Origin of the sequence: Roseibium sp. TrichSKD4, assembly GCF_000148725.1 — a bacterium.
Lineage (GTDB): Bacteria > Pseudomonadota > Alphaproteobacteria > Rhizobiales > Stappiaceae > Roseibium.
Window position 1 is genome coordinate 186,763 of record NZ_GL476315.1, and the last position, 47,184, is coordinate 233,946.

Here is a 47,184-nt window from a genome sequence, read left to right on the forward strand (position 1 = left end):
TCAAGAAGCTGATCAGAGGCGGTCTTATTGTCTGTGTCAGTTTGTTGTTGCAACTGACGCAGTTTTTCGAGCTCGCGCTGGTTCTCGCTTTTGATGCGAACGAGCTCCGAGCGAAGGTTCCCGGCAACAAGCTTTTCGTCTGCCGTTCGATTACGCTCCTCGGAAACGGCACGTTCCAAACGCCGTCTCTCCACCGCATGTTGCGCGAGCATCTGGTCTTGTGAGGCTCGGACTTCCGCATATGTGGTAGGGTTCACGGCCTCATAGGCTTCACGGGTGAGCCGAACCGCTCGACGATAAAATGCGGGAAACACTGCCAAGGCGATAAGGCCAGCGAACAGGAAGCCCAAAGCAATATACATTGCAGCTTCAATCACGCTTTGCTCCCCTTTCCCCGGTCATCGTCGAGTTAAATTACTAACTTCATCGACACAAAAACACATATCACACGGGGATTTCTATTGAAAAATCCGATTAATCCTAGAAAGGATTCCATGTCGGCTTTGGTGTAAATTTCAAATAGCCCATGTTGAGGCCCAGCCTAGCGCCGACACCAGCACGGATCGGGACCAAGATAATGTCATGGTTGCTCAGGACGGTCATTCCGACACCGCCGACCAAATAGGCCGATCCATTTACACCAAGAAAGCGATTGTTGATCGCGTCAACTGATGGAAGGTTATAGACCAGCATCATCACGCGTGCGCCGTCGGCCCCAAAATCGAAGCCGACCGACGGGCCTTGCCAGAACACTTTGTGATTGCCTGCGTTACGCGTGTAGAGTTCGCCTTCGCCGTATCTTGCGCCTGCGACAAACGCCCCTGCCCCTTCTTCACCCAGAATGTAGCCATTGGGCTGTCCATAGCTGGAAAAGGCTCGTTCGACCACGGATGCGAGCCCTCCCGAGACTTTCCCAAAGAACTGATGTCCTGCAGAGACAATCTGATCCTGACTATATTGTTCTGGAGCTGGTCCTGCAGTCTGGGCACTTGTAGGTCCAGCAAATCCCAAGCTGGCGATGAGCAGACCTGTTGCAAACACCTTGGCAAACGCGGTTTGAAGGGGCTTCATATGTGTATTTCTCCGTTCAAATTCCTTGATGCCGGTGAATTCGGCTCTCGCCCGAACCGGGGCAGTGCTATGATAGTATTTCACTAATTTCCGATTCGCGGGCGTTTCGTCTTATGAAATCCACTTTCCGAATGATGGTATGGGGTGCAAATCGGACAAGGTTGTGGCCGTCTGTGGTGATTGCCGCTTTGGGATTACTGTTTTTAGACAATGAAGCCAACACCCGGCCAAAACGGTTTATTTCTGACCCCATAACCGGGCTTGCATTGGCAGGCCATGATCCGGTGGCCTATTTTGTGGACGGATATCCAAGGCGCGGCAGTGACGAATACACCTATCAATGGGGTGGAGCGCTATGGGTGTTTGTCAATCAAGGGAACCGGGAAGCCTTTAAGCTGGCACCCCACGCCTATGCACCACTTTATGCAGGGTGTGGCGGATATGCACTTTCGGAAGGCTATGCCACGGCAGGTAATCCGACCACATTTGCATTCATCAACGGTCGTCTCGTTTTCTTTCATTCCCCCGTCAATCGGTTCCTTTATCTTGTGAACGTTGACCTCATGGCGACGGCCGCGGCAGAAAATGCGCGGAAAACGCGGTGTGAACCACTGCTTTAAAGTCTCGCTGGCTTGGCATAAACAAGCGCTATGTGTATCCAATTGAGAGTGCTTGATCGAATCAAGCCGTGGCTGAAACTCGCAAATTACGTCGTAGGAAACCATGTCCGAACTTAAAGAGCTGCCGTCCCTGGATCTTTCTGCGTTGGTGGCCAGCCGTGTCTGCCACGATATCATTAGTCCGGTAGGTGCCATTACCAACGGTCTTGAGGTGCTGGATGAGGATGGTGCGGAGGACATGCGCGATTTTGCCATGGACCTCATTCGCAAAAGTGCCCGTCAAGCATCTGCGAAGCTGCAATTTGCGCGGCTTGCATTCGGTGCTGCTGGTTCTGCGGGAGCTGAAATCGACCTTGGTGATGCTCAAGTTGTCGCCACCGGGTTCATGGAAAATGAAAAATCGGATCTAGACTGGCAAGTGACGCGGCATTTGATGCCGAAAAACTACGTAAAGTTGCTGCTAAACCTTATCTTGATTGCAAACCAGTGTGTGCCGCGTGGCGGCACGATCAAGGTTACTATGGAAGGAGAGCCTTCTTCGCCTTCATTTGAGCTTGTCGCAAGCGGCCAAAACCCGCGGATTCCCATTGGTATGAAGGAAACGCTTGAGGGGACGGAACCCGAGCGTGTAGATGCTCACTCTGTTCAGCCGATTTACACGTTTTTGCTTGCGAAAGAATGTGGAAGCGCTGTTGTTATTAACAAAGAAGAAGAACAGGTCAGAATAACTACATCATCTAAAATGTAATTTCTGCCGAGAAAACTCTTCTCCTGTTTCAGCGTATCTTAACTGTTTTGGCTCAGCCTCACTCGTATGGACACCTCGGTCCAGCCGTCCCGACTCGGGGCGCGGTACCAGCATTCAGACGGGTGAGAGCAGGCAATGGACGACCTTCTCAGGGAATTTATTACTGAGACGAATGAAAGTCTCGATGTTGTAGACGTCGAGCTCGTCAAGTTCGAACAAGAACCAAACAACGCAACTATTCTCGATAACATTTTCCGACTTGTTCATACGATCAAGGGAACATGTGGCTTCCTCGGCTTACCACGCCTGGAGGGAATTGCACACGCGGCCGAGACGCTGATGGGCAAGTTTCGTGACGGGGCTCCCGTTACGCAGGAAGCTGTCTCTCTCATTCTTACCTCTATTGACCAGATCAAGGATATCCTTGGTGAGTTGGAAGAGGCTGGCGGTGAAGAACCGGCAGGTGATGACAGCGAGTTGATTTCCAAACTTGAGGCGATGTCTGCGAAAGCGGATGCAGCTATGTCCGGTGGTGCACCCGCAGAAGAAAAGGCCGAAGAAGATTCGGCTTCTGATGCCGATGCGATCAACGTGCCTGACCAGTCTCTTGAGCGCGAGTTGCGTCCAGGCGAAGTTTCGCTTGACGAACTTGAGCGCGCCTTCCGTGAAACGGAAATTGAAGTTGAGGTCGCAGAGTCGAACGTTGCTGCAGAAGCTTCGCCTGCGCCGGAACCGGCTCCAGCACCTGAGCCCGTAAAGGCTGAGTCAAAACCCGCTCCTGCGGCAAAGAAAGAGCCGGAGAAGAAAGAAGCGGAAAAGAAATCTGGCGGCGGTGGAAGTGTGTCCAGCCAGAGTATCCGAGTGGCGGTCGATACGCTCGAACATTTGATGACGATGGTGTCGGAGCTTGTGCTAACGCGCAACCAGCTTCTGGAGATTGTTCGTCGACATGAGGACAGTGAATTCAAGGTCCCGCTGCAGCGCCTTTCCAACGTAACTGCTGAGCTGCAGGAAGGGGTCATGGCGACCCGGATGCAGCCAATTGGAAATGCGTGGCAGAAGCTTCCACGTATCGTTCGGGATCTTAGTCAGGAACTTGATAAGCCGATCGAGCTGGAAATGATCGGTGCAGACACCGAACTGGACCGTCAAGTTCTTGAGATGATCAAGGATCCGCTGACACATATGGTTCGGAATTCGGCTGACCATGGGCTAGAAATGCCTGCGGACCGCCGCACGGCCGGTAAGCCGGACAAGGGCACAATTACTCTTGCGGCTTACCATGAAGGCGGTCATATCATCATCGAAGTTCGAGATGACGGTAAAGGCATCGACGTTGAGAAGGTGAAGGAGAAGGCTCTTGACAAGGGTCTGGCGACCGAAGCCGAACTCGACAAGATGTCCGACACACAGATTCAGAAGTTCATCTTCTCTGCGGGGTTCTCTACAGCCGCAGCCATCACCAGTGTTTCTGGTCGTGGCGTCGGCATGGACGTTGTACGCAACAACATCGAGCTGATTGGTGGTACAGTTGATCTGCGCTCTGTACAGGGCAAAGGTTCAAGCTTCATCATCAAAATTCCGCTGACATTGGCGATTGTTTCGACCTTGATCGTGGAAGCAGGTGGTGATCGTTTCGCTATTCCACAGTTGTCCGTTGTTGAATTGGTTCGTGTGCAGTCCAATTCTGAGCACCGCATCGAGCGGATCAAGGACACGCCGGTCCTACGGTTGCGGAACCAGTTGCTCCCACTTGTTCATCTCTCCTATCTTCTTGGCATTGCCGACGAAGATCATGCTGATGGTGAACTTGATACGGACAACGGCTTCATCGTCGTGATGCAGGTCGGCAGCCAAACCTTTGGTGTGGTTGTGGACGGTGTCTTCCATACCGAGGAAATCGTGGTCAAACCAATGTCCACGATGCTTCGCAACCTCACGATGTTCTCTGGGAACACCATTCTTGGTGACGGCTCGGTCATCATGATCGTCGATCCAAATGGTGTTGCAAGCGCGATGGCAAGTCATGCATCGAGCGCTGTGGCCGAGCAAACTTCAGAAGGTGAAGAGAAGCAGCGCCAAGTAGAAAGCAGCCAGAATGCTATTTCTCTTCTTCTGTTCCGCGCTGGCGCGCCAGAACCGAAGGCGGTGCCGCTGTCGCTGGTGACGCGTTTGGAAGAGTTTGATGTCTCCAAGATCGAACGCTCCAATGGCCGAGACCTTGTTCAGTACCGTGGTTCACTGATGCCATTGGTCTACATCAATGAAGGCGACCAGCATAAAGCCGAGGGGACACAGCCAATGCTTGTCTTCTCTGACTCAGGCCGTTCGATGGGGCTGGTTGTCGATGAGATTGTCGACATTGTCGAAGATCAGATGAATATCGAGGTCGGATCAGAGCGTGTTGGTGTTCTTGGTTCTGCCATCATCAAAGAGCGTGCAACTGAAATCATCGACCTTGGCTACTATCTGCCATTGGCCTTTGAAGACTGGTTCATGCGTAAAGAGATGGACATTCAAGCGCTTACAAAGAAAGTTCTGTTTGTCGACGACTCTTCCTTCTTCCGCAATATGTTAACGCCGGTTCTGAAGGCAGCTGGATATGACGTTACTGTCTGCAGCAGCCCGAAACAGGCTCTGGATCATCTCGAAGATGGTATGCGCTTCCACGCAGTGGTGAGTGATATCGAGATGCCTGAGATGAACGGCTTTGAATTCTGCGAAAGCCTGCGGCGTGATCCGCGTTATCGGGAGATGCCTGTTGTGGCACTCTCTTCGTTGATTACTCCGGCGTCCATCGAGAGAGGTCGTCAAGCAGGTTTTGACGACTATGTGGCGAAATTTGACCGACCTGGCCTGATTGCGGCGCTCAAAGAGGTCTTTTCCGGTGAAATGGGAGTTGCAGCATGACCGCAGCAGAAGACAACATTCAAGCAAGCGGTGACTCGATCCAGTATGTGACCGTGGTCATCGGCGGACAGTTGTTTGGACTGCCCATTTCTCAGGTCCATGATGTGTTCGTTCCCGATAGTGTGACAAGGGTACCTCTTTCGGCCCCGGAAGTGGCTGGTGTCCTGAATTTGCGTGGACGCATTGTGACCGCGATCAACATGCGCCGTCGCCTGCATCTTCCACCATTGGAAGACGAGCAGATGATGGCGGTAGGGATTGAGTACAAGAACGAGAGCTATGGCCTCGTCATCGACTCCGTCGGTGAAGTGCTGACTTTGCCGACCGATAATGCTGAACCAAATCCGACCAACCTTGACAAGCGCTGGGCGGAAATCGCCGGAGGCGTTCACCGTTTGGATGGTCAGCTGATGGTTATTCTGGATGTAGACCGTCTTCTCGGCTCGATGTTCACCGAGCCGGTGGCAGCATAGTTGTACCTGGGTTGAACAGATCGGAGAAAAACCCAATGAAACAGTGCCTTGTAGTCGATGACTCCAGCGTTATCCGTAAGGTTGCCCGCCGTATTCTCGAAGACTTGAACTTCGAGATTACCGAGGCAGAGGATGGCCAACAGGCTCTAGACGAGTGCCGGAAAAACATGCCGGACGCGATCCTGCTTGACTGGAACATGCCGGTTATGGACGGTCTTGAGTTCTTGACCAGCCTGCGCGGTGAAGACGGTGGTGAGAATCCAATCGTTGTATTTTGTACGACTGAAAATGATGTTGCGCATATCGCCCGAGCCATTCGGGCCGGTGCAAATGAATACATCATGAAACCCTTCGACCGAGAAATTGTCGAAGCCAAGTTTCAGGAAGTCGGCTTGATTTAACCGCACGGCGGAACTTTAGATGGCGATAGCTCAAGAAAAAATAGGATCCGGTGCGCGGCCGGACGCAGACCCTATTCGGGTGATGGTCGTCGATGACGCTGTCGTCATTCGGGGTTTGTTGAGCCGATGGATTGATGCTGATCCGGCTCTGACTGTTGTTGGATCGCACCGAAATGGGAAACTCGCGGTCGAGGATATCGAGAAAAGCAATCCCCATGTGGTTGTTCTCGATATCGAAATGCCCGAGATGGACGGCATGACGGCCCTACCGCTCATGCTTGCTAAAAAACGCGATCTCGTGGTGATTATGGCATCCACGCTGACACGGCGAAATGCTGAGGTCAGCTTGAAGGCCCTATCACTCGGGGCCGCGGATTACGTTCCCAAACCGGAATCAACCTCGGAGGTCACGACATCTGTCGACTTCCGGCGTGAGTTGATTGAAAAGGTGAAGGTACTCGGGCAGCAAGCCTTGCGCGCCCGCGCTCCTGCTGCGCCGCCAAAGGTGATGCGGGCGCAAACCACCAAGCCAACACCGACAGCTTCGGCAGCAACAAGCCCTGTTTCCGCTGCACAATCGGCTCCCAAGCCGATCAATACGCGGGACGCGTTTCGTGCGAGACCGACACCCGCCGCAGCTGCTGCGCCTGCTCTGGAAACGGATGTCAAGTATCAATTCAAGCCTTACTCGGCTTCAAAGCCCCGGATATTGGCAATTGGCTCTTCGACCGGTGGACCGCAAGCATTGCAGCAGGTCATCCGTTCTGTCGGCACAGCCATGAGTGATATCCCGGTGGTTGTGACACAACATATGCCGCCGACTTTTACGTCGATTCTTGCTGAGCATCTCGGTAAGGCCGCCATGCGACCTTCAAAAGAAGGTGAAGATGGCGAGCATCTGAAGCCAGGGCATATTTATGTTGCGCCTGGGGGCAAGCATATGATCCTGGAAAAGGACGGGGCCGGGGGGGTTATCCGGTTAAATGACGGACCGCCGGTAAATTTCTGTAAGCCTGCAGTCGACCCGCTCTTTGAGAGCGTGGCGAATGTTTACGGGTCCGCGACGCTAGGTCTTATTCTTACGGGAATGGGGCAAGATGGCGCCGAGGGCGTTCGACGGATTTCCGCAGCAGGCGGAAGCGTTGTTACACAAGATGAGGCCACCAGTGTTGTTTGGGGAATGCCCGGCGCAGCCGCACATACAAATATGTGCAGTGATGTTCTGCCGCTTGGTGAAATTGGCCCCAAAGTCGCACGCGTCATTAAAGGGATGTCCCGATGACTCCGATTGAATTCGATTTTCTAAAAAAGTTCCTGAAGGACCGCTCTGGCCTCGTATTGAGCGACGATAAACAATATCTGGTCGAGAGCAGGCTCCTTCCAATTGCCAACAACTCCGGTTTGGAGACCTTGAGCAAGCTTGTGCAAGAGTTGCAACGGCCGGGAAGTCGGAAGCTGCAGGAAGATGTCGTCGAAGCGATGACGACTAATGAATCCTTCTTTTTCCGTGACAAAACGCCGTTTGATAACTTCAAAGAGATCATGATGCCGCATATGCTTGAGGCGCGTGGTTCAAGCAGATCGGTGAAGATTTGGTGTGCGGCGGCCTCCACTGGGCAGGAGCCATATTCCCTGGCAATTTGCCTAAAGGAGATGGGGCCGAAACTGGCTGGCTGGCGCACGCGTATCGTAGGAACGGATCTTTCTGCAGAAGTGTTGGAGAAGGCTAAGGCTGGTCTTTACAGCCAGTTTGAAGTGCAGCGCGGCCTGCCAATCCAGCTATTGCTGAAGTACTTCGAACAAAAGGGTGACCTTTGGCAAATTGATGCTGGCATCAAGGCGATGGTTGAGCTGAGTAAACTCAATCTTCTAGAGAATTTCTCCCATATGGGTGAGTTCGACATCATCTTCTGCCGTAACGTTCTGATTTATTTTGATCAGGCAACCAAATCCGAGATTCTCGGCCGGCTGGCTAAGCTGATGCCAGAGGACGGTTACCTGGTGCTTGGAGCTGCGGAAACTGTTGTCGGTTTGACCGATGCGTTCAAACCGGTGTCTGGCAAACGTGGTTTGTTCCAACGGAATTCTACAGCCGGTGTTTCCGCAGCGCGTACTCGTCCGCTTGCAGCAGGTCTTGCCGGTCGCGTTTAAGCAATCTGGCTTTTGAAATAATGAAAAGGCGGTCGTTAAACGATCGCTTTTCTTATTGCCAGAATCTTAGACATGTTAAGTAGCGTGTTGAGTGCCGCATTGTCTGTAGCTATACGATGGGCAGTCGAGGCAAAGGTGGCAGATATCGATCCATGATGATGGCGCGAAAGCCGTGGTGCCTTGTGGAACAATCCGACATGGTCAGACTGTTCGGTTACACCATTAAGCCGCTTCGGCGTTAATCGTGTTTTGCATCCGCCATAAGCCTAATTCATCGCCGGTTGTCCGCCGGGCGCGTCTGCGCTATAAGGGAATTCACGTACTGGTGTGTTTCGATCGGGTAATCGTACTATCGGTGGGTTGAGCGGCTACGACACATGTTGTGGCCGCTTTTTTATTTCATGAAACGGAAAAAGCCCCCGAAATTCGGAGGCTCTTTGATTTTTTGATATGCCGATAGGGCGCTTATTAAGCGGCTTGCTCGACTTCCGGCTCGCGAAGAACGTAACCACGACCCCAAACGGTTTCGATGTAGTTCTTGCCTGAGGCTGCAGAGGCAAGCTTTTTACGTAGCTTACAAATGAAGACGTCGATGATCTTCAGCTCCGGCTCGTCCATACCGCCATACAGATGGTTCAGGAACATCTCTTTCGTCAGGGTTGTGCCCTTACGGAGTGAGAGAAGCTCCAGCATCTGGTATTCTTTACCTGTCAGGTGAACGCGCTGACCGGAAACCTCAACTGTTTTGGTGTCGAGGTTGACCTTCAGGTCGCCGGTTACGATCACTGACTGGGCATGACCCTTGGAGCGGCGAACAATTGCGTGAATGCGCGCTACCAGCTCATCCTTATGGAAGGGCTTGGTCATGTAGTCGTCGGCACCAAAGCCGAGACCGCGAACCTTATCTTCGATACCTGCGTTACCGGAAAGGATAAGGATCGGTGTCTTAACCTTTGAAACGCGAAGTGTGCGCAGAACCTCATAACCGGACATGTCCGGAAGATTGAGATCCAGCATAATAATGTCGTAATCGTACAGTTTGCCGAGGTCGATACCTTCCTCGCCAAGATCTGTCGTGTAGACGTTGAAGTTCTCGGACTTGAGCATAAGCTCAATGCTCTGCGCTGTGGCGCTGTCATCCTCAATCAACAATACACGCATGCCAATCCCCTTATGATGCCTATCCTGGGCAAGTCGCAACGGCTGTGTCGGCGCCTGCTACGAAGGACTGTGTTAACCCCGACCCAATCTTAGATCATTAATGGTTAACAAATTCTGATTCATAGCTGCAAGCGAAGCGCGGACGAATCTGTTAACAACGCTCAAAGTGTTGAGTCCCCAGAAAAATCCGGGTTATCAACTCTTAATGTTCTTGTTTAAGAAACCGGAATAGCCGACTCTAACAAGACTCGTTTTGACAACACTTGCGAACCTCGAATTGGCGCTCGCCCAACGACGTTCTATTCGTTAACATTAACCAGAGTCGTAAACGATCCGTTACCAAATGCCTCTAGGTTGGTAAGGAAATGGTCATGAAAGCGCTTTTTTCTGAAATTGATTCGCTAATGACCACCAAAATCTATGGTCGGGTCGTCGCGGTTCAGGGATTGCTGGTCGAGGTTGCCGGTCCGATCCACGAAATGAGCGTCGGTTCGCTTCTTATGATTGAAATTGGTGAAGACCAACCCAAAGTCCCGGCTGAAGTCGTTGGGTTTCGGGATAATCACGCCTTATGCATGCCCTTTTCCGGACTTGAAGGCGTGCGGATGGGCTGCAAGGCAGTCATTCATGCGCGGGAAAGCGTCGTGCACCCTTCAGACGCATGGCTTGGTCGCGTCATCAATGCCATGGGTGAGCCGATCGACGGAAAGGGTGAGTTGCCTCGCGGCGAAGCACCCCGTTGGATGAGGGCTGCTCCACCACCCGCTTCTGAACGCGCCCGGGTTGGCCCGCCGCTGGATCTCGGTGTTCGGGCGCTCAATACCTTCGTCACCTGCTGCCAAGGGCAAAGAATGGGGATATTTGCTGGCTCTGGTGTCGGCAAATCCGTGCTCATGTCAATGCTAGCACGCAATACGGACTGCGATATTTCCGTTATTGGCCTGATTGGGGAGCGGGGGCGCGAAGTTCAGGAATTCATCGAAGACGACTTGGGTGAGGAAGGTCTCGCGCGGTCTGTTGTCGTTGTTGCAACGTCTGATGAAAGCGTGCTCATGCGCCGTCAGGCTGCATATCTGACTATGACGATGGCGGAGCACTTTCGTGATGAAGGGCAAAATGTCCTTTGTATGATGGACTCCATCACGCGTTTTGCCATGGCTCAACGGGAAATTGGCCTTTCCATCGGAGAGCCGCCAACCTCTAAAGGGTACACCCCCACAGTCTTTACCGAGTTGCCGCGTTTGCTGGAACGTGCTGGCCCGGGCCTTGTTGGGAAAGGGTCGATCACGGGGCTGTTCACGGTTCTGGTCGAAGGGGACAATCACAACGAGCCGGTTGCTGATGCGGTGCGCGGTATTTTGGATGGGCACGTTGTTATGGAACGGTCGATTGCCGAGCGTGGGCGCTATCCGGCCATAAATGTGTTAAAGTCTGTGTCGAGGACCATGCCTCGCTGTGTGCCGGAGGAGTATCAGCCGATCTTGCGCAAGGCGAAGCAGCTGCTTTCTACATACACTGATATGGAGGAATTGATTCGGCTTGGAGCTTATCGCAAGGGGTCTGATGCGACCGTAGATGAGGCGATTAGCCGTTTTGAGCCTATCGAAACCTTTCTAAATCAACGAAAAGGCGAAGCAACATCCCTATCAGAAGGTTATTTGCAACTTGCCAACCTTTTGGAAATGACTCCGAGCTAACATGGGTCTGTTAGGGGAGTATTGAGTGATGAAAACCCGAGACAGTCTGATCCGCCTGAAGCGGTTTCAGGTCGATGACAAAAGACGGCAACTCGCGCAAATCGAATCCATGGTTGCGGAGTTCAATCGCATGGCTGACGAGCTTGATGATCAAATCAGGTCCGAGCAGGAGCGGGTGGGGATTACCGACGTTACGCATTTTGCTTATCCAACTTTTGCCAAGGCAGCTGCGACGCGACGGGATAACCTGCGAAACTCTGCGCATGAGTTGGATGATCAGTTGACCCGTGCTCAGGATGAGCTGGCGGAAGCGATTGAAGAACTCAAGAAGTTCGAGCAGTTGGAAGAACGTGATCAGCAACGAGAGCGTACGGCAGCTGAGTTGGCCGAGCAGGAACAGCTGGACGAAATTGCCGGGCGATTACGCTCCCGCGTCTAGTTATTTTATGCCTTTGTGAGACTGTCGCAGCGGTGTGATCGCCGCTGAAGGGCTTGTTTTGTCCCGCGGTTATCCTGGTGTTGAACAAATTTCATTCGTTACATTGGCGATCTGTCACTTTTTGAGGGGCGGATGCCTTTCGGTTGCCTGATTGGTTGCGGCAAAATCGGTTCTATGTAAGGCAGTGCGAGGGGCTTTTTCATCGGCCTTGGTCTTGTCACTCCGTTAGAGCGCTTTCCTCATGCGTCTACTGCTTGCCATTTTGCTGCCTGTCGCAACTTTTTCATTCGCTCTTGGATTAACGTTGCCGCTGATGAAACTAGAGCGTCTTTATTTTCTCGAAGATACGCCGTCCCTCTTGGAAATCGTGGAGGGCCTTTGGCTGGATGGGGAGCCTGTGTTGGCGGCCATCATCCTGTTGTTTTCGATATTTTTTCCAGCAGCGAAGATCGTTTTGACCCATGTGGCAGCGCTAAAGGGGAGCTCGGGTCGGTCGCTATCGGTGCTATCAGCGATTGGAAAGTGGTCGATGCTGGATGTGATGCTTGTGGCGCTTGTGCTTTTTGCTGCAAAAACTAGCGGGTTGGCCGCAGCGTCCGCATTGCCGGGACTATGGTTCTATGCTCTGGCGACGATAGCGACAGCTGCTGCGGCCACTCTTTGTCGACGACAGTAGTTTTTCGCTGAGCTCAAAGCGAATAGGAACAACCTGTTGAGGCGTCACATCTAGTTGAACGCCGCCAGGTGTTTGCGACGTTTGCGTGAGCGATCCCGTGGTTCACGTTTTTTCCGTTTGGCGGCAAAGAACCGTTCGCGAGGTTCTTCATTGAGGGATGGTGAATGCGTTTCAGTTTGGCTTTGTTTGGCATCGAGGAGGGCTTGAAACTCAGCAATCCATTCTTCGGCTTTGGCCATTGAAAAGCGCATCTTGCGACACCGAACCTGCGCCAGCATCGCGAACGTGCTGAGATCAAGACCGGCAGTGAGGCAGAAACTGGCGGCTCTGTCTGCGGGGCCATTGAAAAGCAGGGTCCGAACCTTTTCGTTCGCTGTTCGGGTGTCTCGGCTCAGATAAGTCGCAACATGCTCCAGTCGCTCATCCTGCAGCAAAACGCTGATTACCTCGTTCACCTCGACATTGGTCACTTGGCATTTTGACCACAGTTTAGAGGTATCATTTCCAGCCAGTGTATCGCCAAGAGACTTTCGGACCTGTTTGAGCCGCACCATGCGCTTTTTCTGCGCCGGTGTGAACGAGCTTTTGATCCGGTTTCTCAGCTGCGATTGGATCACCTTGTCCACATTCGGCATCAACTGTTCGCAGATGCTGGGTGTCAGGTCTGGGCGCAGGAAAAGGGTCTCCAAAAACGCGGGATCGGTTTTCAGTCTATGTATCAGATTGAGGAAAGATGTGGCGGATAGGCGAACCTGATCATTTCCAGTTAGTCGAACGTGTGTCTTCTTTGAACCACGAACGACGATAACATCTGTGATTTTGACCGTGAGGTCGGGCCGTTCTGCGAGAATTTGTAGATGGGCATCATCGAGGCGTGAGGCCAGATCCAGAAGATCACCCTCGGAGAAGCCAAAAAACTCAGCCAGGATCGGCGCTGCGATTCGGATGTGATCTTCTGCCAGCCGTTTTGCAAACTCGACCGGCATGTTGGCATAGGGAGCGATCTTGTGCGCTATGCGCTCAAGATCTTGCTTGGGTGTGGTGTCATAAAGTACGAGCGCGATCTCACCGAAAACCGACATGTCGGTGTCAGTGCAATCATGGATTTTTGCGATGACCGTATCTGTGACTGCAGGCAAAAGTTGTTTCCGGGAGTCCGGAGACCGATCTTTCGCCAGTTTCACAAGGTTCAATTCCATTGCTCAACCTCTTGGCAACAGACTGACTTACATATCCTTATTTAATGTTACCGAATGCATAAAATTTATTTGCTTTTTCTGTTCAATTAGGGTGCTAATATTGTAAATCGTATTCGTATGTAATTTTTATATAAGTATTCGTATTTTTATCTTGTATGCATTGATTACTTTGCGACAGATCATAAAATTCATGTGGTTACAAAATTTTGGTTCCTCCTCCGATTGTAATAGGCTGGAAACTTACGCTACTTGATGGTCAAATTTGCTGACTACACCTTGTCTGCCGAGCAGGATTCGTATGCGCCTTTCTCTCATGTTTATAGTGCTTCTTTGGGCATTTCTGACAATTTCAAGCCCCGGGTTTGCTCAAGATGGAGTGTCTCAATCAAACCCTGATGCATCTGTTTCTGAAGAAACAGCCGCAGATGCGTTACTCAAAATCCTGGAAGATCCTGCAGAACGAGATGCCTTGATTCAGGAATTGAAGAAGGCGCGTGCTAAATCGGAGACAACTGTTGATGACGAAGGAGCTTCCAATGAAGCCGCGCCGATAGAACAGGAAAATCAGCCGCTTTCTACAGTCCTTGCACAGTATACGACGGCTATGGCCGAGGATCTTGATGGTTATGTTCACAAAGCTGCCCAGATATTATCCGGTGTTACGCGGCTTTTAAAGGGTGAGATAACCATCAATACAGAGCGGGCTATACACGGCGGATTAAACGTTCTTTTTCTACTTGTTTGTGCATCGATTGTTTATTGGTTTGGGCAAAAGCTCTTCAGACGTTTTCAGGGGCGTATGGCGTCAAAGTACTCGAGAAGTTCTTGGTTTTCACGTGGTTTTGTTTTAATAATGCTGTCCGTTGTGGATGCTCTCACCGTATTTCTCTCTTGTATTATTGCTCTCGGTTTATTTCTCGTTCCGTTTATTCTTCTGGAGCGTCAGGATTATTTGTTGGACGCTGCGTTGGATGCCTTCTGGGCTGTGGGAATAGCGAGGGTTGTGCTGAGGTTTGTATTCTCGCCTTTCCAGTCGGCCCTTCGGCCATTGCCCTTCAGCGATGAATACGCGCATTTTTGGTACAGGAAGCTGTTTCAGATCTCGATTGTGCTTGGATATGGCCTGCTGCTGGCGGTGCCTTATGTGAACATTGCATCATCATTTGTCATTGGGAATGCACTGCGATTTGTCTTAGTCGCTGGGACAACGCTCTATACTATCGGTTTAATATACAGATCTCGAGAATGGGTGGCTGAAGGGGTCAGCGGATATGCCGAGCGCATGAGCAACTCTTTGGCTCGACAAACTGTAACCGGCATCGGATTCTTGTGGCATTGGATTGCGATGGCATACGTTTCCACGTTGTTCATGCTTTGGTTTACAAGGCCATTTGATGCGATTGAGATTGCGGTTCGATCCACCGGCTTTTCTGTTCTCGTTATCATGATTGGGTTCTTGATCTCTTTGGCTATTACTAAGCCAATCACGAACGGGATTCGCTTGCCAGACAACGTCAAGAGGACCCTGCCTGCACTCGAGGGGCGTCTGAACGCTTTTGTCCCGACAATTCTCAAGTTCCTTCGGTTCATCGTTTTTTTATCGACGGTTTTGGTGTTGCTCGATATCTGGTCAGTCACCAATTTTTCCATCTGGCTTATGAGCTCGCAGGGTGAGAATTTTGTGGGTCGTTTCCTGTCGGCAATTCTTGTGATCGTCGTGGCTTTTGCCATCTGGCTTGCGGTGATGGCGTGGATTGATTTGCGGCTGCGGGCGCGTAGCGGTTATGTGGTGACAGCGCGTGAGCGCACCTTGTTTCAGTTGTTCCGAAATGCCTTCACCATGATCATTCTGGTGATGGCGGCGTTGCTGGCGCTTTCGGAAGTCGGGATCAATATCGGTCCGTTGATTGCCGGTGCCGGTGTCGTCGGTCTGGCGATTTCGTTTGGTGCGCAAACTCTGGTGAAGGACATTATCACTGGCGCGTTCATTCAGATCGAAAATGCCATTAATGAAGGTGATGTTGTCACTGTCGCTGGCGTGACCGGTGTCGTGGAGCGTTTGACAGTGCGCTCTGTTCGGATTCGCGATCTGGATGGGACTGCGCACATCGTTCCGTTCTCATCGGTCGATATGGTCGCCAACTTCATGCGGGACTTTTCCTACCATGTTGCCGTGATTGGCGTGTCGTATGACACCGATATTCGCAAAGCCAAGGCGGCGATGGTGGAGGCCTTTGAACGCTTGAAGGCGAGCGACACCGGGGTCAACATACTCGGTGATCTGGAAATGCATGGCGTTACCATGTTCGGAGACAGTGCGATCAACATCCGGGCTCGGATCAAGACTTTGCCCGGCGAGCAATGGGGCGTTGGCCGCGCGTATAACGAGTTTGTCAAAGACGTCTTTGATGAAACAGGCATCGAAATTCCGTTCCCACAAGTCACCTATCATATGGCTGGAGGTGACGACGTTCCGGTTCGAAAAAAGGTCCGGCCTAAGCAGAGCGTCAACGAGGCCGAGCCTGAAAACAGCGCTGTTCAGGATGGGCCAGCTGACGATGGACCGGCAGGAGATCACCGATAGTACGAACAGTTCAAGCTGGTCTTGCACTGCAGGGATATTCATGGCGTGGAAAATCTTTGCGTGCTTTCATTGAATTTCGATAGCTTTCGCTTTATTTTCGTTTTCATTCTAAATCGCGTGTGCGACTGCTTGGGAGCGTTTAATGAAGGCCGACTATGATCTGCTTGTGATCGGTGGTGGGATCAATGGTGCAGGCATTGCCCGCGATGCAGCTGGACGCGGTGTATCGGTCTGTCTTGCAGAAATGGGTGATTTGGCCGGCGCGACATCATCAGCTTCGACGAAGCTGATCCATGGTGGGCTCCGGTATCTGGAGTACTACGAGTTTGATCTTGTACGTAAAGCCTTGAAAGAACGTGAGGTCTTGTGGAAGCTTGCGCCGCACATTGCTTGGCCCATGCGCTTTATTCTTCCGCATCACAAGGACTTGCGCCCGGCCTGGTTGTTGCGTCTCGGTTTGTTCCTTTACGACCATATTGGCGGTCGCAAACTTCTGCCCGCGACAAAGACTGTGAAACTTGATGGTGGGCCGTTGGCTCAAGGGCTGGCCAGTGGATTTCGGAAAGGTTTCGAATATTCCGATTGCTGGGTCGAAGATGCGCGTTTGGTTGTGTTGAATGCACGCGATGCCGCGAACCGCGGAGCAGATATTTGTGTTCGGACCAAATGCGTCAGTGCTCGGCGCGAGGGAGATCACTGGTTGGCTACTTTAAAGGATCTCGACAGTGGTGAAGAGCGTATCATCACCGCGTCGGTTCTTGTAAACGCTGCTGGCCCGTGGGTCGCGGATATGTTGTCCGGAGTGGTTGGCGCCAATCGCAAGTCAAATGTGCGCCTCGTTAAAGGCAGCCACATAGTTGTGCCGCGATTGTTTGAGCATGATCGCTGTTTCATTTTCCAAAATGCCGATGGTCGCATTATTTTCGCCATTCCTTATGAACAAGACTTCACACTCATCGGAACCACGGATGTCGATTATGGGGGGGATCCGGGGGCTGTACGGATCGACGATCGTGAAGTTCGATATATGTGCGAGGCGGTGAGCGAGTATCTGGAAAAACCGGTGCAGCCGGAAGACGTTGTTCACACCTATTCCGGCGTTCGTCCTCTTTATGATGACGGGGCAAGTGAAGCAAAAGCGGCCACGCGGGACTATGTGTTGGAGTTGGATGGTGGCGAGGGGAAACCTCCCATGCTTTCGGTCTTCGGCGGAAAGATAACGACCTACCGGAAGCTGGCGGAGCATGTCCTAAGCAAGCTCGATCCTTATCTCACCTTCAAAAAGGGTGAATGGACCGCAACTGAAGCGTTGCCCGGAGGCGGGTTTCCGGTTTTGTCATTCGATGACGAAGTGAAACAACTGCACACACGGTATGGCTTCCTGTCTGCTAAAACGGCGATGCGTCTTGTGCGGGCTTACGGATTGGACGCTGCAGAGCTCTTGGGAGAGGCTGGATCGCTTGAGGACCTGGGCACAGCGTTCGGGGCAGATCTCTATCAGCGCGAAGTTGATTGGTTGATGGCGCGGGAGTGGGCACGCTGTGCAGATGATGTTCTGTGGCGCCGATCCAAACTTGGTCTGCGCTTGACGGCGGAAGAGGTGGAGAAGCTCGACGCATATATGGCAAGTGCCTTGCGTGAGCATTCCGGGGCAGCTGCCTGCTAAGCGGGCTTAATTGGAAAAAGGGCTTGCAATACGCATCGGAACTATGTCCGATTTTCGGGAATGAAAACAGGCGCTATGGGAGGCGACATGGCCGGAGCTGTGTTGGCAATTGATCAGGGAACGACGTCCAGCAGGGCAATTGTTTTTGGGTCTGACTTCAGTATTTTGGGTGTGGGGCAGCAGGAGTTCACCCAGCATTTTCCGAAATCTGGCTGGGTTGAACATAACCCGTCTGATTTGCTGACCAGTACACTGGCCGTGTGCAAAGAGGCATTGAGCAGTTCTGGCGTCGCGGCGACAAATATTGCAGCCATCGGAATTACCAATCAACGCGAAACAACTCTGGTCTGGGACCGGCAAACGGGTGAGCCGGTTTATAATGCCATTGTGTGGCAGGACCGGCGTACATCCGAGTTTTGTGCAAGCTTGCGTTCAAAGGGCCTGGAGGCTGAGTTCACGAAGAAGACAGGGCTACTCCTCGACCCCTATTTCTCGGGAACCAAGATTGCCTGGATTCTCGATAACGTTGAGGGTGCCCGCGCCCGCGCAGAGCGTGGGGACTTGCTGTTTGGAACTGTCGACACCTGGCTGATCTGGAATCTGACCGGGCGCAAGCGGTTTGTGACCGATACGACCAATGCCTCACGAACGTTGATCTACAACATTCATGAAAACGCGTGGGACGAGTGTCTCTGCGGCCACCTTGGCATTCCGACATCAATGTTGCCCGAGGTTCTCGATAGCGCAGATGAGTTCGGTGTTGCGGAACAGGAGCATTTGGGTGCGGCTCTTCCGATCCTTGGTGTGGCAGGTGATCAACAGGCGGCCACGGTTGGTCAGGCGTGTTTTGAGCCGGGGATGGTCAAGTCGACCTATGGCACGGGCTGTTTTGCCATAATGAACACCGGGACAAATGCGGTTGCTTCAAACAATCGCCTTCTCACGACAATTGCCTATCGCTTGAACGGGCAGACAACATATGCCCTTGAAGGGTCGATTTTTGTTGCAGGTGCTGCGGTTCAGTGGCTCAGAGATGGTCTTGGCATTATCGAGTCAGCCGGCGAAACGCAGGAATTGGCAGAGCAGGCAGACCCCAATCAGGAAGTCTATCTGGTGCCCGCGTTTGTCGGGCTTGGTGCGCCCTATTGGGATGCAGATGCTCGCGGTGCTCTGTTTGGCCTAACCCGAAACACGGGACCAAAGGAGCTGGCGCAGGCAACTCTGCGCAGTGTTGGCTACCAGACTTACGATCTTGTTGAGGCGATGAAAAAGGATTGGTCCGCGGAAGGCTCGACTGTGTTGCGCGTTGATGGCGGCATGACAGCGTCGGATTGGACCATGCAATTTTTGGCTGACATCCTTCAAGCGCCAGTGGACCGCCCTGAAGTTCTCGAAACAACGGCACTTGGGGCTGCGTGGTTGGCTGGGTCCCGCGCTGGCGTTTGGCCGGATCAAGAAGAGTTTGCAAAGGCCTGGAAGCTTCAGCATCGCTTTGAAGCAAGAATGAGCGCTGAAAACTGCACACAGCTGGTTGCAGGATGGAAAGACGCTATTCGCAGGACCAGGTCTTCGTGAAGTCCTCCTTTGCAGGATGCTGAAAGCCAGCTCTCTGCTTTTGCGATGACTTTGCCAAGCTGACCGGACGCCGCAGCACCTTACGCTGTGGCGAATTTAGTGTTGCGTCGATCAATAATTCGATTATTCTCGAACTATGGAAAAGAATGATGCATTGGCTGCACTGGCGGCCCTTGGACAGGAAACCCGGCTTGATGTTTTTCGTCTTCTGGTGCGTGCCGGAGGAGAGGGTGCATGTGCTGGCGTCATTGCGGACAAGCTGGATGTTCGATCCAATACGCTTTCCACTCACTTGAGCAATCTGGTGCGAGCAGGGCTAGTGGTTTCGCGCCGGGAAGGGCGCTCCATTCGATTTTACGCTCGAATGGATGGAATGACGGAGCTTGTCACATTCCTGTTGCAAGACTGTTGCAATGGACAGCCTGACCTTTGCTCGCCAATCGCTGATCTTGCGGCCTCTTGTGTCGAAACAAGCTCCAAGTCGAATCCCTTTCAATCTTGATGGAACTTCCTATGCGTAACGTCCTGTTTGTGTGCACGGCCAATTCGGCGCGATCAGTTTTGGGGGAGGCGTTGCTCCGACATAAGGGAGAAGGGCGTTTCCAAACGTACTCCGCCGGGTCAACACCGCGCGGCACCGTCAACCCCGATGCATTGACCTGCCTTCAACGCCACGGGCTGCCAACAGAAGGATTTCGGTCCAAAAGTTGGGACGAGTTTTCTGAAGCTGGCGGTCCGGAAATGGACTTGATCATCACCGTGTGTGACAGCGCAGCAGGAGAGGTCTGCCCGGTCTGGCTTGGACATCCCATGGTGGTTCATTGGGGTATACCTGATCCGGCGTCTGCTGAAGGTGACAACGAAAAACGCGGTGCTGCATTTGACTTTGCCTATGAGCATCTGTCTCGGCGGATTGATGCCTTGCTTGAATTGGGCGACGGCATTTTCTCGGCTTCAGATGGTCGCGCTCAAGTCAATGCAATTGGTCAGATACAGGACTAAGGGGAGCTCCATGTCTGCTTACACGTTATCACGCCGGTTGGCGGCGGAATTCCTCGGAACAGGCTTGTTGGTTTGTACGGTCGTCGGGTCCGGGATCATGGCAGACAAATTGTCTGATGATGTGGCTGTGTCCTTGTTGGGCAATACCATCCCGACAGGAGCCATCCTTGTGGTGCTCATCACCATTTTGGGGCCGATTTCCGGCGCGCACTTTAATCCGGCTGTGACATTTGCCTTTTGGCTAAAGCGCGAAATCAAGCTCCCGGAAGCGGTCAAATATGTGATCCTACAAATCCTTGGAGGGATTACCGGTGCTCTGATCGCTCACGTCATGTTTGATTTGCCGGTACTGCAGACGTCCACCACTGTGCGCACGGGCGTGGCTCAGTGGGTGGCGGAAATTGTCGGTACCTTTGGTCTGCTTGCGACCATCTTTGGTGGTTTGAAGTTTCGGCAAGAGGCCATTCCGATGCTGGTGGGGCTCTATATCACAGCAGCGTACTGGTTCACTGCCTCGACGTCTTTCGCCAATCCGGCCGTTGCCATTTCCCGGAGTTTCACCGACACGTTCTCCGGTATTCGCCCGGTTGACCTCCCGGGGTTCATCACTGCCGAATTGATCGGGGCCGCGATTGCCGTTTATGTGATTGGCTGGCTGTTGACCTCTCATAATGATCAAACAGATTAAGAGCGCTTCTATTCGATCAAGGCGATGGCCTGAGCTTTCATGTAAGTCATCAGCCCTTCAGCCTTCGCTTTGGCGTCCACTTCGTCGCCTGCCTCAATTGCCTGCATCACGTCAACATGATGGCTTGCAGCTGGGCCAAGCTCCTGCTCTCCCAAATATCGGTACCAGAAACGCCGGCTTTGGGTCTGCAGCGGAGCAACTGCCTGAACCGCAAAAGGGTTGCACGATGCCTTTGCAACGATTTCGTCAAACTGTTTGTCGAGACGTTGAAAACTCATCAGGTCGGAGCTGATCACTGCGCTTCGCATGTCTTCCGCGCAGGCCTTCAATGCGTCCCTTTGCTCCCGGCTCGCAAGGCGGGCTGCAGCACCGGCTAGCAAAATTTCGAGCGGATGTCTGGCGCTTAGAACCTTCACAAAATCTGCCGGATTGATATCGGCGACAACAATCCCGAGCCTTGGTCTGATGATGAGCAAACCCTCCCAGGCGAGGCGCTGCAACGCTTCGCGTATGGGTGTTCGACCCATTTGAAGATCATCCGTCAGTTTGCTTTCCGTCAGCGTTTCGCCTGGCTTCAGCTGAAGAGTGACGATGTCTTCTTCCAGTTTTCGATAGGCGATTGCTGCCCGGCTCTCGATATCGGTCATGCGTTTGGGAGCGTTCTCACGTGGTTATCTTTCTAGATATCCTACTGATATATCAGATGTTGACAAATGGAATTTTGAGCTGCAACTTTTTCTCCAACAAAGAATAAATGGGAGTAGAGCCAATGTGGCAGGGCGTTTTTCCAGCTGTGACAACGAAATTTACCGCTGACGACAAGTTGAATCATGCGGAAATGGAGCGCTGCTTTGCCCTCCAGATGGAGGCTGGCTGCGACGGCATGATTGTATGCGGCTCCCTAGGTGAAGCCATGGCATTGGAAGCGGAGGAAAAGCTGGAGATCCTGAAGCTTGCCAAGAGTGTTGCGGGGGGCAAGCCTGTTCTCATGACCGTTTGCGATAGCAGCACAAAACGGGCTGCCAAGAATGCACAAGCTGCTGCCTCAGCAGGTGCGGACGGGCTAATGGTCTTGCCGGGAGTGCCTTACAAATCTGCCCCACATGAAACGGTTGCCCATCTTTCAAGTGTGACCAAGGCCGCAGGCCTGCCGGTGATGATCTACAACAATCCGGTCGCTTACGGTGTTGATGTTTCGCTCGACATGTTCGAAGAGCTGGGCAAGGACGATCTTGTTGTCGCGATGAAGGAATCGACCGATGACATTCGCCGTGTGACCGATGTGATCAATCGGTTCGGGGATCGATTTGATGTCTTTACTGGCGTCGATAATCTGGCGCTTGAAAGCCTGATGGTTGGGGCGATTGGTTGGGTTGCCGGACTAGTGGTGGCGTTCCCGAAGGAAACAGTTGCGATTTATCAGCTGCACAAGGCCGGACGCATTGATGAGGCCCTTCAAATTTACCGGTGGTTCCGGCCTTTGCTTGACCTCGATGTGTCGACAAATCTGGTTCAGAATATCAAACTGGCAGAACTGCATGCGCTTGGCTCTAATGACCGTTGCCGTCAGCCTCGTCTCCCACTGCATGGAGCGGAGCGGGGCCGGGTGGAAGCGGTGATAAAAGACGCGATTGCGTGCCGACCTGAACTCCCGACAGTCTGAGAGGGACCGGAATGACCGGGCAGCGGGTTCATATTGTTGGGGCTGGTATTGTCGGTCTGGCAACTGCTGCGGCCCTTGTTCAGCGTGGCTGTTCTGTCACCATTTTTGACCGCGAGGGCGTGGCAGCTGGTGCCAGCCGAGGCAATGCCGCGGCAATAGCCTGGACTGATGTTGCACCGTTGGCATCTCCCGGGATCTGGAAAGAAGCGATTGGCTGGCTGGCCGATCCGCTTGGGCCGCTTTCGGTTCGCCCAGCCTATAGCTTGAAGATCCTGCCGTGGATGCTGCGGTTTTTGGCAGCTTCTTCGAAGTCACGTGTTGAGGCGAGCACTCAGGCTCTTGCAGCTCTCAATGGTGAAGCCTATCCGGCATGGGACAGGCTGTGGAAAGCGTCTGGAACTCACAATCAGGTGCGGCATGAAGGTTGTCTTGAGGTCTTTGATAATGAAGCAAAGCTTCAACGGGCGCGTCCTTCATGGGCGGAGCAACGCAGATATGGCATCGATGTCACGGAGCTTTCAGGTGATGACCTTCGAGCCCAAGAACCTGAGCTGTCGGATCATGTGGTCGGTGGTGCCTTGTTGCCGGGTTGGACGCAAGTAGACGATCCTTTGCACCTTTGCCAGAGCCTTGCTAGTTGGTTGAAAGAGCAGGGTGTGCTGTTCGAGTTGGCCGATGTGAGCGCGATTGTTCCGACAGAACATGGAGCCGATGTGCGGCTTGTCTCGGGCGAGACCCATCCGGCGGATCATGTCGTTGTGGCGTGTGGGCCTTGGTCGAGAATGCTCGCCAGTCAGCTTGGGGATGCGGTCCCGCTTGATACAGAGCGCGGCTATAACATCACAGTGCCAAGTCCCGGATTGAAGCTGAGACGGTTTGTGATGTTGCCGGGGCACGGCTTTGTCTTGTCTCCACTCTCCACAGGGCTTCGGATTGGCGGAGCAGTCGAGTTCGGTGGACTAGAGCTTGCGCCCAACTGGAAACGGGTCGATGCGATGATCACCAAGGCGAAATCGCTGTTTCCAAATCTCGATGCTTCTAAAGGGGAGCGCTGGATGGGCTTTCGGCCCTCTTTGCCTGACAGTTTGCCGGTGATCGGACCGGCCTCTGCATCCAACCGGGTTACCTATGCTTTTGGGCATGCACATCACGGATTGACACAGGCTGCAACGACGGGCGAACTGATCACTGCGCTGGTGATCGGAGAAAAACCGGCTGTTGATTTGTTACCCTTCAGCGCACAGCGCTTTTAGCCAAAAAGGCTCGTCATGGCACGTCATACGTTTTTCTGTCTGGATGGGCATACTTGCGGCAATCCGGTTCGCCTCGTCGCAGGGGGGGGACCTAGGATCAAAGCGGACAGCATGTTTGAGCGCCGTCAAAAATTTCTGGCGGACTATGATTGGGTGCGCACCGGCCTGATGTTTGAGCCGCGCGGCCACGACATGATGTCTGGCTCCATTCTCTATCCGCCATCTTCGGATGAGTATGATGTCGGGGTGCTGTTTATCGAAACTTCCGGCTGCCTGCCGATGTGCGGCCATGGCACAATCGGCACTGTCACTATGGCTCTGGAAGAGGGCTTGCTGCAACCGGCAACGCCGGGGATTGCGCGCCTCGAAACACCGGCTGGTCTGGTGCTGGCGGAATATGAAATGGAAGAGGGTTTCGTCACCTCGGTGCAGTTGACCAATGTGCCCTCTTTTTTGGCAGAAACTGATCTGGAAATTGACTGCCCCGACCTTGGTCGGATTACCTTCGATGTTGCCTATGGCGGAAACTTTTACGCCATTGTTGAGCCTCAGGAGAATTTCGCCGGCGTGGGCAAGGTTTCAATCGAGCAGCTCTTGACCATCAGCCCCGCATTGCGGACGCAGATCAACGAGGCTCAATCAGTTCAACACCCGGAAAATCCAGCAATTGGTACCATCACGCATATTCAGTGGACGGGCCCTGCCGAACACCCTGAGGCGGACGCACGAAATGCTGTGTTTTATGGTGACAAAGCCATTGATCGCAGTCCATGCGGGACCGGCACATCCGCGCGAATGGCACAACTTCATGCTCGCGGAAAGCTGAAGGTTGGTGACAGTTTCGTTCATGAAAGCGTTATCGGCTCTCTCTTTACCGGTGGGGTGAAGGAGGAAGTCCAGATCGGAGACACAACCGGGATCCGCCCAACCATTCGTGGTTGGGCTCTGAAGACTGGAACAAGCACGATTACGCTTGATGAGCGAGATCCCTATATGACCGGCTTTTCCGTAACCGGTACGGGTGTCAAACGCTACCCTCGACCTACTCAGTCCTCATAGCCCAGGATGATTTGACCAGCTCCAGGAAAGGCCCGGGCGTAATATATCGCCGAGGCTGAAGGGCGGGCTGTTGACGTCCGGTCCGAACCCATATTTGCGGTGCAGGGATTGATAGAAGAACAATTGCATTTCCTTGACCGGCGAAATCAGAACGCCTTCCGGTTTTGCGTTTTCGATAAAAAGGTCAGTGGCATCTGGTAATTTTCTGGGAACAGGAACGCCGAGTTTTGCGGCTGTTGAGGTAACAACCTCTTCCCACCGGTCCCAATCACCTGCAATTTCTGGATCAGTATTCACCGCTTCAGAGAGTGCGGTTTCCAGGTCTGATCCTGATCGACCTGCTTCTTGTTCTTGATTTCCGCTCTGAAGTCGCAGAACGGGCAGGTTGCTTGAAGACACTGTGGTGAGTGGGATGTGATCCAACTCCCAGACCGGATTGTATTGGACTTGCTGTTCCACCAGTGATTTCCCGATCAAAATGGCAAGATCGATCAAGACACCATGCCAAAAGGGGCGGAGGGTCAGTTCAGTAGCTGTGGTTGCAAACAGTTTGTGGATGCTGTTGGCATCGCTGTTCTTTGGAAGGTTGGGTTCTATGTTGGTCTGAATAAAGTCGCCGACCTTGTCCCAGTCTGTGGCACTGCACGGTTCCCGCGAAATCGCATGCGAAGAAAGCAGATTACCGATTTCTGCCTGCCGTTCGTCCGCCGTGTGCAGGAAGGCGAACATAAAACCATCCACACCAATCCTGTCGCTATGTTCCGGATAAACATGGTCAGGCGGATCAAAGGCCCGATAGTCACCTTTTTTAAAAGCGAACTCGGTTCCGCTTTCTTTTTGAATGGAGCGGAAATCAAACACCCTTGTTTTCCAAGGTTGCCATTTGGACGTGGTTGCGTATGGAAGCAGCATATAGAGGGTAGGAACTCACCTTGTTTGTTTCAGCGGACCATGTTGCATGCGATTTGGCAAGCCTGTCCGTTTTATAGAGTGGTTGCAGCTTTGAGAGTGCTGCTCGCTAGTCCGAAAACCAGCCGAACACTGCCCGGCCCAGACTGCTTCCGGCAATCGCGCCGCCAACAGCCCCAACCAGACCGCCAGCTGCTGCACCTACGGCGGTGCCAATTGGGCCGCCGATTGCTGTGCCGGCAATAGCTCCAACCTTTGCACCCGCTGCCCCGCCAGCGATAGCCCCGCCCCAAGATCCGCCGACATCCGCCAACGTTTCACCTGTCTGCTGACCGATACGCCCTCCATCTGCCTTGTAGGCATTGGAAATGCGGTAGGCATCAATTCCGATCCCGACCGGAACAGCAACACGGCTGACGCCTTTGAGAGCAACATGAGCAGTGCTTGTCGCCTGCAGGGTGCGAACGGCTGCTTTGCTGGGGCCGAAGGACTGTTGGGTAACAGAAATTCTGCCTTGGGTTTGCACTGCAGCTCGTTGAACGCGAGCAACGTTTGAGTTTTGCCGGGTTTGAAAATCATCCTTCAAAGGTGATGAAAGAAAGTCATAGTGCACCCGGTTGCTACTGCGGATGTCCTTAGCAAGTTGTTTGCCGTTAAATGATGTTCCGACTTTGACTTCCGTTTGAACTGCCGAAGTGGGACGGGTGTAGTCATAATGACGTTGGGCACTCCGGTCATAGACCTCAAATTGTGTGCCTGCCAAAGGACCAGAGTTCTTTGCTGACATCCAGGCGCCTTGTGAGCCAACCATGCCGCTCATGACCCGCGTATTGGCGGTTTGATATCTGTCCAGCGTCGATCCGTTGGTCCAGGTTCTGGTTTGTGTGTTGAATTTGCCGAATTTTTTATCTTTTAAAGCTTCCGTGTAGCCCTTGGCCGTGGCTGCGGCGACTTCTCCGGCCTTCGCCTCAGGTGCCTCCGTTTTACCTGATGGTTCTGAGTTGGTGTTTTGCGCAGTTGTTTGCGTCTCCGATGACGACTTGGACTTGCCTGAATTGTCGGAAGGCTTGGAACTCGATTGTTTTGCATCAGCAGATGCGTGAGCTCTGTCTTTACTGTCGCTTTTGGTGCTGCTTTTGCTGGTGTCCGGCTTGTTTGAGCTTTCTTTGGCTTTATCGAGAGCTTCAGAAAAACCCTTTTCCTTCGATTCAGAGGTGCTGCTTTTGCTTTCGCTTTTTGCAGATCGCCCGCTATCACTGGAACTTTCAACCGAGGCCATGAATTCCTCCAAAGTCGCTGAGTTGGCAGCTTCCTGCGGCCAAAAATAAACAAAACCTTAATCTAACCATTCGGATTTTACGCACATCCTGACCTCCGGATATGCGTGGCAATTGCAGGCTTTACTACGTAGCCTCAGTAGTTGCGTTTTCGCGGGCGCAGGGTCTCGGCCTGCACATGTGGAGGTGGAAAAGTGCAGTTAGGGTGGTGGAGCTTCCACATTCGAGGTATGCACGGAACTAAGAGAACGAAACAGGAATCACGTAATGGCATGGTCGCCGGAACAGGACACTGCTCTCAGTGAAGCCGCTGCTTGGCTGCGGCGGGGGGATCGGCAGGTTTTTCGACTGTTCGGATATGCGGGTACTGGCAAAACAACGCTTGCCCGCCATCTTGCTGAAGGCATTGACGGAGATGTTGTCTTTGGTGCGTTTACGGGCAAGGCGGCGCATGTTTTGCGCCAAAAGGGCTGCACAGATGCCGGAACCATTCATTCCCTGATTTATCGCCCGCGTTCGGCCAAGGAAGAAGAAGAGGTCGACGACGAGGAGGATGATGGGGGGCCGCAGTTTGCTCTCAAGCGCGACAGCGCGGCGGCAACAGCTTCGCTCATTGTCATCGATGAATGCTCCATGGTGGACGAAGAACTTGGTCGGGACCTGCTGTCTTTTGGAACACCAGTTCTCGTGCTTGGTGATCCCGCGCAGCTTCCGCCGGTCAAGGGTGGAGGTTTCTTCACTGAGGCCGACCCGGATGTCATGCTGACCGAAGTTCATCGTCAAGCGCAGGACAACCCGATTGTTCGAATGTCCATGACTATTCGTGAAGGCGGCAAGCTGGAATATGGCGAGTATGGAGAAAGCTGTATTATCAATCGGCGGCAGATCGACAAGGAGCAAATTCTGGGTGCTGATCAGGTGCTGGTTGGAACCAACAAGACACGCCGACTTTATAATGGCCGGATCAGGGAGTTGAAAGACTTCACCACCCCGATGCCCGCCGTCGGAGACAAGCTGGTTTGCCTGCGCAACGACAAAATCAAGGGCCTCTTGAATGGTGGACTTTGGACAGTGTCTCGGTTGCGTCAACCGCGAGGAAACACGCTTCGGTTTGATGTGGTCCCGGAAGATGAGGTTGGGAAGCAGACCGTCAAGGTAAAGGTTTTGCCAGCCATGTTCGAGGATGGGGCTGAACAGATCCCGTTCACGATCCGCCGAAAGGCTGACGAGTTTGACTATGGCTATGCGCTCACAGTCCACAAGGCTCAAGGATCGCAGTGGGACGATGTCGTCTTGTTTGATGAAAGCTGGGCGTTTCGTGAACACCGAGACCGATGGCTCTATACGGCTGTAACCCGTGCTGCGGAGCGGATCACGGTGGTCCGTTGAGGGCCTTCCATTTTGGCTTCAAAACCTTTGGAGCGATTGAATTCGCGGTGGATGATCTGGCGCGGGCTCTTTTGCCAGATGAAGCTCACCAGTATCTTCAGCCCTTCTGATTTTCAGGGAACCAAATCTGAATGACCGACGTTACGACATCTGCGCCATCGACCTCTCGCGCTGGGACCGCGCTGCCAGCTGATACGGCCGTGCGAATTGCCCGGCGGATTGCGGATGAAATTGTGTGTCAGCCAACGCAGGTCAATGCGGCAGTTCAGCTTCTCGATGAAGGCTCCACGGTTCCATTCATCGCTCGCTACCGGAAAGAGGCGACCGGTGGGCTTGATGACAGCCAGTTGCGCAAACTGGAAGAACGTTTGATCTATCTGCGGGAGCTGGAGGATCGCCGGGTTGCGATTGCCAAGTCCATCGAAGAGCAAGGCAAACTCACCGATGACCTGATCAAAAACATTCAGGGAGCAGAGACGAAGTCTCAGCTGGAAGATCTTTATCTGCCCTATAAAAAGAAGCGCCGGACGAAGGCCCAGATTGCCCGCGAGGCGGGACTTGAACCACTTGCAGATTTGCTTCTGGACGACCCTTCAAAAACACCTGAGATGGAAGCCGCGGCATATGTTGATGCGGAAAAGGGAGTTGCCGATATCAAGGCGGCTCTTGATGGCGCGCGCCAAATCCTGATGGAGCGGTTTGCCGAAAATGCATCTCTGGTTGGCCAGTTGCGCTCTTATCTTCAGCAGCGCGGTGTGGTGCGCTCCAAAGTGATCGATGGCCAGCAACAGGCAGGTGCCAAGTTTGCAGACTATTTTGACTACGAAGAGGCACTTTCCAAAATCCCGAGCCACCGGGCTTTGGCGCTTTTCCGTGGGCGCAATGAAGGGGTGCTGTCGGTTGAACTTGTTGCAGATGCCGATGACCCGGCTCTGATTGCACCTGCGGTTCGCAAGGTCGCCGATGCCTATGGAATTGCAGAACGAGGACGGCCAGCTGACAAATGGCTGATGGAAGTTGCGCGCTTTGCCTGGAAGGTGAAATTGGTGCTGCATCTTGAACTGGATCTCATAGGGTCCCTCCGGGACCGCGCTGAAGAAGCTGCGATTGACGTGTTCGCCAAGAACCTGAAAGACCTTCTTTTGGCTGCGCCTGCCGGTGCCAAGGCCACGCTCGGGTTGGATCCTGGCATTCGAACCGGTGTGAAAGTGGCCGTGGTGGATGAAACGGGCAAGCTTATCGATACGGCCACTATCTATCCATTCCAGCCCCGCAATGATGTGTCAGGCTCACGGGCTACTCTTCTGGCACTCATCGCGAAGCACAAGGTGGGTCTGATTGCGATCGGCAACGGAACAGCGAGTCGGGAAACGGACAAGCTGACCGGTGATGTGCTGGCAGATATCCCAGCAGCGAGCCGACCGGTCAAGGTCATCGTCAATGAGGCGGGCGCCTCTGTCTATTCCGCGTCCGAGGTTGCGTCCAAGGAAATGCCGGACATTGATGTGTCTTTGCGCGGAGCTGCGTCCATTGCCCGCCGTCTGCAAGATCCGCTTGCCGAACTGGTCAAAATCGAGCCGAAATCAATTGGTGTTGGGCAATATCAGCATGACGTGAACCAGACCAAGTTGGCTCGGGCATTGGATGCAGTTGTCGAGGACGCGGTGAATGCGGTGGGTGTCGATCTCAACACGGCTTCGGCTGCCTTGTTGTCGCGTATTTCCGGGTTGAGCGACAGCCTTGCCAAGGCTGTCGTCGAGCACCGCGAAGCGATTGGCCGGTTTGAAAACCGGAGACAGCTGAAGGAAGTTCCTCGCCTCGGTGCAAAGGCGTTTGAGCTCTGTGCCGGGTTCTTGCGCATTTCAGATGGAGCCGAGCCTTTGGACAGTTCGTCTGTTCACCCGGAAGCTTATCCGCTTGCCAAGCGGATTGTGAAAGCCTGTGGCCGGGATGTCCGGCAGCTCATGGGCGATAGCGGGCGTTTGAAAGACCTTGATCCGGCAGAGTTCACCGATGAAAAGTTCGGTCTGCCCACTGTGAAGGACATCTTGAGCGAGCTGGAGAAACCCGGACGCGACCCGCGCCCGGAGTTCAAAACAGCTGCCTTGCAAGATGGTGTGGAGGAAATCTCTGACCTGAAACAGGGTATGAAGCTGGAAGGGACCGTCACCAACGTGACCAACTTTGGTGCGTTTGTTGATGTTGGCGTGCATCAGGACGGTCTGGTTCATGTCTCACAATTGGCGGACCGGTTTGTTGATGATCCGCATACCGTTGTCAAAGCGGGTGATATTGTGAAAGTCACCATTTTGGATGTGGACGTCCCGCGCAAGCGCATTTCAATGTCCATGAAAAGTCAGGTTGATTACCAGAGTGAGAAAGAGCGCTCTGGCAATCAAAATCGTGGCCAACGCCCAAGTCGACCAGGTGGCCCGAAAGGCAAGGCACACGGCAGAGAACACCGCCCGGATCGCGATAATCGGGGCAGTTCGGGATCGTCTTCAGGTGTTAACAATGCGATGGCTGCTGCCTTGGCCGCCGCGATGAACAAGAACCGAAAATAGGCTCATCGAAGACTGCAAAGATTCTTGATCTGGCGGGTGTAGCACTTGCCGGATCGCTTGGGTCGGTTCCTTGTCACATTTCTCCGTGTGATAATCAACAGCTTTGTGAGAAAGCGGTCCAAGCATACGCTTATTCGCCTTGTTATTTGTGCCAAGTATCTGTAGCGAAAAAGAAATTCTGGTTTTATCATGCAATTAAAGGTTGCGTGATTTGATAATGAGTGTGTTCAATAAATATGCAACTTGAACGATTTGAGTGCTGTGCGCTCTCGTGAGTTGGGCCCGACCTCAAGTGGTGAGTGGCTGAGCTCGCTGGAGCCTGAAAGGTGAGTGGACGGTGAACATTCAACTGGCTCAATCTTCGCTGACAACCGTGCGGCCCATTTTCATGCCGATGTATGATTGGCGCGAGGTGTCTCCCGTGACCCGCAGCCTTGAAACGGCTTTGGAGAAAGCCATACTTGATCGTTTTGGCTCTTCGGGTATGTCTTTTGAAATGTGGCCTACAGACGGAACTTTTGAAGACCGATGGATGGACAACGGTTTGGTTCTGAGCCAGGTGTGCAGCCACTCCTTTGTCACCTATCTGTCTGGCAAAGTGTCATTGGTGCTTACCCCACATTATTCGGCGCAAGGTTGTATTGGCCCGAAGATAGGGAGCTATGTGCTTGTTAATCGAGAAAGTAAAATACGGGACCTCGAGAGCTTGCGCGGTGGTGTTGCAGCTATTTCCGGGCAGGGGGGACGGTCTGATCATCTTGCCTTGATCGATGCCATCCTTCCTCTGGTCGAAGAGGGGACGTTTTTCTCCCATATCATTGAAACAGGAGCTCCACTCAAGGCGATGCGGGCCGTGGTTGAAGGCCGAGCAGACGTTTGTTGCCTTGATGCTGTCAGTTGGGCGATGGCCAAGGCTTACCGGCCAGACGTGTCTTCAAAACTGATCGCTGTCACTCCAACACGTGCATTGCCCGGGTTGCCATGGGTGACAGCGGGCGCGCGAACGGCGGCTGAAGTGGAGTGTATCCGTGATGCGGCAATTTCGGTTTTGTCGGATCCCAAGATGGAGCCTGTGCTGGATAAGCTGTTTATCAGCGGGTTTTCCATTTTGGAGGCTCAGGACTATTCACCTGTTGCCGAGGCTAACGCTGACATTTTCAAGCTGGGAATGGTCATATGAAAAAGCCCGGCTCACGAGGCCGGGCTTAATAATTCTGCGAATAGAACAGCGTTAGTCCGGTTTATCTCCGACCGGACGCCATTTGCTTGCGGCTTTCACTTTGACGGAGTGTCTTGTCCATCTGTGCAAGTTCGGCAGCGGAATGACCGGATACGACTCCCATCAAAGCGGTGCCAAGAATTTGGTTCAAGAACGTCATATGCGCTCTCCTCTTCTCGACGTGTATTTAGGAAACAGGCGGTCCACTGCTAAATTCGTTCGCCGCTTACGAGCAGATATGATCTAAGGTTGCAATTCAATCAAACGAATTGTATTTAAAGGTTGCATCAAAAAAATTGAACTGAAGATCGTATGGAAAAAATCCCCGGTTTTGGCATTCCGCTTATCGATATGGATCTCTATCGGACGTTTCTGACGATCAACGAAACCGGTAGTTTTTCGAAAACTGCAGATATTGTCGGGCGGACCCCATCTGCTGTATCCATGCAGATCAAAAAGCTTGAGGAGCTTTTGGATGCGTCTGTGTTCATTCGTGAGGGCAGGAGTGTTCGTCCAACACCTGAAGGTGAAGCGCTTCTGGGCTATGCGCGCCGCATCTTGATGTTGAATGAAGAGGCAGTTTCCCTGTTTCGCTCACCGGAGGTGGAAGGTGAGGTGCGTTTCGGTGCGCCATCAGATTTTGGAACGCGCCTTTTGCCAAATTTCCTTTCTCGTTTCGCTCGCACACATCCGGGCGTAAATGTGGATGTGAATTTGGACGGCAGCCCGAACCTGATGGAGAAATTCAAGAGCAAAGATCTTGATCTGATCCTGATGACAGCCCGTCCGGACAGTGAGCTGGTCAAGATCGGCGAGATCGTGTTCACAGAGCCGCTGGTCTGGGTCGGTCTGGAAGGTGGCATCGCCTATGACCGTGACCCGCTGCCGTTGGCGGTTTCAACATCCGGATGTCCCTGGCGACGCGAGGCACGAGCCGCACTGGACAAGGCGGGAAAAAACTACCGAATTTCCTACACGAGCTTTCACAGTGCAGGACAGGAGGCTGCACTTGTGGCCGATCTGGCCGTTGCACCGTTTCCGGCAAGTGTTGTTGAACCGCCGTTACAGATCCTGGACGAACGTCATGGTTTGCCGGAACTTGGCAACTATCACATCATCATGGCTCAGCGTGGTCGGGCCGGGCGGGCAACACATGCATTTGCTGACCATGTCGTGGAGTGCTTTCGGGAATTTTCCATGGGGATGCAGGGTAGTGTTGGCTAAACGCCAATTCTTGTCGCATCCGCGTCTATCGTTCCGATTCACCGCTTTAGGCTTCCAGGTTGTCTAATCGCTATCGGGTAGGCTGAGATGTCGGAATTAAAAGGACGCTGTTACTGCGGGGCTGTCAGTTGGCAAGCTAAGGGCCCAATTTTGTGGAGTGCCTTGTGCCATTGCGAAGATTGCCGTCAGGCCGCGTCATCTGACTACGTGAGCTGGTTTGGCATAGAACGATCTTCCGTGATTTGGAACGGCCCGCGGCAAATGTATCAGTCGTCGGCTAAGGTGTTGCGTAGTTTTTGCTCTGACTGCGGCTCACCATTGTCGTTTGAGACCGAAGTCTTCCCGGAAGAAACGCATATCTATGCTGCAACTATGGAAAACCCATCAGCATATCAGCCAGAAGCCCATATTTTTTGGTCAGAACGGGTGCCATGGCTCACACTTTCTGATGATTTGCCAAAACACCCAAAGGGGCTGCAGGCGGCGGCAGAAGCAGGTAAACCATGGTTGAGATCAGAATGACTTAAATTTTGGCAGGACCAGCCTCGTGTCTGTGGCTAATCTAGAGCACGTCCCCCAATCTTGAACCGCTTGAACGCCGGGAGCGTTCGTACTGACGAGGCACGTTTGACGCCGTGGTGCGTCACACCACAAGGTAAAGGCAACATCGTCAGGGCGGACAAAATCAAGTGCAATTGGTTTCATCTCTGGAAGCGTGTTGGTCCAGGCATGCTTGGGCACCTCTTTCAGGCCATCGGTGCAGAAACCCTCGAATGATGCATGGGCATCATTCGGCGGTCTTCTCTGTGTTGGTCAGAAAAAACTTCTCCACCAAACTGGCCCAAGCTTAGGTGCACGTGCTCTCGCCTTTGGACATCGCCAAATTTGAGGTGCAAGGGGCTTACCTTTATATTTAGAGTTGGTTAACCTTTTCTCCTACGGTGACGGTTCTTCACCGTGCGTGTGTTGCAAAGCGCCAGGAGAAAACCATGATTCAGTCAGTCAAATCTCTCTTTTTCGCGGCATTGGTTTCGGTGGTCTGCGTTGTTTCCGCTCATGCTGGTGAGGCCAACACAACGCGTATCATTCACGGCGAACCTTATGGGGCCGTTGTGACCGACGAAAACGGCGTTTTGGTTTTTAGGGCTCTACCTTCGGTCAAGCATGTTGTGATTAATCCGGGTGGAAAAACACCGCTCACGATCAACATGAACGAGATTACTCGGATCAATCGGTATGAGGGGCCAAAGGTCATTGTAGTTGGCGCGGAAAAACGTCGCCGGCCGGGCATCGGGTCTTTCTATACGGGCCGAAAGTTCAAAGGGCAGCGTTAATAACCGTAGCGTGTCACCTCGCTGCCATTTGTTTAACTGCCCATGAGCCGATCATCATAGGGGTAGGTGCTCAGGCACTCATGGCCGGTGTCGGTGATGAGGACCTGATCCTCCAACTTGATACCTTCGTGCCCGCCGTGGCGACCAACATAGCTTTCCACGCAAACCACCATGCCGGGTTCCAGAATTCCGTCATATCCCCCTGAGACCCAGTCTTCCGGATAGGGCACAGCTGGGTATTCATCGCATAGTCCGACTCCATGGAAGAGCACAGAGTAGCGATTGGCTATATAGTCCGGCGGCAAGCTGGTCGCCTCATGGCACAGCTCCCTAAAGGTTTTGCCGGGAGCTAGCATGGACATATTTGCGCGGATTTGTTCCACGGCCATTTGATAGAGGGAACGCTGTTCGTTTGTAGGTCGACCATCTCCACACAGCCAGGTGCGGGAGATGTCGCAGCAAATGCCATAAGGGCCGACAAGGTCAGTATCGAAGGCGACAATGTCTCCAGCCTCGATTATGCGGGAAGATGCTTCTTGAAACCACGGGTTCGTGCGCGGCCCAGAGGATAGCAAGTGGGTCTCAATCCATTCGCCACCCCGGCGGATGTTTTCAGCATGCAGGATTGACCATAGGTCCCATTCGGTCATGCCCGGTTTGAGGTTTTCTTCCATGACGGCCATTGCCTTTTCGCAGGCCGCGATAGACCGGCGCATGGCCTTGATTTCGTCGGGACTTTTAACCGCCCGCGCCAGCTCCATGATCTCCTCACCATCAGCAATGGAAAATCCATGGTTCTTGAGTGCAGCAATGCCTTCCTGGCGTGCCTTATCGACTGCAATTCTTGTGTTGCCGCCTCCGTGCTTCTTGATGAGGTCTGCCAGTTCATTTGCCCAAACAACCGCCTTCTCGGCAGATCGAGGGCCTGACTCAAAATAAAACCACGGGACACCGTGGCGAACTTCGTCAACCAGATCCGCATGAGCAGCCAGATGTTCACAATTATGGAAATCGAACAGAACTACAGGGCCGTCCTGAGGGACAAAGGCGTAGCGCACCGCGTTGTGCGTGCACCAGACCTGCATATTGGTGCAGTCCGTTGCGTAGCGCACATTCAGCGGATCGGTAACGATAACCGCTGCAAGGTCCTTTGCTTTCAGTTGGGCGCGGATACGTTCGAGCCGAAACTCCCGAATGGCATCAAGGTCGGGGGCATCTAGCCCAAGCGCTGCCCATTCCCCTTCCGCCAGCTCGCCATACCCCAGAATATGCCTATTCAGAACGGACGCCTTGTCCATGGCATAGGCGGCAAGCGTTGCATAATCAGCGTTCTCGCCTGGGTGCTGGGGTAAAACAGCGGGCATGATTTTCCGCCGGTGGCGGCCAAACATCTGGTCCATGAAGCAGCGCCTCCCAACGCCACCAAAAAGTCGGTGTCAACTACATCCGCATCCGTTCCGCCTTCGGGTCGAAAGGTGGGTCTTTGAGAATTGTTGCCTTGCGGCGATGACCTAGAATTTCGATTTCAAACGCCCCGGAGCCAAGTTCATCTGCCAGCTCTGCCGGGATGTATCCTTGAGCCAGTGATAGTTGAACATGGTGGGCATATCCGCCGGAGGTGATCCAGCCGACGACCTTGTTCGTGTGCCAAACCGGCTCATCCCCCATCACATCTGCGTCGTCAGCTTCCAATGAGAAGGCAACACGCATGCGTTTCGGGCCGTCTTTAAGTTCTTGTTCGGCGGCTGCCTTGCCGATAAAATTCGGCTTGTTGAGTTTCACAAACCGGCCAAGGTCAGCTTCAAATGGACCATAGATGGGTCGGAACTCGCGGAACCAGGTGCCGAAGTTTTTCTCAAGTCGCAGTGCCAGAAGGGCGCGCATTCCGAAATTGCGAATACCGAACTCGGTACCGGCCGCCATCAAAGCCTCATAGACCTGACGTTCGAATTCCGGCGTCATCCAAATTTCGTAGCCCAAGTCTCCAGTGTAGGAAATCCGGTTGATCTTGCAGGGCGCATTGGCGACATCCATTTGGCGGAAATCCATGAAGCGAAAAGCCTCATTGGAAACATCATCGCCGGTGACCTTGTCGAGAACCTTGCGTGCGTTCGGGCCTGCGATCGACAGTCCAACCCAGCCCAGATTGATGGCTCGAATTGTTACCGAGCCATCCTGCGGCATGTGCTTTTCAAACCAGCGCATATGATAGACTTCGGCTTGTGAGGAGCCCCACATGTAGAAATGCTCTTCCGAGACACGCGCGATGGTGAAGTCGCCGATCAGTTTTCCTTCCGGATTGAGCATTGGTGTGAGAATGATGCGCCCCACCTTTGGCATGGTGTTGGTCATCAATAGATCCAGAAATGCTTCCGCCCCCGGACCGGTGATTTCGTATTTGGCGAAGTTGGCGATCTCTGTAATGCCGACGCTTTCACGCACAGCCCGACATTCAACTCCCACATGTTCAAAGTCGTTGGAACGCCGGAACGAGACGATGTCTTCTGCTTTTTCACCTTCTGGGGCGAACCAGAGCGGCGTTTCAAGACCCCAACTTTCTCCCATGACTGCGCCTTTCGCCAACATGCGATCGTAAAGTGGGGTTGTCTGATGCGGCCTTCCTGCGGGCAGTTCTTCATTGGGGTAACGGATGCGGAACCGGCGGCTGTAATTCTCCCGAACCTTGGCGTTGGTATAAGAGAGGGTTGCCCAGTCTCCATAGCGTGCAACGTCCATGCCCCAGATGTCGTAACCCGGGTCGCCATTGATCATCCAGTTGGCGAGTGTCAATCCAACACCGCCGCCCTGACTAAACCCGGCCATGACGCCGCAGGCCACCCAGTAGTTCTGCAGGCCGCGCACTGGGCCAACAAGCGGGTTGCCATCTGAGGCAAAGGTGAAGGGTCCATTGATGATCTGCTTGATGCCAGCGTTCTGAAGCGCCGGGAAATGTTCAAAACCAACTTCAAGTTCCGGGGTGATGCGATCAATGTCAGGTTCCAGAAGTTCGTGGCCGAAGTCCCAAGGTGTTTCGCGTGGGCTCCATGGGCGGCAGTCCTGCTCGTAGGTGCCCAGCAACATGCCCTTGCCTTCCTGACGGGTGTAGATTTCGCCTCCAAAATCCATCACGCCAATCAGCTCTTTTCCCGTTGCTTCGTTATGGGCAACGACCTCCGGCATTTCGTCGGTCAGGAGATACATGTGCTCCATGGCGAGGATTGGCAGTTCCAGCCCCACCATGCGGCCACATTCTCGCGCCCATAGACCGCCTGCATTGACAACATGTTCGGCCTGAATGGTCCCCTTGGACGTAATGACCTGCCAGCTGCCGTCGGGATTTTGGACCATGTCCTCCACTTTGGTGTGGCGGTAGACTTCAGCTCCATTGATACGGGCAGCTTTCGCATAGGCATGGGTGGTTCCGGACGGGTCGAGGTGGCCTTCGATCGGGTCCCACAAGGCACCTAGGAAGAATTTTTCGTCCAGAATCGGAAACATGGTCTTGGCTTCTGAAACGGAGATGAGTTCCAGATCCATGCCGAGATATCGTCCTCGGGCTTGCGCAAGCCGCAGAAAATCCATGCGTTCCGGGGTGTCGGCCAACATCACGCCGCCGGTCAGATGCAGGCCGCAGGATTGCCCGGAGATCTCCTCAAGTTCCTTGTAAAGCTCCACCGTATAGCTTTGCAGCTGAGAGACGTTCGGGTCGCCGTTCAGCGTATGAAAGCCGCCGGCGGCATGCCAGGACGATCCGGAGGTCAGCTCATCCCGCTCCACAAGAACCACGTCTTTCCACCCCAGTTTTGTGAGGTGGTAAAGGACGCTGCAGCCAACAACTCCGCCTCCTATGACGACTACTTGTGTGTGCGTTTTCATTCGTTCTGCCCAGTGTTCAAATTGGTCTTTCCGGAGCGCAGCTAGCGCTCACTAAAAGTCGGTCGGCGCGCCGCCCTCTTCTTTACGTTTGGCAATAAAAGCAGTCAGTTCCTCGTCGATTGCCAGATCGAGGGAGGGCTGCTGATAGGCGTTGAGTGCGTCTTTGTAGAGCTGGTTTGCCTTGTCGTATGCGACTGGGCTTCCCGCTTCTTCCCATGTCTCGTAATTGCGCCAATCGGAGACGACAGGTGCGTAGAACGCATCCTTGTAGCGATCTTGCGTATGTTGGGTGGCGAAGAAATGACCACCCGGTCCAACGTCCTCAATTGCTTCCAGTGCCAAGGCTTCTGGCGAAACATCAAGCGGGGTGAGGTATTCCGCGAGCATCTGCAACAGATCCACGTCGGTGATGAACTTTTCAAATCCGGCCGACAATCCGCCTTCCAGCCATCCAGCCGCGTGTTTGATCAGATGAGCGCCGCCACTGACTGCACCCCATTCCGACAAGGTGGTTTCAAGAGCTGCCTGATAATCGACCGTGTTGGCAGCGCAGACGCCGGAGGAGCGGAACGGGATCTTGTAGCGCCGGGCAAGCTGTCCGCTGACGAGTGCAGCCTTCATATATTCCGGTGTTCCAAAGGCCGGAGAGCCGGACTTCATGTCGACGTTGGAAGTGAAGCCGCCATACATGGTTGGCGCACCGGGATTGACCAGCTGCGCAAAGGCTATTCCCGCCAGTGCCTCGGCATTTTGCAGAACCAAGGCTCCTGTCACCGTAACCGGAGCCATGGCACCCGCCAAAGTGAATGGGGTGAGAACGCTGACCTGACCGGTCCGCGCCATCTCGATGATCCCTTGCAGCATCGGTGTGTCGAGGCGCAGCGGGGAAGATGTATTGATGACGCTGACGACACTTGGGGTCTTGCGGAATTCAGCCTCGCTCAACCCCATTGCGATGCGTGTCAGCTCCAATCCGTCCTGATTTCGTTCCTGTCCGAGTGAATAGATGTGAAACACCTTTTCTGTCAGGCGGATCATGTCTGCGATGCAATCGAGGTGGCGGGTCGAGGCATGAAGATCGACTGGCTCCACCGGATAGCCCATCAGACAGTGAATGATGTTGAAATGCTGTGCCAGTTTCAGGAAGTTTCGATAGTCCTCCTGATTTCCGGGGCGTCGACCCTTGTCCCGGTCAACCGCGTTCGGCGCACTGGCAACACATGAGAAGGCGATGCGATCACCGCCAAGCTCTATGTTGTGTGCCGGGTTGCGGGCGTGGACGGTGAATTTTTCTGGTGCCTTGGCGATCAGGCTCTCCACAAGGCCGCGATCCATGCGCACGCGATCACCGTTTGCTTCGATATCCGCGCCTGCCGCCTTGAGCATTGCCTTGGCTTCTTCATGCAGGAAGTCGATGCCGATTTCTTCCAGAACGGTGAGGGAGGCCTGATGGATTGACTCCAACTCGTCTGCCGAGATTGCTTCTATAGGGCTATAGACATGCCGGGGTTGGCAGAACGGTTTTTGTGGGAACGGGTTTGGAGCAGACGCATTTGAAGAGCGTCTGCGTCTGCCTCGTCGTCCTTCTGATGAGGGTGCGTTCGCCGTTTCGGTGCCGACCATTTTTTGCTCCCTCTGATCACAGTTGGCTCTTTCCGGATTAGAACGAAACATTCAAAAATGGCCATCGCTTAAAAGCGACATGTCCAAGGTATCTACGACGTGGTGTTTTGTTTCGAATATTAGCTTGCTGTTCTGTTCTTGCTGCTTGAGACGATTGCCGTGGTTGGTTTGATCGGGTAAACCGCTCTCACCCTCCGCTCACTTCATTCCCGAAAGGCCTTTTGATGTCTTCTTCCGATATTTCGCCCGCACAATCTGCTGCTCAAATCGGCTTGATCGGCCTTGGTACCATGGGGCGAAATCTGATGCTGAATATTGCGGAAAAGGGCTTTCCCATTGCCGTGTTCAATCGGACGTCAGAGCGCACGGAAGCCTTTCATGAAGAAGCTGGCGAGCTGGCAAAGAACATTGTGCCTGCGCTTGATCTGAAGAGCTTTGTGGAGGCCATCAAACCGCCGCGGGCGATCATCTTAATGGTGCCGGCAGGAGAGGCGGTCGATGCGCAAATTGCAGCGTTAAAACCATTGCTGAGCCGTGATGATCTCATCATTGATGCCGGCAATGCCAATTATCACGACACAAACCGTCGCGCTGAAGAGGCCGAGGGCGGTGACGGGCCGCGGTTTATGGGGATTGGCGTTTCCGGTGGTGAAGAGGGAGCGCGCAACGGACCGTCCATCATGGGTGGTGGAGCGCAAGATGCCTGGGATCAGGTCGGGCATATTCTGGAAGCCATTTCGGCCAAATATGAAGGTGAGGCCTGCGCTGCCTTTTTGGGAACTGCCGGGGCAGGTCATCTGGTCAAGACGGTACACAACGGCATTGAATATGCAGACATGCAGATGATTGCTGAAGTCTATGGTGTCATGCGCGATGGTCTGGGATCGAGCGCCGCAGAAATTGGTGATGTTTTTGCCAAGCTGAATGAAGGTATTCTCCAGTCCTACTTGATTGAAATCTCAGCCAAGGTAGCGGGGACCAATGATTCGGAAACCGGTAAGCCTATGCTGGACATCATTCTGGATACAGCTGGACAGAAGGGCACAGGCCGTTGGACGGCTATTGAAGCTTTGATGCTTGGTACGCCTGCCAGCACGATTGAAGCAGCTGTAGCAAGCCGGAACATGTCAGCGCGCCTTGATGAGCGGAAGCAGGGGCAGGAGGTGTTCGGCGCTGCTCCTCAAAAACTTGGTGGTCATCCAGTTACACCGGAGATGATTGAAGCCGCATTGGTGGCAGGCAAGATCATTTGTTACGCACAAGGCTTCGGTCTTATTCTGGAAGCCGCCAAGCAGTATGGTTGGTCGATGCCTCTGCCGGAGATTGCCCGTATTTGGCGCAATGGCTGCATCATCCGCTCTGCAATGCTCAACGACATGGCAACGGCGCTCGGTGAAGATCCAAATCGAAACCTGATGTTTGCTCCGTTCTTTGCAGAGAAGTTGAAGGAAACACATCAAGCGCTGCGCGAACTTGTTTCGATTGCTGTCCTTAACGGGCTGCCTGTGCCTGCACTATCAGCGGCCCTTTCTTACTTCGACGTCATGCGGACGGGGCGCTCTACAGCGAACATGTTGCAGGGGCTGCGGGATTTCTTCGGTGCGCACGGGTTCGAGCGCACCGACAAGGACGGTTCCGGATTCCATGGCCCTTGGGCGCTGGGCAACTGATCTGAGCATGGACTTTAAAAGAAGAAATCCCGGTTTGAAGCCGGGATTTCCTTGCTTGGTTCACTGGGAGGTGATTAGCTGCCTGCAGCGACGCCTTCATCCATAAGGCCCTTGATCTGTTCCACGCTGGTTCCTGCCACAATGCGCCCGAGCTCTTCGTCACCTTTGAGAACGAGAAGCGTAGACCGGCGCGGGATCTGGCGTGAGGTTGTTACCTCGTGTGTCTTGAAATCATCCCAATCAACCCGGACGAAGACCATCGCCTTATCATAGGCAGGATTGGCTTTGCGGAGATCATTGATGACGCGCGCCTGCCGTTGGCATGTTCCGCACCACGAAGCTGAGTAATCTACAAAAACAGTTTTCCCGGCATCGAGGTGACTTTTTATGAGGCCTGGTTTGTAGTCCAGCTCACTGCCAGCGTGAGCCGTGCCGAAACCAACAGCTGCACCAAAAACAAGGCCAGTGGCTGTGGAGATGAAGTGACGACGATTCATAGTAGACGTCCTTTTTCGGTAAGTTTAGAAGCGAACAGACAGGTCTTGAAACCAAATCGGCAGGACGCCGATGGCCCATTCATCGATGATGTGGTGAACGTTGAAGAGCAGGAGCATGCCGACTGTGATGAACACCGCCCCCATGATCGGTTTTGACCGCTCGGCCAGACCGCGCAAGCTTTCCGCGCGCTGGCGGATTGTGTGGCCTGCGCCGTAGCCAATGCCGATAATCAAAGTGGAAACGCCGAGTGCGAAGGCGCACATGATCATGGCGGCCCAAACAAGGTTTTGTCCTTGTGAGGCTAGCGCAATTGCTCCGCCCAAGGTTGGCCCAATGCAGGGGGACCAGACCGCGCCAAGCAATGCACCTCCGAGAAACTGACCGAACAGACTGTTGGTATCGGTTTCTTGCATCCGTTGGCCAGCGGAGCCGGAAAAACCGGCAGCGGCCATTTCAAATCGGTGCGCAAATGCAGGAACCAGAAGAACCAACCCAAATGCGATCATCAGGCTGGCTCCGACCTTTGACATAATGTCTTCCGTCAAGCCGATCGCATATCCAACAGTGGCAATCAGCATGCCGATGGTCACGAATGATACACTCATGCCTGCAGCAAGAGCCAAAGGCGCGCGGCGGTCTGTGTTTAATGCAGATGCCAAAACGATCGGCAAAACCGGCAAGACACACGGATTAATAAGCGTCAAAAGCCCAGCCAAATACGCCAGCGGCAATTCAATCATTGCAAACCACCTTCTTATCGCATCTAGGCCGGTCTGTGTCCGGCGTTAGGAAAAGAGATAATGCTGGATGACACTGCTGTCCGCTAACAGAACTTCACAAGTCCGTGCGGGATCGTGAGGTGGGCTACTGGGCTGTGCTGGGGGCCTGCGCCGGACGTGATTATTGCGCTAGGCCAAGAGCCTCCATGTTGGCGATGGATTTTGGCATGTCATCGTGATCGCGGAGTTCGATGATCAAACGCGGGTTGCTTTCCAGTTTGCCCAAAGCTCTGAACACGGCAGTCCATTGAATATTTCCTTTGCCCAAGGCCCAGTGGCGGTCGGCATACCCGTCAGCATCTTGCAGATGGATGTGTTTCAGACGATTGCCGGCGCGATTGATAAAATAGTCTACGGGGGGGCGCCAGTGCTGCCGTGTGCATAGTGCGCGTGCCCAGTGTCGATGGAAACGGCTACTGCCTGTGAATGAAACTGTCGGCCAAGTGCAGACGGTCGTCCGGGTTTTTGTCTTCTATGTTTTCAATCACGAGTGTGCAGCCGATGTCTTCGGCGCGCTTGACCGCATCCTTCATTGTGAGATGGCAAAGTTCTATCTTTTGATCCCGGGCCCGGTCGTAATTGTCGAGGTTGTTGAAATCCCAAGTGGAATAAGGACTGTGAACCACTATGTGTGTTCCGCCGATACCCTCACACACCGTTAAGCCCTGTAGAAGCCGCTTGCGTACGATGTCTCGAACTTCCGGGTCCATTGTATCTACTGCGAACCCCCAAAATGGGCCGTGAATGCCGAGCCGGCCAACATGTCCGTCCAGAACCTTGTTCGCCTCGGCGATTGCTGATTGAAGGTCCCCGTTGAGAACTTCGGCGCTGACAAAGTTCTGTATTTCGAGATCCCTCTGCTTTTCCAGCATGAGTGCACGATGCTTGGCGAAGGAATTCAGGGTCAAGGCTGCGCCCAAAACGGGAAGATCGGTCATGTCATGGTCCCCAGAGTGTTTCCATCCATGCAGATAGGCGGTGAGCCTTGACAGTTTTGCGACGGTTTCCCCGGACTGGGGGACTTTCTGTCAATGGGGGACTTTCTGTCAATAACCCTTCATACGATCTACACTTTTGGGAATGGTGCCAGTCTCGAAATAGATCTTCAGATTCGAAGCGACGATTGTGCAGGCCGTACTGGTAATTGTCGGAGCCGAGATGTGGGGCAAGACCGTTACGTTCTCTTGATCCCAATAGGGATGGTCTTCTGGTAACGGCTCTTCATCAAATACATCAAGAACTGCGTGTTCGACCTGACCGGATTCGAGAGCCTCCAACAAAGCTGCATCCTGCAGAATTGGGCCGCGGGCGAAGTTGATCAATTTCACGCTTTTTCGGCATTTTTGGAGTTCTTTGCTGCCGATTAGACCACGTGTTTCTGAAGTAAGTGGCATAAGAAGAACCAAAATATCTGCCATTTTTAGAACAATGTCGAAGCCATCTGGACCGGATTGGCAATCGAGATTATCGATGGATTTCGGGCTTCTGCTCCAGCCTATGACGTTGAACCCATTGTCCGCCAGCCTCTGTGCCGCAGCCTGGCCCAATTTTCCAAGGCCCAAAACGCCGATTGTCTGTTCTGATGGCAGTTTCAATTCCCGTTGTTGCCAATGCTTGCGTTTCTGTTGAGCGGCGTAGATCGGCATATCCCGGTGTAAATAAAGCGTCCAAGCCAGAACCGCTTCTGACATGGTGTCTGCCATTTGCGGGTCCATGAGGCGTACGATCTGTGGGCCATCGACCGGAAGGTCAGCTGCGAGACGTTCCACGCCCGCCCACAAGCTTTGCACCCATTCCAGGTTTTTGAGCTCCGCAACTTTTGTCGGATCTGGGTTGGCAACAATGGCCACGCGTGCAGTGTCTTTTTCTGCCGCCGTCAGCTCCTCGAAAGGTTTGACGATACCAATCCTGCTTAGAGCTTCCGGCAGAGCGGATTGCCAGGCCCGGCGTTCTCCGCCTTCGGCTTCCGATACAAATGGTATGACTGGCAAGGTGTCAGGGGCTGTCATGTGGCAAAAATTCCGCTTTCATCTGCAAACCCTTTTATCTCTATCGGATTTCCTGACGGATCGCGAAAAAACATAGTGCTTTGTTCTCCCGGTTCTCCCTCAAACCGGATGGTCGGTTTGATCACGAATTCAATGTCATCAGCTTCCAATTTGGAGGCGAGGCTTTTCCATGTGCTCATGTCCAGAATGACGCCGAGATGTGGCATGGGGACCATATGTTCACCGACCTTGCCGGTGTTGGCCGTCTCAAATGGCGTGCCTTTATGGAGCGAAATTTGGTGGCCGAAGAAATCGAAGTCGACCCAGGTGTCAGTGCTTCGTCCTTCTTTGCATCTCAGAATCTGACCGTAAAAGGTGCGCGCCTCGTCAAGATCAGTGACGTGATAGGCGAGGTGGAAAGCTGATTTCATGGAAACCTCCTGTGTTCGAGGTATTATAGCAAAGTGTCATCAAAGGTATTAGTGTCTTATTCTGTCTCTAGGCATAGGAAAAAGTGTTGGATATAGGATTTCTAAAAAGTCTTTTGGCTGTTGTTGAAACAGGTTCAATTGCTGCTGCGGCACGACAGCAGAACCTGTCTTCTGCAGCCGTCAGCCAGCGTATTCGTGTGCTGGAGCAGGGCTTTGGATGTACGCTCTTAAATCGGTCAGCGCATACAGCGAGCCCAACAGCGGAGTGCTTGCGCTTGTTGCCTGACGCTGGACGACTGGTTCGCGAGGCTGAGCGGCTCGTAGGATCCGTTGATCCAACCGGCCTCAGTGGTGGTTTTCGCCTGGGGGCAATTTCGACGGCTCTCTTCGATATTTTGCCGGATGTCATTCAAGGGTTCGGTTACAAAGCGCCGAGAGCTGACCTGAGGGTTCTCCCCGGCAGCTCCAAAGAGCTCTATGCTCGAGTTGAAGCAGGAGATCTGGACGCAGCGCTTGTTGTTGATCCGCCTTTTTCGCCATCGAAGTCTATGCTGCTTGATCCCTTGGTCAAACAGCCATTTGCGCATGTCCTTCCAAAAACGACGGAGGCGGACAGCGTTTCTAGTCTTCCATGGATTATATACGACCGAGGTTCGTGGGGCGGGAGATTGGCCAATAAGGTATTGGCTTGCCAAATAAGCGGCTCGAGGGTTCTCTGTGAATTGGATTCACCGGAAACCATTGCCTTGATGGTTGAAAAAGGGGTGGGGCAGGCGATTTTGCCTGTTTGGAATGGTATGGAGAAGCACTATCCGGGGATGATGGTTTGTCCTTTTGAGAGAGCTGAATCCATCCAAAGAGATATTGTCTTTGTCAGACGGGCTGAAAACAGAGGTGATCCGAAGTCCGTCCTCATTTTTGAGCTTGCGCGTCGGAGCGCTTTAATCACCGTGACATAGATATGCGCATGCAAAGGACATGACGTTGGTCCACGCAGTTTCGGTAGGTCTGAGCTGTTGAGCGTTTTTGGGTTTTGGGAAACTAATCATCGTTCTGTGGCGCATTTACGTAAAAAAGTGTCGTAAATGTCGGTTCATTTGAAATAATAAAAATATACGGCAACTTAGTGCAAATTGAACTGTTGTATCTCAAGTCTCATAATGCAATGATAGTAATCGTGTAGGTGGAAACTGGCATCTGAAAGAATGTGTGCGTTTCCATCGGTCCACTCATGCGGGTGGAAAGTCTTTTGTTGAGCAAGAAGAGCGACAATGCGGTCTCCTGCGGGATTGATTCCACACAAAGCAGTTGCGCTCTGTTTAGCGACACATAGGTGCGTTGGCTCAAGACACAGTCAAAAAATCATT

The 47,184-nt window shown here is 53.3% G+C and carries 42 protein-coding genes and 1 pseudogene (1 of these 43 only partly in view); 27 read left to right on the forward strand and 16 right to left on the reverse strand.

From position 1 onward, the window contains the following. Nucleotides 1–377 carry the beginning of a hypothetical protein gene (locus TRICHSKD4_RS14410; RefSeq protein WP_009759693.1) on the reverse strand. The gene continues 853 nt to the left of window position 1, outside the view, so 377 of the gene's 1,230 nt are visible here — the first part of the coding sequence; its start codon is at nt 375–377; the stop codon falls past the left edge of the window. Nucleotides 378–480: 103 nt separating this feature from the next. Beyond that, complete coding sequence (locus TRICHSKD4_RS14415) at nt 481–1,071, reverse strand: DUF1134 domain-containing protein (RefSeq protein ID WP_009759694.1); 591 nt, start codon at nt 1,069–1,071, stop codon at nt 481–483. Nucleotides 1,072–1,184: 113 nt separating this feature from the next. Here TRICHSKD4_RS14415 and TRICHSKD4_RS14420 point away from each other — a divergent pair, with 113 nt between their 5' ends. From TRICHSKD4_RS14420 to TRICHSKD4_RS14450, 7 genes are all read left to right on the forward strand, one after another. Next, complete coding sequence (locus TRICHSKD4_RS14420) at nt 1,185–1,691, forward strand: YHS domain-containing (seleno)protein (protein ID WP_208993099.1); 507 nt, start codon at nt 1,185–1,187, stop codon at nt 1,689–1,691. A 103-nt stretch (nt 1,692–1,794) separates the two neighbouring features. Further along, nucleotides 1,795–2,439, forward strand: coding sequence for a histidine phosphotransferase ChpT (chpT, locus tag TRICHSKD4_RS14425; protein ID WP_009759696.1), 645 nt, complete (start codon nt 1,795–1,797; stop codon nt 2,437–2,439). Nucleotides 2,440–2,574: 135 nt separating this feature from the next. After that, nucleotides 2,575–5,349, forward strand: a complete 2,775-nt coding sequence (locus TRICHSKD4_RS14430; RefSeq protein ID WP_009759697.1) for a chemotaxis protein CheW — start codon at nt 2,575–2,577, stop codon at nt 5,347–5,349. Further along, nucleotides 5,346–5,822 (forward strand): chemotaxis protein CheW, encoded by a 477-nt coding sequence (locus TRICHSKD4_RS14435; RefSeq protein ID WP_009759698.1) that lies wholly within the window; start codon nt 5,346–5,348, stop codon nt 5,820–5,822. The genes TRICHSKD4_RS14430 and TRICHSKD4_RS14435 overlap by 4 nt, the downstream gene beginning before the upstream one ends. A 35-nt stretch (nt 5,823–5,857) precedes the next feature. Further along, nucleotides 5,858–6,223: a PleD family two-component system response regulator gene (locus TRICHSKD4_RS14440; RefSeq protein WP_009759699.1), complete on the forward strand. Its 366-nt coding sequence runs from the start codon at nt 5,858–5,860 to the stop codon at nt 6,221–6,223. Nucleotides 6,224–6,242: 19 nt separating this feature from the next. Continuing rightward, complete coding sequence (locus TRICHSKD4_RS14445) at nt 6,243–7,505, forward strand: chemotaxis response regulator protein-glutamate methylesterase (RefSeq protein WP_009759700.1); 1,263 nt, start codon at nt 6,243–6,245, stop codon at nt 7,503–7,505. After that, nucleotides 7,502–8,374, forward strand: a complete 873-nt coding sequence (locus TRICHSKD4_RS14450) for a protein-glutamate O-methyltransferase CheR (protein ID WP_009759701.1) — start codon at nt 7,502–7,504, stop codon at nt 8,372–8,374. The genes TRICHSKD4_RS14445 and TRICHSKD4_RS14450 overlap by 4 nt, the downstream gene beginning before the upstream one ends. Before the next feature lie 468 nt (nt 8,375–8,842). Here TRICHSKD4_RS14450 and ctrA read toward each other — a convergent pair whose 3' ends face one another. Continuing rightward, entirely contained in the window at nt 8,843–9,535 is a 693-nt protein-coding gene (gene ctrA / locus TRICHSKD4_RS14455) for a response regulator transcription factor CtrA (RefSeq protein WP_009759703.1), read from the reverse strand. 371 nt (nt 9,536–9,906) lie between these two features. Between ctrA and fliI the strand changes: the two genes are divergently transcribed. The 3 genes from fliI (at nt 9,907) to TRICHSKD4_RS14470 (ending at nt 12,347) form a co-directional block, all read left to right on the forward strand. Further along, a complete protein-coding gene (gene fliI, locus TRICHSKD4_RS14460) occupies nt 9,907–11,232 on the forward strand; it encodes a flagellar protein export ATPase FliI (protein ID WP_009759704.1) in 1,326 nt (441 codons plus the stop codon). 28 nt (nt 11,233–11,260) lie between these two features. Then, entirely contained in the window at nt 11,261–11,671 is a 411-nt protein-coding gene (fliJ, locus tag TRICHSKD4_RS14465; protein WP_009759705.1) for a flagellar export protein FliJ, read from the forward strand. Between the two features lie 241 nt (nt 11,672–11,912). Further along, nucleotides 11,913–12,347 (forward strand): paraquat-inducible protein A, encoded by a 435-nt coding sequence (locus tag TRICHSKD4_RS14470; protein ID WP_040616905.1) that lies wholly within the window; start codon nt 11,913–11,915, stop codon nt 12,345–12,347. 50 nt (nt 12,348–12,397) lie between these two features. Here the strand turns inward: TRICHSKD4_RS14470 and TRICHSKD4_RS14475 are convergent, their stop codons facing one another. Further along, on the reverse strand, nt 12,398–13,546 hold the full coding sequence (locus TRICHSKD4_RS14475; RefSeq protein ID WP_040616906.1) for a DUF2336 domain-containing protein: 1,149 nt from the start codon (nt 13,544–13,546) through the stop codon (nt 12,398–12,400). A 298-nt stretch (nt 13,547–13,844) separates the two neighbouring features. Here TRICHSKD4_RS14475 and TRICHSKD4_RS14480 point away from each other — a divergent pair, with 298 nt between their 5' ends. The 6 genes from TRICHSKD4_RS14480 (at nt 13,845) to TRICHSKD4_RS14505 (ending at nt 21,061) form a co-directional block, all read left to right on the forward strand. Then, nucleotides 13,845–16,130 (forward strand): mechanosensitive ion channel domain-containing protein, encoded by a 2,286-nt coding sequence (locus TRICHSKD4_RS14480; RefSeq protein WP_009759709.1) that lies wholly within the window; start codon nt 13,845–13,847, stop codon nt 16,128–16,130. Between the two features lie 142 nt (nt 16,131–16,272). Continuing rightward, nucleotides 16,273–17,796, forward strand: a complete 1,524-nt coding sequence (gene glpD, locus TRICHSKD4_RS14485) for a glycerol-3-phosphate dehydrogenase (RefSeq protein ID WP_009759710.1) — start codon at nt 16,273–16,275, stop codon at nt 17,794–17,796. An 87-nt stretch (nt 17,797–17,883) separates the two neighbouring features. Further along, nucleotides 17,884–19,371 (forward strand): glycerol kinase GlpK, encoded by a 1,488-nt coding sequence (gene glpK, locus TRICHSKD4_RS14490; protein WP_040616941.1) that lies wholly within the window; start codon nt 17,884–17,886, stop codon nt 19,369–19,371. 136 nt (nt 19,372–19,507) lie between these two features. Continuing rightward, nucleotides 19,508–19,873 (forward strand): helix-turn-helix transcriptional regulator, encoded by a 366-nt coding sequence (locus TRICHSKD4_RS14495; RefSeq protein WP_009759712.1) that lies wholly within the window; start codon nt 19,508–19,510, stop codon nt 19,871–19,873. Nucleotides 19,874–19,884: 11 nt separating this feature from the next. Then, nucleotides 19,885–20,373 carry an arsenate reductase ArsC gene (locus TRICHSKD4_RS14500; RefSeq protein WP_009759713.1) on the forward strand — a complete coding sequence of 163 codons (489 nt, stop codon included), beginning with the start codon at nt 19,885–19,887 and terminating at the stop codon, nt 20,371–20,373. Nucleotides 20,374–20,383: 10 nt separating this feature from the next. Then, complete coding sequence (locus TRICHSKD4_RS14505) at nt 20,384–21,061, forward strand: MIP/aquaporin family protein (protein WP_009759714.1); 678 nt, start codon at nt 20,384–20,386, stop codon at nt 21,059–21,061. Between the two features lie 8 nt (nt 21,062–21,069). On the opposite strand, the gene TRICHSKD4_RS14510 is transcribed toward TRICHSKD4_RS14505, so the two are convergent. Continuing rightward, on the reverse strand, nt 21,070–21,708 hold the full coding sequence (locus TRICHSKD4_RS14510) for a GntR family transcriptional regulator (protein ID WP_009759715.1): 639 nt from the start codon (nt 21,706–21,708) through the stop codon (nt 21,070–21,072). A 122-nt stretch (nt 21,709–21,830) separates the two neighbouring features. Here TRICHSKD4_RS14510 and TRICHSKD4_RS14515 point away from each other — a divergent pair, with 122 nt between their 5' ends. Genes TRICHSKD4_RS14515 through TRICHSKD4_RS14525 form a run of 3 tightly spaced genes read left to right on the forward strand, consistent with a single transcriptional unit; the run spans nt 21,831 to nt 25,036 of the window. Further along, nucleotides 21,831–22,724: a dihydrodipicolinate synthase family protein gene (locus tag TRICHSKD4_RS14515; RefSeq protein WP_009759716.1), complete on the forward strand. Its 894-nt coding sequence runs from the start codon at nt 21,831–21,833 to the stop codon at nt 22,722–22,724. A gap of 11 nt (nt 22,725–22,735) precedes the next feature. Further along, nucleotides 22,736–23,977 (forward strand): FAD-binding oxidoreductase, encoded by a 1,242-nt coding sequence (locus tag TRICHSKD4_RS14520; RefSeq protein ID WP_009759717.1) that lies wholly within the window; start codon nt 22,736–22,738, stop codon nt 23,975–23,977. A gap of 15 nt (nt 23,978–23,992) precedes the next feature. Then, nucleotides 23,993–25,036, forward strand: a complete 1,044-nt coding sequence (locus TRICHSKD4_RS14525) for a 4-hydroxyproline epimerase (protein ID WP_009759718.1) — start codon at nt 23,993–23,995, stop codon at nt 25,034–25,036. On the opposite strand, the gene TRICHSKD4_RS14530 is transcribed toward TRICHSKD4_RS14525, so the two are convergent. Further along, a complete protein-coding gene (locus tag TRICHSKD4_RS14530) occupies nt 25,031–25,897 on the reverse strand; it encodes a hypothetical protein (protein WP_139052131.1) in 867 nt (288 codons plus the stop codon). The two genes, TRICHSKD4_RS14525 and TRICHSKD4_RS14530, sit on opposite strands and share 6 nt — an antisense overlap. A 157-nt stretch (nt 25,898–26,054) precedes the next feature. After that, the gene (locus TRICHSKD4_RS28215; protein ID WP_009759720.1) at nt 26,055–27,224 is read right to left on the reverse strand and encodes a hypothetical protein; all 1,170 of its coding nucleotides are present in this window, start codon (nt 27,222–27,224) and stop codon (nt 26,055–26,057) included. A 265-nt stretch (nt 27,225–27,489) separates the two neighbouring features. On the opposite strand from TRICHSKD4_RS28215, the gene TRICHSKD4_RS14540 reads away from it, so the two are divergent. From TRICHSKD4_RS14540 to TRICHSKD4_RS14550, 3 genes are all read left to right on the forward strand, one after another. After that, a complete protein-coding gene (locus TRICHSKD4_RS14540; protein ID WP_009759721.1) occupies nt 27,490–28,611 on the forward strand; it encodes an ATP-dependent RecD-like DNA helicase in 1,122 nt (373 codons plus the stop codon). A gap of 131 nt (nt 28,612–28,742) precedes the next feature. After that, nucleotides 28,743–31,175: a Tex family protein gene (locus TRICHSKD4_RS14545; RefSeq protein ID WP_009759723.1), complete on the forward strand. Its 2,433-nt coding sequence runs from the start codon at nt 28,743–28,745 to the stop codon at nt 31,173–31,175. Nucleotides 31,176–31,512: 337 nt separating this feature from the next. Continuing rightward, nucleotides 31,513–32,355 carry a phosphate/phosphite/phosphonate ABC transporter substrate-binding protein gene (locus TRICHSKD4_RS14550; RefSeq protein ID WP_009759724.1) on the forward strand — a complete coding sequence of 281 codons (843 nt, stop codon included), beginning with the start codon at nt 31,513–31,515 and terminating at the stop codon, nt 32,353–32,355. Nucleotides 32,356–32,416: 61 nt separating this feature from the next. Here the strand turns inward: TRICHSKD4_RS14550 and TRICHSKD4_RS30805 are convergent, their stop codons facing one another. Beyond that, complete coding sequence (locus TRICHSKD4_RS30805) at nt 32,417–32,554, reverse strand: hypothetical protein (RefSeq protein ID WP_009759725.1); 138 nt, start codon at nt 32,552–32,554, stop codon at nt 32,417–32,419. Nucleotides 32,555–32,706: 152 nt separating this feature from the next. Between TRICHSKD4_RS30805 and TRICHSKD4_RS14555 the strand changes: the two genes are divergently transcribed. From TRICHSKD4_RS14555 to TRICHSKD4_RS28225, 3 genes are all read left to right on the forward strand, one after another. Next, entirely contained in the window at nt 32,707–33,618 is a 912-nt protein-coding gene (locus TRICHSKD4_RS14555) for a LysR family transcriptional regulator (RefSeq protein WP_009759726.1), read from the forward strand. A gap of 87 nt (nt 33,619–33,705) precedes the next feature. After that, nucleotides 33,706–34,140 carry a GFA family protein gene (locus TRICHSKD4_RS29390; RefSeq protein WP_009759727.1) on the forward strand — a complete coding sequence of 145 codons (435 nt, stop codon included), beginning with the start codon at nt 33,706–33,708 and terminating at the stop codon, nt 34,138–34,140. Between the two features lie 467 nt (nt 34,141–34,607). Further along, a complete protein-coding gene (locus tag TRICHSKD4_RS28225; RefSeq protein ID WP_009759729.1) occupies nt 34,608–34,952 on the forward strand; it encodes a hypothetical protein in 345 nt (114 codons plus the stop codon). Nucleotides 34,953–34,984: 32 nt separating this feature from the next. On the opposite strand, the gene TRICHSKD4_RS14570 is transcribed toward TRICHSKD4_RS28225, so the two are convergent. From TRICHSKD4_RS14570 to TRICHSKD4_RS14580, 3 genes are read right to left on the reverse strand one after another with little or no spacing between them, the layout of a single operon-like run. After that, the gene (locus TRICHSKD4_RS14570; protein WP_009759730.1) at nt 34,985–36,352 is read right to left on the reverse strand and encodes a Xaa-Pro peptidase family protein; all 1,368 of its coding nucleotides are present in this window, start codon (nt 36,350–36,352) and stop codon (nt 34,985–34,987) included. A 40-nt stretch (nt 36,353–36,392) separates the two neighbouring features. Continuing rightward, a complete protein-coding gene (locus TRICHSKD4_RS14575) occupies nt 36,393–38,828 on the reverse strand; it encodes an FAD-dependent oxidoreductase (protein ID WP_009759731.1) in 2,436 nt (811 codons plus the stop codon). 51 nt (nt 38,829–38,879) lie between these two features. Continuing rightward, on the reverse strand, nt 38,880–40,451 hold the full coding sequence (locus TRICHSKD4_RS14580; RefSeq protein ID WP_009759732.1) for a trimethylamine methyltransferase family protein: 1,572 nt from the start codon (nt 40,449–40,451) through the stop codon (nt 38,880–38,882). Nucleotides 40,452–40,675: 224 nt separating this feature from the next. On the opposite strand from TRICHSKD4_RS14580, the gene gndA reads away from it, so the two are divergent. Then, nucleotides 40,676–42,121, forward strand: a complete 1,446-nt coding sequence (gene gndA / locus TRICHSKD4_RS14585; RefSeq protein ID WP_009759733.1) for an NADP-dependent phosphogluconate dehydrogenase — start codon at nt 40,676–40,678, stop codon at nt 42,119–42,121. A gap of 74 nt (nt 42,122–42,195) precedes the next feature. On the opposite strand, the gene TRICHSKD4_RS14590 is transcribed toward gndA, so the two are convergent. The 5 genes and pseudogenes from TRICHSKD4_RS14590 to TRICHSKD4_RS14610 form a co-directional block, all read right to left on the reverse strand. Continuing rightward, a complete protein-coding gene (locus tag TRICHSKD4_RS14590) occupies nt 42,196–42,618 on the reverse strand; it encodes a thioredoxin family protein (protein ID WP_009759734.1) in 423 nt (140 codons plus the stop codon). 24 nt (nt 42,619–42,642) lie between these two features. Then, nucleotides 42,643–43,359: a cytochrome c biogenesis CcdA family protein gene (locus tag TRICHSKD4_RS14595; RefSeq protein ID WP_009759735.1), complete on the reverse strand. Its 717-nt coding sequence runs from the start codon at nt 43,357–43,359 to the stop codon at nt 42,643–42,645. 160 nt (nt 43,360–43,519) lie between these two features. Next, a pseudogene (locus TRICHSKD4_RS14600) lies at nt 43,520–44,336 on the reverse strand (sugar phosphate isomerase/epimerase family protein). Nucleotides 44,337–44,444: 108 nt separating this feature from the next. Then, the gene (locus TRICHSKD4_RS14605; protein ID WP_009759739.1) at nt 44,445–45,407 is read right to left on the reverse strand and encodes a glyoxylate/hydroxypyruvate reductase A; all 963 of its coding nucleotides are present in this window, start codon (nt 45,405–45,407) and stop codon (nt 44,445–44,447) included. After that, nucleotides 45,404–45,817 carry a VOC family protein gene (locus tag TRICHSKD4_RS14610; protein WP_009759740.1) on the reverse strand — a complete coding sequence of 138 codons (414 nt, stop codon included), beginning with the start codon at nt 45,815–45,817 and terminating at the stop codon, nt 45,404–45,406. The genes TRICHSKD4_RS14605 and TRICHSKD4_RS14610 overlap by 4 nt, the downstream gene beginning before the upstream one ends. Before the next feature lie 86 nt (nt 45,818–45,903). On the opposite strand from TRICHSKD4_RS14610, the gene TRICHSKD4_RS14615 reads away from it, so the two are divergent. Next, entirely contained in the window at nt 45,904–46,776 is an 873-nt protein-coding gene (locus tag TRICHSKD4_RS14615) for a LysR family transcriptional regulator (protein WP_009759741.1), read from the forward strand. Nucleotides 46,777–47,184: the final 408 nt, after the last annotated feature.

Bases quoted from the DNA above. Each gene is read 5' to 3' on its own strand.
- TRICHSKD4_RS14415 (WP_009759694.1), bottom strand. From the start codon at position 1,071: ATGAAGCCCCTTCAAACCGCGTTTGCCAAGGTGTTTGCAACAGGTCTG.
- TRICHSKD4_RS14420 (WP_208993099.1), top strand. From the start codon at position 1,185: ATGAAATCCACTTTCCGAATGATGGTATGGGGTGCAAATCGGACAAGG.
- chpT (WP_009759696.1), top strand. From the start codon at position 1,795: ATGTCCGAACTTAAAGAGCTGCCGTCCCTGGATCTTTCTGCGTTGGTG.
- TRICHSKD4_RS14430 (WP_009759697.1), top strand. From the start codon at position 2,575: ATGGACGACCTTCTCAGGGAATTTATTACTGAGACGAATGAAAGTCTC.
- TRICHSKD4_RS14435 (WP_009759698.1), top strand. From the start codon at position 5,346: ATGACCGCAGCAGAAGACAACATTCAAGCAAGCGGTGACTCGATCCAG.
- TRICHSKD4_RS14440 (WP_009759699.1), top strand. From the start codon at position 5,858: ATGAAACAGTGCCTTGTAGTCGATGACTCCAGCGTTATCCGTAAGGTT.
- TRICHSKD4_RS14445 (WP_009759700.1), top strand. From the start codon at position 6,243: ATGGCGATAGCTCAAGAAAAAATAGGATCCGGTGCGCGGCCGGACGCA.
- TRICHSKD4_RS14450 (WP_009759701.1), top strand. From the start codon at position 7,502: ATGACTCCGATTGAATTCGATTTTCTAAAAAAGTTCCTGAAGGACCGC.
- ctrA (WP_009759703.1), bottom strand. From the start codon at position 9,535: ATGCGTGTATTGTTGATTGAGGATGACAGCGCCACAGCGCAGAGCATT.
- fliI (WP_009759704.1), top strand. From the start codon at position 9,907: ATGAAAGCGCTTTTTTCTGAAATTGATTCGCTAATGACCACCAAAATC.
- fliJ (WP_009759705.1), top strand. From the start codon at position 11,261: ATGAAAACCCGAGACAGTCTGATCCGCCTGAAGCGGTTTCAGGTCGAT.
- TRICHSKD4_RS14470 (WP_040616905.1), top strand. From the start codon at position 11,913: ATGCGTCTACTGCTTGCCATTTTGCTGCCTGTCGCAACTTTTTCATTC.
- TRICHSKD4_RS14475 (WP_040616906.1), bottom strand. From the start codon at position 13,546: ATGGAATTGAACCTTGTGAAACTGGCGAAAGATCGGTCTCCGGACTCC.
- TRICHSKD4_RS14480 (WP_009759709.1), top strand. From the start codon at position 13,845: ATGCGCCTTTCTCTCATGTTTATAGTGCTTCTTTGGGCATTTCTGACA.
- glpD (WP_009759710.1), top strand. From the start codon at position 16,273: ATGAAGGCCGACTATGATCTGCTTGTGATCGGTGGTGGGATCAATGGT.
- glpK (WP_040616941.1), top strand. From the start codon at position 17,884: ATGGCCGGAGCTGTGTTGGCAATTGATCAGGGAACGACGTCCAGCAGG.
- TRICHSKD4_RS14495 (WP_009759712.1), top strand. From the start codon at position 19,508: ATGGAAAAGAATGATGCATTGGCTGCACTGGCGGCCCTTGGACAGGAA.
- TRICHSKD4_RS14500 (WP_009759713.1), top strand. From the start codon at position 19,885: ATGCGTAACGTCCTGTTTGTGTGCACGGCCAATTCGGCGCGATCAGTT.
- TRICHSKD4_RS14505 (WP_009759714.1), top strand. From the start codon at position 20,384: ATGTCTGCTTACACGTTATCACGCCGGTTGGCGGCGGAATTCCTCGGA.
- TRICHSKD4_RS14510 (WP_009759715.1), bottom strand. From the start codon at position 21,708: ATGACCGATATCGAGAGCCGGGCAGCAATCGCCTATCGAAAACTGGAA.
- TRICHSKD4_RS14515 (WP_009759716.1), top strand. From the start codon at position 21,831: ATGTGGCAGGGCGTTTTTCCAGCTGTGACAACGAAATTTACCGCTGAC.
- TRICHSKD4_RS14520 (WP_009759717.1), top strand. From the start codon at position 22,736: ATGACCGGGCAGCGGGTTCATATTGTTGGGGCTGGTATTGTCGGTCTG.
- TRICHSKD4_RS14525 (WP_009759718.1), top strand. From the start codon at position 23,993: ATGGCACGTCATACGTTTTTCTGTCTGGATGGGCATACTTGCGGCAAT.
- TRICHSKD4_RS28215 (WP_009759720.1), bottom strand. From the start codon at position 27,224: ATGGCCTCGGTTGAAAGTTCCAGTGATAGCGGGCGATCTGCAAAAAGC.
- TRICHSKD4_RS14540 (WP_009759721.1), top strand. From the start codon at position 27,490: ATGGCATGGTCGCCGGAACAGGACACTGCTCTCAGTGAAGCCGCTGCT.
- TRICHSKD4_RS14545 (WP_009759723.1), top strand. From the start codon at position 28,743: ATGACCGACGTTACGACATCTGCGCCATCGACCTCTCGCGCTGGGACC.
- TRICHSKD4_RS30805 (WP_009759725.1), bottom strand. From the start codon at position 32,554: ATGACGTTCTTGAACCAAATTCTTGGCACCGCTTTGATGGGAGTCGTA.
- TRICHSKD4_RS14555 (WP_009759726.1), top strand. From the start codon at position 32,707: ATGGAAAAAATCCCCGGTTTTGGCATTCCGCTTATCGATATGGATCTC.
- TRICHSKD4_RS29390 (WP_009759727.1), top strand. From the start codon at position 33,706: ATGTCGGAATTAAAAGGACGCTGTTACTGCGGGGCTGTCAGTTGGCAA.
- TRICHSKD4_RS28225 (WP_009759729.1), top strand. From the start codon at position 34,608: ATGATTCAGTCAGTCAAATCTCTCTTTTTCGCGGCATTGGTTTCGGTG.
- TRICHSKD4_RS14570 (WP_009759730.1), bottom strand. From the start codon at position 36,352: ATGGACCAGATGTTTGGCCGCCACCGGCGGAAAATCATGCCCGCTGTT.
- TRICHSKD4_RS14575 (WP_009759731.1), bottom strand. From the start codon at position 38,828: ATGAAAACGCACACACAAGTAGTCGTCATAGGAGGCGGAGTTGTTGGC.
- TRICHSKD4_RS14580 (WP_009759732.1), bottom strand. From the start codon at position 40,451: ATGGTCGGCACCGAAACGGCGAACGCACCCTCATCAGAAGGACGACGA.
- gndA (WP_009759733.1), top strand. From the start codon at position 40,676: ATGTCTTCTTCCGATATTTCGCCCGCACAATCTGCTGCTCAAATCGGC.
- TRICHSKD4_RS14590 (WP_009759734.1), bottom strand. From the start codon at position 42,618: ATGAATCGTCGTCACTTCATCTCCACAGCCACTGGCCTTGTTTTTGGT.
- TRICHSKD4_RS14595 (WP_009759735.1), bottom strand. From the start codon at position 43,359: ATGATTGAATTGCCGCTGGCGTATTTGGCTGGGCTTTTGACGCTTATT.
- TRICHSKD4_RS14605 (WP_009759739.1), bottom strand. From the start codon at position 45,407: ATGACAGCCCCTGACACCTTGCCAGTCATACCATTTGTATCGGAAGCC.
- TRICHSKD4_RS14610 (WP_009759740.1), bottom strand. From the start codon at position 45,817: ATGAAATCAGCTTTCCACCTCGCCTATCACGTCACTGATCTTGACGAG.